Source organism: Variovorax sp. Soil_C_12 (assembly GCF_057657375.1).
The window spans coordinates 324,966-380,789 of the sequence record NZ_JBDGIO010000006.1; the positions used below are offsets into that span (position 1 = coordinate 324,966).

The following is a 55,824-nucleotide window of genomic DNA, read 5'->3' on the forward strand; positions in this document are numbered from 1 at the left end:
CGGCGAGCGCCTGCCGCTGATCATCAGCGGCACGGTGACCGACGCCTCCGGCCGCATCCTCAGCGGGCAAACCGTCACCGCCTTCTGGCACAGCGTGCGCCATGCGCGTCCGCTGGCCATCGGGCTGAACTGCGCGCTGGGCGCGGCGCTGATGCGGCCCTACATCCAGGAGCTGGCGCGGGTGGCCGACGACACCTTCATCAGCTGCTACCCCAATGCCGGCCTGCCCAATCCGATGAGCGAGACGGGCTTCGACGAGACGCCCGAGGTCACTTCGCGCCTCCTGCACGAGTTCGCCGCCGAAGGGCTGGTCAACATCGTGGGCGGCTGCTGCGGCACTACGCCGGAGCACATCGCGGCCATCGGGCAGGCGGTGTCGCCGCTGGCGGGGCGGGCGCTGCATCGCGCCGCCTTCTATTCCGAGGCCGAGGCGGCCTGAGCGCGGCCAGCGGCCTGTAAAGGCCGGATGAAGAAGCTCTCCAAGGGTTATGGCGGTGCACCGCCTCCCCAGCGGCGCCGTTGGACGGGAAGGCCGTGGCCCAATGGCAACCCCTGGGCGCGCGGCCTGCCCTGAAGTTCATCAAGGAGGCACCATGAACAACAAGCTCGCGAAACGCTGGATCGGCATCGGAACTCTCGCGCTCGCGCTTCCGATTGCCGCGGCGGCCCAGGAGGCCGTCGCGCGCAGCACCGTCAACCTCCGGGCGGGCCCTTCGGGCGATTACCCGGTGGTGGCCCGGCTGGGCCCCGGCCAGCCCTTCGAGGTGCTGGGCTGCATCAGCGGCTACAGCTGGTGCGACGTGGTGCTGCCAGACGGCCTGCGCGGCTGGGTGTATGCAGGCGCCATCGACTACATCTACGACAACCGGCGCCTGCCCCTGGCGAGCTACGGCGCGACCATCGGCGTGCCGATCGTCGGCTTCACGATCGGCAACTACTGGGCCGACCATTACCGCGACCGGCCGTGGTACCGCGAGCAGCGCTGGTGGCATGGTCATCGGCCGCCGCCCCCGGTGGCAGGCTGGCGCCCGGTGCCGGCGCCGCGGCCGGACTGGCAGCCGCGGCCCTGGCATGACCGCGACTCGGGTTATCGGCCGCATCCGGGCCGTGGCTACCAGCCGCATCCGGACCCGGGCTTCCGGCCGCAGCCGGGCTGGCAGCAGCCGCCCGGGCAGCGCCCGCCGCAGGATCACGGGTTCCGGCCGCCGCGGCCCGATCGTGACGTTCGGCCGCCGCAACCGGGGCCTGACTTCCGGCAGCCGCGGGCCGTTCCTGGGGTGGTGCCGCCCCAGCAGCACGCTCAGCCGCCGGGCATGCAGCCAGGGGCTCGTCCGCCGCAGGTGCATCCGGGGCAAGCGGGCGGTCGGCCGCCCGGGCCGGCTCCGGCCATGCCCGGGGCGGATCTGCGGCAGCGGCAGATGGACCGGATCAACCGGCCGCCATCGTCGTCGGACGATCGGCCTTAGGGGGCGATACAGAGACCGTCACGTTGAAATCATGTGGCGGTGGATGCGCCCGGTGCCCTCACCCCAGCCCTCTCCCAGGGGGAGAGGGAGCAATACGGAGCGCAAGGCAAACCTTATTTCTTCTTGCGCGCGATCAGCGCCACGAAGCGCTGTGCGCCCAGGCCCAGCGGGCGCTCGCGCGACCAGACCACGTCCACCCACAGGTCCAGCCCATTCGAGAGGTTCTCGAAGGGAATTTCCACCAACGCCCCCGCCGCCACGTGCGGCCGGGCGAAGTTGCGCGGCAGCCAGCCCCAGCCCAGGCCGGCGGTGATCAGGCTCAGGGCGGCCAGCGCGTTGTCGGTGCGCCAGACATGGCGCGCAAACTCGAAGCGCGGGTCGCGGGTGGCCAGGTCGCGGCCCGCCACCACGATCTGGCGGGTGGTTCGCAGATGGTCCTCGCGCAGGCGGCCGCCGGCGCTGGCCAGCACCGGGTGGGCGGGCGCGATCACCGCCACCATCATCTCGTTGGCCACTTCCTGAAAGGCCTCACGCCCGTCCAGGCTGGGGCGCTCGAAGACCAGCGCCAGCTGCGCCCGGCCGCTGTGCAGCAGGGCCAGCGCATCGGCCTGCGGCGCGGCCAGCACCTCGACTTCCAGCTGCGGATATTCCTGCGCCAGCGTGGCCAGCGGCCCGCTCCACGGCGCGGCCAGGAGCTCGGGCGCGATGGCCAGCGTCAGCCGGTTTTCCAGGCCCTGGGTCAGGGCCAGCGCCTGCACCTGCAACTGCTGGAGCTGGGCCGCCAGCAGCCGCGCCTGCGGCTCCAGGGAGCGCGCGGCGGCGGTGGGCTGGGGCTCGCGGCCGCTGCGGTCGAAAAGCGAGAGGTCCAGCTCCGCCTCGAGGTTGGCGATCGCCATGCTGACGGCCGAGGGCACGCGGTGCAGCGCCCGGGCGGCAGCCGAGAAGGAGCCATGATCGAGCACGGCCAGGAAGACCTCCACGTTGTCGCTGCTGAAGCTCATCGATCTGTCAATAAAACTGAAGGAAGATGACTTCTTATATCAGTGACAGACACATAAAGTCGAGCCCAACGCAGCAACAAAACGGGAATGATTTCATGCAAGGGCTCAAGCGCCGGATCGTCTACATCTCGCTCTACGAGGCCATCGCCATCGTCGCGGCCAGTGCCGGGCTGGCGCTGATGACGGGCCAGAGCGCCGGCCATTCCGGCGTGGCGGCCGTGCTGGCCTCGGGCATCGCCATCCTCTGGAACCTCACGTTCAATGCCCTGTTCGAGCGCTGGGAGTCGCGCCAGGCCGTGCGCGGCCGGAGCCTGCGCCGCCGTATCGCCCACGCGATCGGCTTCGAGGGCGGGCTGGTGGCCTTCCTGGTGCCGGTCTTCGCCTGGTGGCTGGACGTGAGCCTGTGGCAGGCGCTGGTGATGGACCTGGGCCTGGTGGTGTTCTTCCTCATCTACACCTTCGTCTTCAACTGGGCCTTCGACGGGATCTTCGGCCTGCCCGCTTCGGCGTCCGGCGCGGTGCAGCCGGCGTAAAATCGCCGGCTCCCAAGGAGCGTTGCAGCGCGGCCTCCCTTGTCGAGGGCGCCGCGTCAGGCTTGGGCTTCCATCTTCTGGAGTGCAACGACGCTCGCCTGATTTCCGTTCGCAGGTGAGCCCATGTCTTCCGATTCTTCCTCTCCCGTCCCAATCTCCCCGCCCCCGATGAAGCTGTCCGGCCTGGAGCCGGTGCGCATCGGCGAGGGCACGCTGTTCGTCAACATCGGCGAGCGCACCAACGTCACCGGCTCCAAGGCCTTCGCCCGCATGATCCTCAACGGCCAGTTCGAGGAAGCATTGGCGGTGGCGCGCCAGCAGGTCGAAAACGGCGCGCAGGTGATCGACATCAACATGGACGAGGCCATGCTCGACAGCAAGGCCGCGATGGTGCGCTTCCTCAACCTCATCGCCAGCGAGCCCGACATCGCGCGCGTGCCGATCATGATCGACAGCTCCAAGTGGGAGGTGATCGAGGCCGGCCTGCGCTGCATCCAGGGCAAGGGCATCGTCAACTCGATCAGCATGAAGGAGGGCGTGGAGGGCTTCAAGCACCAGGCGACGCTGCTGCGCCGCTACGGCGCCGCGGCGGTCGTGATGGCCTTCGACGAGAAGGGCCAGGCCGACACCTACGAACGCAAGATCGAGATCTGCGAGCGCGCCTACCGCATCCTGGTCGACGAGGTGGGCTTCCCGCCCGAGGACATCATCTTCGACCCCAACATCTTCGCGATCGCCACCGGCATCGAGGAGCACAACAACTACGCGGTGGACTTCATCGAGGCCACGCGCTGGATCAAGAAGAACCTGCCGGGCGCGAAGGTCTCGGGCGGCGTGTCGAACGTGAGTTTCAGCTTCCGCGGCAACGACCCGGTGCGCGAGGCCATTCACACGGTGTTCCTCTACCACGCGATCCAGGCCGGCATGGACATGGGCATCGTCAACGCCGGCATGGTCGGCGTGTACGACGACCTCGAGGCGGGTCTGCGCGAGCGCGTGGAGGACGTGGTGCTCAACCGCCGGCCTGACGCTGGCGAGCGCCTGGTTGAGGTGGCCGAGAGCGCCAAGAGCGGCGCCAAGGACGACAGCAAGAAGCTCGAATGGCGCGGCACGCCGGAGCAGCCGGTCTCGGTCAGCCAGCGCCTGTCGCATGCGCTGGTGCACGGCATCACCGACTTCATCGTCGAGGACACCGAGGAGGCCTACCAGGCCATCCTGGCCAAGGGCGGCCGGCCGCTGCACGTGATCGAGGGCCCGCTGATGGACGGCATGAACGTGGTCGGCGACCTGTTCGGCGCCGGCAAGATGTTCCTGCCCCAGGTGGTGAAGTCGGCGCGCGTGATGAAGCAGGCCGTGGCGCACCTGATCCCCTACATCGAGGAAGAAAAGCGCCAGGACGAGGCCGCGGGCCGCGACGTGCGCAGCAAGGGCAAGATCATCATCGCCACCGTCAAGGGCGACGTGCATGACATCGGCAAGAACATCGTCACCGTCGTGCTCCAGTGCAACAACTTCGAAGTGGTGAACATGGGCGTGATGGTCCCTTGCCACGAGATCCTGGCGCGTGCCAAGGTCGAGGGCGCGGACATCGTGGGCCTGTCGGGCCTGATCACGCCCAGCCTCGAGGAGATGCAGTACGTCGCCGGCGAGATGCAGAAAGACGAGCATTTCCGCATCCGCAAGATCCCGCTGCTGATCGGCGGCGCCACCACCAGCCGCGTACACACGGCGGTGAAGATCGCGCCGCACTACGAGGGGCCGGTGGTCTACGTGCCCGATGCCTCGCGCAGCGTGAGCGTGGCGCAGTCGCTGCTTTCGGACCAGGCCGCGGCCTACATCGACGAGCTCAACACCGACTACGACAAGGTGCGGCACCTGCATGCCAACAAGAAGCAGGTGCCGCTGTGGCCGCTGGCCAAGGCGCGCGCCAACAAGACGCCGATCGACTGGCAGGGCTATGTGCCGCCGGTGCCGAAGTTCATCGGCCGGCGCGTGTTCCGCAACTTCGACCTGACCGAGCTGGCGAAGTACATCGACTGGGGCCCCTTCTTCCAGACCTGGGACCTGGCCGGCCCCTTCCCCGCGATCCTCAAGGACGAGGTGGTGGGCAGCGAGGCGGTGCGCGTCTTCGGCGACGGCCAGCGCATGCTCAAGCGGCTGATCGAGGGCCGCTGGCTCACGGCCAACGGCGTGATCGGCTTCTGGCCCGCCAACACGGTGAACCACGACGACATCGCGCTCTACACCGACGAGACCCGCACCCAGGCCGCGCTCACCTGGTACGGCCTGCGCCAGCAAACCGAGAAGCAGGCAATCGAGGGCGTGATGCGCCCCAGCCGCTGCCTGGCCGACTTCGTGGCGCCGCGCGACAGCGGCGTGGCGGATTACGTGGGCATGTTCGCCGTCACCGCGGGCATCGGCGTCGAGAAGAAGGAGAAGTTCTTCATCGACGACCTCGACGACTACTCGGCCATCATGCTGAAGGCCCTGGCCGACCGGCTGGCCGAGGCCTTCGCGGAGGCGCTGCACCACCGCGTGCGCACCGACCTCTGGGGCTATGCGCACGACGAGGCCCTGAGCAACGAGGCGATGATCGCCGAGAAGTACCGCGGCATCCGCCCCGCGCCCGGCTACCCCGCCTGCCCGGACCACAGCGTGAAGGGCCCGATGTTCGACGTGCTGCAGTGCCAGGACATCGGCATGACGCTGACGGAGAGCCTGGCCATGATGCCCGCCGCCAGCGTCAGCGGCTTCTACCTGAGCCATCCGGAAGCCACCTACTTCAACGTCGGCAAGATCGGGCACGACCAGCTTCAGGACCAGGCCGCGCGGCGCCACGAGAGCGAGGCGGACCTGGAGCGGCTGCTGGCGCCCAATCTCTGATGTTCGAGAAACTCACATTCGCGGCCGCGCACTACGCGGCGCTCGCGATCTTCGTTGCTGCGTGCTGGGGCTTCGGACGGGCGCTGTTCGCGCGCCTCGGGGGGCTGGTCCATCCCGACTTCTGGCTCGAGACGGCGATGACCACGGCGCTCGGCGTCGGCATCTTCATCTGCGTGTTCCAGGCCCTGGGCATCGCGGGCCTGCTCAACCTCCCCGGCGTGCTGCTGACGGTCGCGGTCGGCTTCGCCGCGGCCTGCGTGCAGGTCCCCGCCTGGCTGCGGCAGGCGCGCGCCCTCGAGCCCGGGCCGTCCCTGTCGTGGGTCGAGAAGGCGGCCCTGGCCGCGCTCGCGCTGGTCGCGCTGCCCACGCTGCTGGCGCCGCTGGCGCCGCCGGCGGCCTTCGACGAGCTGATGTACCACCTGCCCTATGCGCGCCAGGTGGCCCAGAGCGGCACGCTGGGCATCCACGAGTGGCTGCGCTACCCGTGGTTCCCGTACAACTACAACCTGCTCTATGCCGGCGCGCTGCTGGTCGGCGACGACGCGCTGCCGCATTTCATGAACGGGCTGGCGGGTTGGCTGTCGGTGTGGATGGTCTACCGCCTGGGCGTGCAGTACCTGAACCGGGTGCTGGCCTGTGCGGCCGCCGCCATCTGGCTCGGCATCGGCGACTACTCGAACGCGCTGATCGACATGGGCGTCGCCCTGTTCATCGTGTCCGCCTGGATCGCCCTGTGGTGGTGGAACGAGTCGCACGCGGCGCAGCCGGCGCAGGGCGCGCGCTGGCTGGCCCTGGCCGCCTTCTTCCTCGGCCTCGCGGCCGGTTCCAAGTACCAGGCGCTGACCTTTCTGCCGCTGGCCGCGTGGTTCGTGATCCGGCGCGAGCGGCGGCCGGCCGTCTGGGCGGTGGGGCTCCTGTGCTTCCTGCTGCCCTGCGTCTACTGGTACGCGCGCAACGCCGTGATGACCGGCGACCCCTTCAACCCGATCGGCGCCAAGGTGTTCGGCTTCAGCAACTGGAACCTGGCCGACTACAAGAACCAGGTCGACGACGTGCGCGCCCATGCCGCGCTGCCCAACTTCCTGATCTGGCCGGTGGTGCTCGCGCCCTTCAGCCTGGCCTGGCGGCGCTCGCCCGCGGTGCATGCGGCGATCGTGTTCTGCGCCTACTCGCTGCTCGTGTGGGCCCTGACCTCGCGCTATCCGCGCTACATGACGGCCTCTTTCCCGCTGCTCGCGCTGGTGGCGGTGCTGGGGTGGCAGGTGCTGCTGGGGTGGATCGCCGGCGGGCTGCGCAGGCTGCTGCCCGTGGGCGGCGGTGCCGGCTGGCCGGTGCGTGCGGGCGGCATCGCGGCTGGCCTGTTCCTGGCCGTGCTGGCGGCGGTGTCGGTCCGGCACACCACGCGCGAGCTGGCCAAGGTGTCGCCCACGCCCGCGGCCCGCGAGGCCTTCCTGCGGGCCAACGTGCCGGGCTATGCCGTGATGAACCACGTGCGCGAGCACGCCAAGGGCCGCGTCTACCAGATCGCGCTGAGCGAGGCCATCTACTACGGGCCCAATCCGATCTGGGGCGATACGCTCGGCCCCTGGCGCTATCCGGATTTCCCGCTGCTGCCGGGCGCCGAGGCCGCGCGCCGGTTCGCCGGGCTGGGCTTCGAGGCCATCGTGATGCCCGATGCAGTGGCGCGCACCCTGACCGCCCATGAGGACTTCAACCGCCACTTCGCCCTGATGTTCGAGCAGGACGGCGCCAAGGCGTACCGTATCCTGCCCCCCGCACCATGAACGAAGCTCCTGTTTCCAACGCCCTGTGGCCCGCGCTGCGCATCGCCGCGGTGATCCCCTGCTACAACGAGGCGCTCGCCATCGCGCAGGTGGTGGACGAGTTCCGCGCCGCGCTGCCGGAGGCCGAGATCCACGTCTTCGACAACGCCTCCAGCGACGACACCGCGGCCATCGCGGGGGCGGCCGGCGCCCAGGTGACCCACGTGGCCCTGCGCGGCAAGGGCAACGTGGCGCGCCGCATGTTCGCGGACGTGGAGGCCGACATCTACGTGATGGTCGACGGCGACGCCACCTACGATCTGGGCGAGCTGCGCCGTCTGGTCGACACGCTGGTGGAGGGCAACCTCGACATGGTCGTGGGCTCGCGCGTGGACGACGGCCACGACGCCCAGACCTACCGCGCCGGCCACCGCTTCGGCAACCGCCTCCTCACCGGCGCGGTGGCGGCGCTCTTCGGCGGCCGGCTCACCGACATGCTCTCGGGCCTGCGCGTGTTCTCGCGGCGCTATGCCAAGTCCTTCCCCGCGGTCTCCGAAGGCTTCGAGATCGAGACCGAGCTCACGGTCCACGCGCTGGAGCTGCGCATGCCCTTCGCCGAGCTGCCGGTGCGCTATCGCTCGCGGCTCGAGGGCTCGCACAGCAAGCTCTCCACCTACCGCGACGGCTGGCGCATCCTCAGGACCATCTGCAAGCTGTTCGTGAGCGAGAGGCCGCTGCTGTTCTTCTCGGTCATCGCGACCGTGCTCGCGCTGGGCTCGGTCCTGGCGGCCGTGCCGCTGGCGCTGACCTACCTCGAGACCGGCCTGGTGCCGCGCCTGCCCACCGCCGTGCTGCTGACCGGCACCATGCTGAGCGCGATGCTCGCCTTTGTCTGCGGCATCGTGCTGCACACCGTGACCAAGGGCCGCCAGGAGGCCAAGCGCCTGCGCTACCTGGCCATTCCGGGCGTGCGGCATCGCGGGCCCGTCGACCGGCCCTGACGATGAAGGCAGGCCGCGAGTTCCTGCTGTTCGCGCTCGCCGGCGTGATCGGCCTGGGCGTCGACGTGGGCGTGCTCTACCTGGCGGCGCCGCTCCTGGGCTGGTATGCGGCGCGCGTGCTGTCCTTCCTCGCGGCCGCGACCGCCACCTGGGCGCTGAACCGGCGCTATGCCTTCGGCACCCGGCATTCGGGCGCCTCGCTGGCGCGCGAATACCTGGGCTACCTGCTGACCATGCTCGGCGGGGCGGTGGTGAACTACGGCGTCTACGTCCTCGTGCTGCACAGCCTCGCCGGGCCCTGGGTGCCCGCGCTGGGCGTGGCGCTGGGCAGCTGCGCGGGGCTGGCGCTGAACTTTCTCGCTGCACGGCAGCTGATCTTCAAGTCCAGGCGCGGGCGCTGAAGGTCGCTTCCCGATGCGCCGGCATGTAAAAGGCGTTGCCGCAAAAGTCAGGGAAAAGTACTATTCTCGGTCCATTTGAGGACGAGTCCGAATCACTGGCGGGAGGGTAACGATGCCGACTTTGCTTGTCATGCGAGGTGCTCGCTTCGCCCGCCGCATCCGCGTCGCCGAAGGCGAGCTCCGGATCGGGCGGTGGGACGGGAACGAGATCGTTCTTCCCAGCCAGAAGGTCAGCCGGGTGCATGCCGTCCTGAGCTGCCAGGGGGCCTTCGCCACGATCAAGGACGCGCACAGCACCAACGGCACCTTCGTCAACGGGACGCGGATCGACTCCATGCCGGTGCTGGACGGCGACCGGCTGCAATTGGCCGACGTCGAGCTCCTGTTCTGCCGCATGGACGATCCCACCGCGGAATTCGCGCAGGCCCGGCCGGCGCCAGCCGCCGCCGACGCGGCCGCGACGGACCTGGCAGGACTGGTCTTCACCGCGTCGCCGAGGGCCTACGACGACGTGCCGACACGCCCATCGCCCCCGGCACGCCGAGCCCAGTCCGTGGGGGAGGGCGTCGCCTTCACCCTGCCGATGCGCGGCCGCGATGTGTCGGCGCTGATCACCTACGACGCCCTGGCCTCGCACTTCGGCGCCTATGCCTTCGGGGAAGAAAGTTGCAGCCGCGCAGTCGATGCCTATGAGGAAAACCACCTCGCCATCCATGTGGCGGCGACCTATCGCTACCAGCAGCTTCCGCAGGAGCCGGTGGTTTTGCGGGCGCGGGATTTTTAGGCGCCTCAGTGCGCGCCCGACATCACCACCGGGATCTCGGTCGCCGGCGGCGTGTTGCGGCTGCGCCCGCAGCGCACGATGCCGTCGATCATCACCATCCCCACGCCCGGGATGTCGCCCAACTGCACGCTTTCCAGCAGCGTCTTGCCGGCCGTGTGCTGGGCCCGGTCCATGAAGACGAAGTCGGCCGCGCGGCCGGGCTCGATCAGCCCGCAGTTCAGCTTGCGGATGCGCGCCGTGTTGCCGGTGGCGAAGCAGAACACCAGCTCGGCCGGGATGTTGGCGAGCGAGGACAGCATCGCGACCATGCGCAGGATGCCCAGCGGCTGCACGCCCGAGCCGGCCGGCCCGTCGGTGCCCAGGATGATGCGGTGCGGGCATTTCAGGTCCAGCGCCGCCTTGGCTGCCGCGATCGCCACGCGCTCGTTGCCGTTGTGCACGATCTCGATGGCGCGCGAAGACTTCTCGCACAGCTCGCACACATGCGCTTCCGGAAGTGAGGTGTGGCCGCCGTTGATGTGGCCGATCACGTCGGCGTCGGCCTCCAGCACCACGTCCTTGTCGATCAGCCCTGAGCCGGGAATCGAGGGCCCTCCGGTGTGGATGGTGCTCTGGATGCCGTACTTGCGCGCCCAGGCCACCATCTCCTTGGCCTCGTAGCCGGCCTTCACCGAGCCCAGGCCCACCTCGCCGAGCAGCCCGACGCCGGCCTCGGCCATCTCCTTGAAGTCGCTCTCGACCATGCCCTTCTCGAGCACCGGCGCGCCCGCCAGCACCTTGACGCCGCCGGGGCGGAAGTTGTCGAAGGCGCGCTGTGCGGTGATGGCCAGGGCCTTCACGCCCACGATGTCCTTGGGCCGGCCTGGCAGGTGGACCTCGCCGGCGGAGATCATGGTGGTCACGCCGCCGTTCATGGTGGAGTCGATCCAGCCCAGCTGGCTCTGCCGCGGCGTCCAGTCGCCGAAGACCGGGTGTACGTGGCTGTCGATCAGGCCGGGCGCAACGCAGGTCTTCTTCACGTCGATGACCGTCTGCGCGCCTTCGCAATTGCAGTCCTCCTCCTTGCCGACGGCGACGATCAACCCGTCGTTCACGACGATCGTGTCGGCATCGAGGATGGGCTTGTCCAGGTCGCCGGACAGCAGCAGACCTATGTTCCGGATGACGACCTTGCCCGACTTTGCGGTGCTTGCGACTTCTGCCATGTCTTGTCCTCGTGGGGTGCTGGGGATGGGGATGCTTCTTCTTCGGAGGGCCCCGCGTCGACCGTGCGCAGCACGGTCTCGATCACGAAGTCCTCCCAATGCGTGACCGCCTCCGGCGTCTCCAGCGGCTCGCCGAGGAAGGCCGTGAGCGTGTGACGATTGGAGGTGTAGAAATAGCCGGTGGAGGCGATCAGCAGATAGAGGTCGCGCGCGGCCACGTCCTTGCGGAACAGGCCCTGCGCCACGCCGCTCTCCAGCAGCTCCTGGATGATCGCGATCGCCTTCGACGAGTACTCGCGTGCGCGCAGCGACTTCGCAATGTGCCGGCCCTTGTGCAGGTTCTCGGTGTTCAGCAGGGTCACGAACTCGGGGTTCTTGCGGTAGTAGCCGAGCACGAAGCGGATCACCGCCGCGAGCGCTTCCACCGGCCGGCTCGCATCGAGGTGCAGCGCGGCCTCGGCATCGTCCATGCGGCGGTAGATGCTTTCGAGCACCGCGATGAACAGCCCTTCCTTGCTGCCGAAGTAGTAGTAGATCATCCGGTCGTACGAGTTGGCGGCCTTCGAGATCTTCTCGACGCTGCCGCCGTCGTAGCCGTACTTGGCGAACACCTTGGTGGCCGCGCGCAGGATGCTGTCGCGCGTGGCCTGCGCGGCGGCCTCGCGCACGCCGGTGCGGCGCGTGGCCGGCTTGGGTGCGCGGGCCGTTGCCATTTACTTTTCGGCGAAGGCGCGTTCGATGACGAAGTCGCCCGGGGTCGACGTGTTGCCTTCCTTGAAGCCGCGGCCTTCGAGGATGTGCTTCAGGTCGACCAGGAGGCCGGGGCTGCCGCACAGCATCACGCGATCTTCCCTCGCATCGAGCGGCGGCAGGCCGAGGTCGTCCGTCAACTTGTTGGTCGCGATCAGGTCGGTGATGCGGCCCATGTTGCGGAACTCCTCGCGCGTCACCGTCGGGTAGTAGAGCAGCTGCTTCTCGACCATCTCGCCCAGGATTTCATGCTTGGGCAGGTGGTCGGTCACCAGGTCGTGATAGGCCAGCTCGTCGATCTGGCGCACGCCGTGAACCAAGACGACCTGCTCGTACTTCTCGTAGGTCTCCGGGTCGCGGATGATGCTCATGAACGGTGCGAGACCGGTGCCCGTGCCGAAGAGGTAGAGCCGCTTGCCCGGCAGGGTGTAGTCGATCAGCAGCGTGCCGGTGGGCTTGCGGCCCACGATGATGGTGTCGCCCACCTGGATGTGCTGCAGCTTCGAGGTGAGCGGCCCTTCCTCGACCTTGATGCTGAGGAACTCCAGATGCTCCTCGTAATTGGGGCTCACGATGCTGTAGGCCCGCAGCAGGGGCTTGTTGTTGACCTTCAGGCCGATCATCGTGAAGTGGCCGTTCGAGAAGCGCAGCGCCGGGTCGCGCGTCGTGGTGAAGGTGAACAGGCGGTCGGTCCAGTGGTGGACGCTCAACACACGTTCTTCGCTGAATGCACTCATAGGAATCAGGGATGGTTGTGGACGAAAAAACGCGCACGGACGGGGTGCGCGGTGACGCGGAGCCGAACACCGTCAGTCTGCCGCAACCCCTCGATTGTCGGCGACACCTGAGAAAACACCATTGCAAGCATCGGGTCTGTTTGCTACATTGACTTCATGTAGTGATCACCACATGAAGTTGTAGTGAATACTACACAAAGCGAAGTTCCAGCACAAGAGAGCCTTCCGGCCCATTTGTTGCACCCCGCCGCCACGAATTTCACGAGAAGCCCGCGATGACCGAACACACCAAGACAGACGGATTGCCCGGCATGGACATGCCGGTGCTTCCCGAGGCCACGGGCCGCTCGGCCCTGCGCAACGAGCGCATGAGCACCAGCAAGGTCGAGTGCAACGCCTGCCCGGTGCTGTGCCAGATCTCCGAGGGGCGCACCGGCGCCTGCGACCGCTATGCCAACCGCGAGGGCGTGCTGGTGCGGGTCGATCCGGTGCTGCTGCTGCGCCGAGAGCTGGTCAGCGAATCGCCCGCGCTGGTGCCCTTCGCGCGCCCCGCGGCCGAGCCGGCGGCGCCGGGCGCCGAGCCTGACTGGAGCGGCGATCTCCTTCACGCCGACGAGGTCTTCGTGACCGGCGTGGGCTCCTCCACCACCTACCCCGACTACAAGCCCGCCCCCTTCATCGTGGCCTCCAAGGCGCAGGGCGTGGACATGGTCACGGTGGTGACCGAGGGCATCTTCAGCTACTGCAGCTTCAAGGTGAAGATCGACACCGACCGCTTCCTCGGCGCCGAGCAGGCCAATGTGCGCTACCGCGGCGAGGTGGTGGGCCATGTCACCACCGCCGAGTACGGCTCGCAGATGCTGTCGCTCGGCGGCGTACACCACCTGACCGGCGGCAGCAAGAAGGAAGGCCGGATGACGGTCGAGCTGATGCAGCTGCTGGGCAACAAGAAGCCGGCCGAGTGCGTGATCGACGGCGGCGCCAGCATGGTGATCCAGGCCGGCCGCGCGCCCATCGTCAATGGCGTCGAGGAAAAGCGCATGCGCGTGGGCTGCGGCTCGGCCGCCATCGGCATCTTCGCGCGCCAGCTCTTCGGCCAGGCCGACGAGGTGGTGGTGGTCGACGACCACATCACCGGCGTGCTCACCGAGCACCAGGCCGGGCGCTGCCTCGACATGCCGCCCTCGGGCATCCAGATGCGCGGGCGCAAGTCCACGCCGGGGCGCTACTTCCAGGTGGCCAATCCGGGCAACGGCTGGGGCGGCACCGACATCGACGATCCGCTGTCGATCATCGAGGGCTGGGAGGAGGGCGTGGCCCGGCCCGGCCTGCGCCTGCTGATGACCTCCACCACCGGCGAGCATGCGGTTTGGTACGTGCTCGACGACGCGCTCAAGCCGGTCGAGCAGCAGATGCCGGCCGAGGTGCGCCGGGTCGTCGAGCGCATCGGCGAGAACTGCGAGCCCTCGATGTGTACCGTGCTCTTCCTCGGCGGTGCCGGCGGCAGCTTGCGCGCGGGCGTGACGGAGAACCCGGTGCTGCTCACGCGCGCCATCAAGCGCGCGCTCGTCAACGTGACCTGCGGCGGCGCGCCGGCCTACGTGTGGCCCGGCGGCGGCATCACCGTGATGGCCGATGTGCTGCGCATGCCCGACAACAGCTTCGGCACCGTGCCCACGCCGGCCATCGTCGCGCCCATCGAGTTCAGCATGCGGCGCGAGGACTACGCGGCGCTGGGCGGCCACATGGAGCATGTGTTCCCGCTCGAGCAGGCGCTGGCGCGCGGCGCCTGGCAGAACGACGGCGCACCGCTGGCGCGCCAATGGCTTCGCATGGACGATGCCAACCCGTGGCCGCTCGGCCAGCCGCCCATGCTCGGCTGATCGGGGTTCCCATGACGGCCCAACGCAGCGCTCTCGAGGGAGGCCGCTGGCATTTCAACCACGGCCCGATCGACATCGTGGCCGAGGCGCATGGCAACGAGGTGGAGGTCGCGGTCGCGCACGAGCTCGCCTGGCGGCGCTTCGGCACGGTGCTCGACGAACTGGTGGGCGAGCTGCGCCTGCTGCGCCAGCCCGTGGGCGAGACCTGTGCGCTGCAGGGCCCGATCGCACGGCGCATGTGGCAGGCCTGTGCGCCTTTCCGTGCCGGTTTCATCACGCCGATGGCCGCCGTGGCGGGCGCCGTCGCGCAGGAGCTCATTGCCTTCTACCGGCGCGAGGGCATCGAGCGTGCGTGGATCAACAACGGCGGCGACATTGCCTTGCACCTTGCGCCGGGCCAGTCGGCGCGCGTCGGCCTGTTCGCCGACCTGGCGCGCTTCGACCTTCGCGAGCGCGGCCCGCTCACCACCGACGGCCAGTTCGAGCTGCGCGCCGAGATGCCCGTGCGCGGCGTCGCCACCAGCGGCTGGCGCGGCCGCAGCTTCTCGCTGGGCATTGCCGACAGCGTGACCGTGCTCGCCGCCACGGCGGCAGAGGCGGATGCGGCCGCCACGGTGATCGCCAACGCGGTGAACGTGGAAGACGCGGGCATCCATCGCCGCCCCGCCGGCGAATGCAAGGACGACAGCGATCTCGGCGACATCCCGGTGACGGTCGATGTCGAGACGCTTGCGCCCGCGCAGGTGCAGCGCGCACTGGAGGCGGGCGCCGCTCGCGCGATGGCCCTGCAACGCTCGGGGCTGATCGGGTCCGCCATGCTGGTTTGCCAGGGGCAATGGCGCCTCGTGGAACCTTTAAGCTCGCCAGCGTCCGGCATTTCCGCGCTAGTGAATTCGCCGCAGGCCGCGGCAGTTGGTTCAGTATTTGCTTAACGAAAAGCAGGACCCTTCGATGATCGATATACGCCGTGTTTTCACCCAGGTCGAGACCATCCACCACGAGTTCGGCCCGCGCGCAGCGACGCCGCTGGTGCGCGGTGCGATCGGCGCGGTGCTCGCCAATCCCTTCGCCGGCCGCTACGAGCCCGACATCCTGCCGATGATGAGCCTGCTCGATCCGGTGGGCGTCGACATGGCGCACCGCCTGCATGCGGCAATGGATGTGCCGCTCGCGCGCATCGCGACCTACGGCAAGGGCGCGATCGTCGGCGCCGCCGGCGAGCTGGAGCATGGCGCGCTGTGGCATGTGCCGGGCGGCTATGCGATGCGGGAGCTGCTGGGTTGGAAGGGCGATCGCGCGGCCTACACCGCCGGCACCGTGGACGAGAAGAAGACCGGGCAGCCGGGTAACGCGCTCTCGATCGTGCCCTCGACGAAGAAGGTGGGGCCGCCCGGCGCGACGCTCGACGTGCCGCTGACCAACATCAACGCCAGCTACGTGCGCGGCCAGTTCGATGCCATCGAGGTGCGCGTGCCGGGTGCACCGGCGTCCGACGAGATTGTCTTCATCCTCGCCATGAGCACCGGCTACCGCGTCCATGAGCGCGTGGGCGGCCTGCGCGCCGAGAACATCGCCAAGTGGGACGGACTGCGCTGAAGCCCCGAAGCAGCAGTGCCCTTCATTCAGAGACACAAGGAAAGAACCATGAGCGCCAACATCCGCAAGCTCGTCGTGCAGATCGACGAAACCCGCAAGGAAATGGGCAAGGCCATCGAGCCGCCCACGCGCCGTGCCGTGGCCATCGCGGTCATCGAGAACCCTTACGCCGGCCGCTACAGCGAATCGCTCGACGAGCTGATCGCCATCGGCGAAGAGCTGGGCGCGCTGCTGGGCCAGAAGGCCGTCCAGGCGCTGGGCATCGAGCCCCGCCAGGCGCAGAGCTACGGCAAGGCCGCGATCGTCGGCGAATCCGGCGAGCTGGAGCATGCCGCTGCCATCCTGCATCCCAAGCTCGGCGCGCCGCTGCGCGTGGCGGTGGAGAAGGGCGCTGCGCTGGTGCCCTCGGCCAAGAAGCGCGGCACGCTGGGCACCGCCATCGACGTGCCGCTGGGCCACAAGGACGCGGCCTTCGTGCGCAGCCACTTCGACGCCGTGGAGGCGCGTGTGTCCGATGCACCGCGCGCCAACGAGATCGTCGTGGCCGTCGCCGTGACCGACAGCGGCCGCCCGCTGCCGCGCATCGGCGGGCTGCAGGTCTCCGAGATCAAGGGCGAGGACGGGCTTCGTTGAGCCGCCACGCCACCTTCCCGATTTTTCACTGTTCGACCCCCAAGGAGCTTTCGATGAACCCCCTGCGTCATGTCTTCAGTGCGGCCGCCGTCGCCTCGCTCGCCGCCACCGCGCTCGTCCCCGCGCATGCGCAGGGCGTGATCAAGATCGGCGAGATCAACAGCTACAAGGCGCAACCCGCCTTCCTCGAGCCCTACAAGAAGGGCATGGAGCTGGCGGTCGACGAGATCAACGCCGCGGGCGGCGTCAACGGCAAGAAGATCGAGCTCATCAGCCGCGACGACAACGCCAACCCCGGCGACGCGGTGCGCGTGGCCGAGGAGCTGGTCTCGCGCGAGAAGGTGGACCTGCTCGCCGGCACCTTCCTGTCGAACACCGGCCTGGCGGTCACCGACTTCGCCAAGCAGAAGAAGTTCTTCTTCCTGGCCGGCGAGCCGCTCACCGACAAGATCACCTGGCAGGGCGGCAACCAGTACACCTTCCGCCTGCGCCCCGGCACCTACATGCAGGCGGCGATGCTGGTGCCCGAGGCGGCAAAGCTCAAGAAGAAGCGCTGGGCCGTGGTCTACCCCAACTACGAGTACGGCCAGTCGGCGGTGGCGGCCTTCAAGAACCTGCTGAAGGCGGCGCAGCCCGACGTGGAGTTCGTGGCCGAGCAGGCGACGCCGCTGGGCAAGGTCGACGCCGGCAGCGTGGTGCAGGCGCTGGCCGACGCCAAGCCCGATGCGATCTTCAACGTGCTCTTCGGCGCCGACCTCTCGAAGTTCGTGCGCGAGGGCAACACGCGCGGCCTCTTCAAGGACCGCGAGGTGGTCAGCGTACTGACCGGCGAGCCCGAGTACATGGACCCGCTGAAGGACGAGGCGCCCAACGGCTGGATCGTCACCGGCTACCCGTGGTACGGCATCACCACGCCCGAGCACAAGAAGTTCGAGCAGGCCTACCAGGCCAAGTTCAAGGACTACCCGCGCCTGGGCTCGGTGGTGGGCTACAGCATGATCAAGTCGGCCGCGGCCGGCATCGCCAAGGCCAAGAGCACCGACACCGACAAGCTGGTCGCCGCCTTCAAGGGCCTGCAGGTCGACACGCCCTTCGGGAAGATCACCTACCGCCCGGAAGACCACCAGTCGACCATGGGTGCTTTCGTGGGCCGCACCAAGAACGAGGGCGGCAAGGGCGTGATGGTCAACTACGTGTACCTCGACGGTGCCGACGCCAAGTACCAGCCGCCGGTCGAAGAGCTGAAGAAGTCCCGCGCCAACGACTGAGCCAGAGGCGGACGAGTCATGAGTTTTTCAGGCTTCATCGTCCAGCTCCTCAACGGGCTGGCGAGCGCGTCCTCGCTGTTCCTCGTGGCGGCGGGGTTGTCGCTGATCTTCGGCGTCACGCGGATCGTGAATTTCGCGCATGGCTCGTTCTTCATGGTGGGCATCTACGTCGCCTACACGCTGGTCGAGCGGCTGGGCACCGGCTTCGGCTTCTGGCCGGCGCTGGTGGTGGCGGCGTTGGCGGTGGGCGTGCTCGGTGCGTTGATCGAGGTGGTGCTGCTGCGCCGCATCTACAAGTCGCCCGAGCTGTTCCAGCTGCTCGCGACCTTCGCGCTGGTGCTGGTGATCAAGGACGCGGTGCTGTGGCTCTGGGGGCCCGACGAGCTGCTGGGGCCGCGTGCGCCAGGGCTTTCCGGCTCGGTCGCCATCCTCGGGCGCCAGTTCCCGTCCTATGACCTGTTCCTGATCGTGGTCGGCCCGGTGGTGCTGGGCCTGGTGTGGATGCTGCTCACGCGCACCCGCTTCGGCACGCTGGTGCGCGCAGCCACGCAAGACCGCGAGATGGTCAGCGCGCTGGGCGTCAACCAGGCCTGGCTGTTCACGGCCGTGTTCGCGCTCGGCGCCATGCTGGCGGGCCTGGGCGGCGCGCTGCAACTGCCGCGCGAGCCGGCCACGCTGGAGATGGACCTCAACACCATCGGCGCCGCCTTCGTGGTGGTGGTGGTGGGCGGCATGGGATCGATCCCCGGCGCCTACGCGGCCGCGCTGCTGATCGCCGAGATCAAGGCGATCTGCATCTGGCTGGGCGTGGTGGATGTCTTCGGCATCAGCGTGTCCTTCTCCAAGCTGACGCTGGTGGTGGACTTCCTCGTGATGGCCGTGGTGCTGGTGTGGCGCCCCTGGGGGCTCTTCGGCCGGCCGCAGGCGCCCAGCCGCTACGTGGGCATGCAGGAGGAGCCGCTGCGCCGCCCCAGCAAGACCTACCTGGTGGCCGCGGCCGTCTTCGGCCTGGTGCTGGCGGCGGTGCCCATCTTCACCGCCGACTCGCCCTACACCACGGTGCTGATGATCGACCTGATGATCGCCGCGCTGTTCGCCACCAGCCTGCACTTCATCATGGGCCCGGCCGGCATGCATTCCTTCGGGCATGCGGCCTACTTCGGGCTCGGCGCGTACGGTGCTGCCCTGCTGGTGCGCGCGAGCGGCATGCCGATGGAGCTGGCGCTCATCCTTGCGCCGCTGGTGGCGGCGGCCGGCGCCTTCGTCTACGGCTGGTTCGCGGTGCGGCTGTCGGGCGTGTACCTCGCGATGCTGACGCTGGCCTTCGCGCAGATCACCTGGGCCATCACCTACCAGTGGGACACTTTCACCGGCGGCAGCAACGGGCTCACCGGCGTGTGGCCGGCGGCCTGGCTCGCGGACAAGCGGGTGTATTACTGGGTCACGCTGCTGCTGGTGGGGCTGGGCGTGCTGTGGCTGCGGCGCGTGCTGTTCTCGCCCTTCGGCTATGCGCTGCGCGCGGGCCGCGATTCGGTGCTGCGCGCGGACGCGATCGGCATCGACGTCAAGCGCATGCAGTGGGCCGCCTTCGTGATGGCCGGCGCGGCGGCGGGGCTGGCGGGGGCGCTCTATGCCTTCTCCAAGGGCAGCATCTCGCCGGAGTCGCTGAGCGTGGGCAAGTCGGTCGACGGGCTGGTGATGGTGCTGCTGGGCGGCATTCAGACGCTGGCGGGGCCGGTGGTGGGAGCCGTGACCTTCACCTGGCTGCACGACACGGTGGCGCGCAATACCGACTACTGGCGGGCCATGCTGGGCGGGATCATCCTGCTGCTGGTGCTGCTGTTCCCGCAGGGGATCGCGGGGTTTGCGAAGCAGCTGTTCGATCGGCGGCGGCATTCGAAGGACCCGGCCGAACTCAAGGAAGCCAAGGCATGAGCCTTCTCAAAGTCACGGAACTCGGCAAGTCCTTCGGCGGCGTCAAGGCCGTCGACGGCATCAGCTTCGACCTCGCCCCCGGCGAGCTGCTGGCGCTGATCGGCCCCAACGGCGCCGGCAAGTCCACCACTTTCAACATGGTCAACGGGCAACTGAAGGCCGACCGCGGCTCGATCCTGCTCGACGGAGAAGAGCTCGTGGGCCGCAAGCCGCGCGAGATCTGGCGCATGGGCGTGGGCCGCACCTTCCAGATCGCCGAGACCTTCGCGTCGCTCACCGTGGTGGAGAACGTGCAGATGGCGCTGCTCTCGCACGACCACAAGCTCTTCGCGACCTGGCGCCGCGCCGCCGACCACAAGCGCGAGGAGGCGCTGGCCCTGCTCGACCAGGTCGGCATGAAGGCCCAGGCCGACCGCCCCTGCAGCGTGCTGGCCTACGGCGACGTCAAGCGCGTCGAGCTCGCGATCGCCATGGCCAACTCGCCGAAGCTGCTGCTGATGGACGAGCCCACCGCCGGCATGGCCCCCAAGGAGCGCAACTCATTGATGGCCCTGACCAAGCAACTGGTGATCGACCGCGGCATGGCCGTGCTCTTCACCGAGCACAGCATGGATGTGGTCTTCGCCTATGCCGACCGCATGATCGTGCTGGCGCGCGGCCGCCTCATCGCACAGGGCAAGCCGCTGGAGATCCGCGACCATCCCAAGGTGCAGGAGGTCTATTTCGGCAGCGGCAAGACCTTCGAGAAGATCGCGGAGAAGGCGGCCGCGGTGAATGCCGCCGTGGCGGGGGAAACTGCATGAACATCGCCCGGCCGCCCGAAGGGGCTTGCACCGCAGCCAAAAACGAAGGTGTCTTCCAATGAGCACACATGAAGTCCTGCTCGAGGCCAAGGCCCTGTGCGCCTGGTATGGCGCCGCTCAGATCCTCTACGACGTCGACCTCGAAGTGCGGCGCGGCGAGGTGGTCGCGCTCATGGGCCGCAACGGCGCCGGCAAGTCCACCACGCTCAAGGCGCTGATCGGCATGCTGTCCAAGCGGCGCGGCGCGGTGCGCTTCCTGGGCCACGACATCTCCAAGTGCGAGCCGCACCACGCCGCCAAGCTGGGCCTGGGCTTCGTGCCCGAGGACCGGCGCGTGTTCACCGACCTCACGGTGATGGAGAACCTCGAGGTCGGCAAGCAGGCCGCGCGCCGCTGGGCCGACGGCAGCGAGGCGCCGCTGTGGACGCCCGAGCGCCTCTTCAAGCTCTTCCCCAACCTCGGCGAGATGCCGCAGCGCCCGGGCGGGCGCATGAGCGGCGGCGAGCAACAGATGCTGACGGTGGCGCGCACGCTGATGGGCAACCCCTACCTCGTGCTGCTGGACGAGCCCTCCGAGGGCGTGGCGCCGGTGATCGTCGAGCAGATGGCCAACATGATCCTCGAGCTCAAGGCGCAGGGCGTGAGCATCCTGCTGTCGGAGCAGAACATGCACTTCGCCGAGCTGGTCTCCGACCGCGCTTATGTGCTGGAGAAGGGGCAGATCCGCTACCAGGCCTCGATGGCCGATCTGGCGACCAACGAGGAAGTAAGGCGGGCCTACCTGTCCGTCTGATCACGGCTTTCATCAACCCGAGGAGCGAACACACCATGCACAACACGCACCGCAGAATCTTTCTACAGTCCGCCGCCGCATTGGGCCTGGCCGGGCTTTCGGCGCCGCTGTTCGCGGCAGCGAGGATCAAGCCCTCCGGCAAGTCGGCGCTGATCGTGGTCGATGTGCAGAACTGCTTCGTCGACGGCGGCACGCTGCCGGTGAAGGGCGGCGCCGATGTGGTGCCGGTGATCAACAAGCTCTCCACCGCGTTCGAGAACATCGTGCTCACGCAGGACTGGCACACGCAAGGCCACGCCTCCTTCGCCAGCGCGCATCCGGGGCAGAAGCCCTTCAGCAGCATCAAGCTCGGCTACGGCAACCAGGTGCTGTGGCCCGACCACTGCGTGCAGGGCACGGACGACGCCGCGCTGCACAAAGACCTGAAGCTGCCGAGCGCGCAGCTGATCATCCGCAAGGGCTACCACAAGGGCGTCGACAGCTACTCGGCTTTCGAGGAGGCCGATCGCAAGACGCCCACCGGCCTGGCGGGCTACCTCAAGGCGCGCGGCATCAAGACCGTGTTCGTGACCGGCCTGGCCACCGACTTCTGCGTGGCCTGGACCGCGCTCGATGCGCGCAAGGCCGGCTTCGAGGCCTATGTGATCGAGGACGCGACGCGCGCCATCGACCTGAACGGCTCGCTCGCCAAGGCCTGGAAAGAGATGCAGACCAAGGGCGTCAAGCGCATCCAGTCGAGCGATATCGAGATGAGCGCCTGAGGAGCCCGCGCGCGCAATGCAGGAACTCGCACTGAAGGTCAACGGACGCGAGGTCGCGCTGTCGGTGCCCGTGGCGGCCTCGCTGCTGCACGTGCTGCGCAACGACCTCGCGCTCAATGGCCCGAAGTACGGCTGCGGGCTGGGCCAGTGCGGTGCCTGCACGGTGTGGGTCGACGGCGTGGCGGCGCGCGCCTGCGTGATCCCGGCGCATGGCGTGGCCGGCCGCGCGATCACCACGCTGGAAGGGCTCGGCTCGCGCGAGAAATGGCATCCCGTGCAGCAGGCCTTCGAGGAAGCCCAGGCCGCGCAGTGCGGCTACTGCCTCAACGGCATGGTGATGCAGGCCGCCGCGCTGCTCGCGCGCGACCCGCACCCCGGCGATGAGCGCATCCGCGCCGAGCTCTCGGGCAACTTGTGCCGTTGCGGCACGCATGTGGAGATCCTGGCCGCGGTGCAGTCTGCCGCAGAGCGGTTGGCGAAGGGCGAGCCCTCGTGAGCGCCGCCCGGCCGCCAGCAGGCGCTCGCACCGCAGCCGAAGGCGAAGGTCTCCAATGACCCTGCGCGCCGAACAGCCGCGCACCCGCAGCGACTTCCTGAACGCCCGGGACGTGCTGGTGGTGGTGCGCGAGACGCCGCCCGCGCCGCCCGCCGCCAATGGCCAGCCCGCGGTGGTCGCGGGCAATCCCGCCGAAGGGCCCGAGATCCTGCTCGCGCTGTGGAGCGACGGCAGCGCGACCGCGCTCAACGGCCATGTGGACCTGGGCACCGGCATCCGCACCGCGCTGGCCCAGGTGGTGGCCGAGGAGCTCGACCTGCCGCTGTCGCAGGTACACATGGTGCTCGGCGACACGGCGCGCGCGCCCAACCAGGGCGCGACCATCGCCAGCGCCTCGCTGCAGATCCACGCCGTGCCGCTGCGGCTGGCAGCGGGGCAGGCGCGCGCCTGGCTGCTCGCGCAGGCCGCCGAGCGCTTTGGGGTGCAGCCCTCGCTGCTCGAGGTGCGCGAGGGCTGCATCCATGCCGGCGAGGACCGGGCCTTCAGCGTGCCCTTCGGCGAGCTGGTGGCCGGCACGCGCACCGTGCTGCAGCTGGACGGCGCGGCCCCGCTCAAGGACCCGAAGGACTATCGCCTCGTCGGCACCGCGGTCCCGCGCGTCGACATCCCGGCCAAGCTGGCCGGCGAGACGGTGTTCGTACACGACATGCGCGTGCCCGGCATGCTGCACGGCCGTGTCGTGCGGCCGCCCTATGCGGGCGCGGACCACGGCGACTTCATCGGCAACACGCTGGAGTCGGTCGACGAATCCTCCATCGCCCACATCCCCGGCATCCGCGCGGTGGTGGTGATCCGCGACTTCGTCGGCATCGTGGCCGAGCGCGAAGAGCATGCAGAGCAGGCGCTGCGCGAGCTGCGGGTGCGCTGGAAGGCCTGGCCGGGACTGCCCGCGCTCGATGACCTGGAAGGCGCGATCCGCGCCAACCCGGCGACGCAGCGCCTGCTGGTCGACGAGGGCCGGGTCGACGAAGCGCTCGCGAATGCAGCCCAGGCGATGCCGCGCACCTATGTCTGGCCCTACCAGATGCATGCCTCCATCGGCCCCTCGTGCGCGCTCGCCCACTGGCAGCCCGAGGGCGAGGCGGGCGTGCAGCTGCGTGTGTGGGCCGGCTCGCAGAACCCGCATGTGCTGCGGGCCGACCTCGCGAACCTCATGGGGCTTGAGGACCTGGCCGTCGACGTGGTGCGCATGGAGGCCGCCGGCTGCTACGGCCGCAACGGCGCCGACGACGTGGCGGCCGATGCGGCCCTGCTCGCGCGCGCGGCCGGCGCGCCGGTGCGCGTGCAGCTCACGCGCGAGCAGGAGCATGCCTGGGAGCCCAAGGGCGCGGCGCAGCTGATGCAGGTCAACGGCGGGCTCGATGCCGAGGGCGGCGTGGCGGCCTATGACTTCGAGACCTCCTACCCGTCGAACGGCGCGCCGACGCTGGCGCTGCTGCTGACGCGCACCGTCGAGCCGGTCGCCCAGGCCTTCGAGATGGGTGACCGCACCGCGCGCCCGCCCTATGCCTATGAGAACCTGCGGGTCAAGGTCAACGACATGGCGCCCATCGTGCGCGCCTCCTGGCTGCGCGGCGTCTCGGCGCTGCCCAGCTCCTTCGCGCACGAGTCCTACGTGGACGAGCTGGCGACCGCGGCCGGCGTGGACCCGGTGGCCTTCCGCCTGCGCCACCTGCGTGATCCGCGCGCGGCCGAGCTGGTGCGCGAGACCGCCCAGAAGGCCGGCTGGCGCATGCGCACCGGGCCGCAGGAGAATGCCGACGGCGGCCTCGGATCAGGCGGCGACGTGCTCTTCGGCCAGGGCTTCGCCTATGCCCGCTACGTGCACAGCAAGTGGCCTGGCTTCGGCGCGGCCTGGTCGGCCTGGGTGGCCGACGTCGAGGTCCACAAGACCACCGGCGAGGTGCACGTGCGCCGCGTGGTGGTGGGGCACGACGCGGGGCTGATGGTGAACCCTGCCGGGGTCGAGCACCAGATCCACGGCAACGTGATCCAGACCACCAGCCGGGCCTTGAAAGAGCGCGTGCAGTTCGCGCCGCCGGCGCAGCCGTCCGGCGGCGAGACGCTGCCGGGCGTGCTGCCGGCGGGCGTGGTGGCGAGCCGCGAATGGGGCAGCTACCCGATCCTCAGCTTCCGCGAGGTGCCGGTGATCGAGGTCATGCACATGCAGCGGCCGGGCGAGCCGCCGCTGGGGGCGGGGGAGTCGGCCTCGGTGCCGGGGACGGCGGCGATTGCGAATGCGATCTTCGATGCGACGGGGGTGCGGTTCAGGGCGCCGCCGTTCACGCCGGAGGTGGTGAGGGCTGCGCTGAATCCGCTGGCATCTCCCGACGCACAGAAGGCCGATGACTTGCTCCCTCCCCCTCTGGGGGAGGGAGGGGGTGGGGGCGCGCGGGCGGTCGATGGTGGCGCCGTCGTGCCCCCATCCCAGCCTTCCCCCAGGGGGGGAAGGAGCAAAACCGTCTGGGCCACGGCCACCGCCCTCGTCATCGGCGGCCTGGGCCTCATCGCCGGCCTCCTCGGCTGGCGCTCCACCATCGCCCCCGTCACCCTCAGCGCCCCCGTCTACAGCCAGGCCACCATCGACCGCGGCCGCACCCTCGCCGCCCTCGGCGACTGCGCCGTCTGCCACACCGCCCCGGGCGGCACGCCCAACGCCGGCGGCCGCGCGATGGACACGCCCTTCGGCACCATCCACACCACCAACCTGACGCCCGACCCCGACACAGGCCTCGGCCGCTGGTCCTTCAGCGCCTTTCAGCGCGCGATGCGCGAGGGCATCTCGCGCGACGGCCACCATCTCTACCCGGCCTTTCCCTACACCGCCTTCGCCAAGACCAGCGACGACGACCTGCAGGCGCTCTACGCCTACTTCATGACGTTGCCCGCGGTGCAGGCGCCCACGCCGAAGTCCTCGCTGAAGTTCCCCTTCGGCATCCGTCCGCTGATGGCCGGCTGGAACGCGCTCTTCCACGATCCCGCCCCCCTGCAGCCGAACCCGCGACAGAGCGCCGAATGGAACCGCGGCGCCTACCTGGTCGACGGCCTGGGCCATTGCGGCGCCTGCCACACCCCGCGCAACGCGCTGGGCGCGGAGCAGGGCGGCAGCGCCTACCTGTCGGGCGCGATGGTCGAGGGCTGGGAGGCGCCCGCGCTCACGGGCCTGGCCTCGAAGTCGGCCGTGCCCTGGAACGCCGAATCGCTCTACCGCTACTTGCGCAACGGCCACAGCCCGCAGCACGGCACGGCCGGCGGCCCGATGGCGGAGGTGGTGCGCGAGCTCGCCCAGGTGCCCGACGCGGACATCCGCGCCATGGCCTCCTACCTGGCCTCCTTCAATGCGCAGACCAGCGAGGCCGAGGCCCGTGCGCAGGCGCAGCGCGCGGTCGCCACCGCCGCTGCGCGCCAGGGCCAACTGCTCGGCCCGGCCCAGCGCCTGTTCGACGGCGCCTGCGCCGCCTGCCACCACGACGGCAACGGCCCCACGCTGCTCGGCGCCAACGTGCCGCTTGCGCTCAACAGCAACCTCACGAGCGCGCGCCCCGACAACCTGCTGCGCACCATCCTCGACGGCGTGCGCGAACCGGCCACGCGCGACATCGGCTTCATGCCCGCCTTCCGCGAGGCGCTCAGCGATGCGCAGATCGCCGAGCTGGCCGGCTACATGCGCGCGCGTTTCGCGCCGCAGGAGCCGGCGTGGAAGGATCTGGCGTCGGAGGTCGCGCGGGTGCGAGGCCGCGAATGAATACGGGCTGACCGGAGCGCGAAGAACGCGAAGGTTTCGCGAAGGACGCGAAAAAGACATACAGAATGGTCTTCCTGGATTCCTTTGCGTCCTTCGCGAAACCTTCGCGTCCTCTGCGTCCGGTACCCGATTTCTTGGAGACAACATGCCCCAGTCCCTCTCGTCCGCCACCAGCCTGCCCCGCGACGCCGGGCGCGCCGCCCTGATCGGCCGCCTCTGGCAACCCGATGTCGGGCCCACGCCGGTGGTGGTGCACGAAGGCGGCTTGCACGACCTGACGCGCCTTGCGCCCACCACCAGCCAGCTGCTCGAGCTCGACGATCCCGTGGGCATGGTGCGCCAGGCCCTGCGCGACAACGAAGCGCCGCGCATTGCGGCGCTCGACGCTTCGCTGGCCAACAGCGACGAGGCCGCGCGCGATCCCGAACTGCCCTGGCTGCTCGCCCCCTGCGACCTGCAGGCGGTGAAGGCCAGCGGCGTGACCTTCGTCGCCAGCCTGCTGGAGCGCGTGATCGAGGAGCAGGCGCGCGGCGATGCCTCCCGGGCCGAAACCATCCGCGCCGCGCTCGGCGGCGTGCTGGGCGACAACCTCGCCGGCATCGTGCCCGGCTCGCCGCAGGCGGCCCAGGTCAAGGAGGTGCTGATCGCGCAGGGCGCCTGGTCGCAGTACCTCGAGGTCGGCATCGGCCCCGATGCCGAGATCTTCACCAAGGCGCCGGTGCTGTCGGCGGTGGGGACCGGTGCCGACGTCGGCATCCATTCCGGCTCGGTCTGGAACAACCCCGAGCCCGAGGTGGTGCTGGCAGTCGACAGCCGCGGCCGCACCCTGGGTGCGGCGCTGGGCAACGACGTCAACCTGCGCGACTTCGAAGGCCGCAGCGCGCTGCTGCTGGGCAAGGCCAAGGACAACAACGCTTCCTGCGCGATCGGCCCCTTCATACGCCTGTTCGACACGCATTTCGGCATCGACGACGTGCGCCGCATCACGGTGGCGCTGCGCGTCGCCGGGCCCGAGGGCTTCGTGCTCGAAGGATCGAGCTCGCTGGCGCAGATCAGCCGCGATCCGCTGGACCTGGTGTCGCAGGCCATCGGGCCCCATCACGCCTACCCGGACGGGCTGATGCTCTTCCTCGGCACCATGTTCGCGCCCACCCAGGATCGCCACGGCCCGGGGCAGGGCTTCACCCACGTGGTGGGCGACAGCGTCACCATCTCGGCGCCCGAGCTCGGCGCGCTGGAGAACCGCGTGGTGCATGCCGACCAAGCGGCGCGCTGGTCCTTCGGCATCGGCGCGCTGATGCGCAATCTGGCGGGGCGCGGGTTGCTTTAGGGCCTGTTGGGTCCCAAGAGGCTGGATATAGGCGGGCAACGCCGCAGACGCCCCTGGCGTCGCCCTGCTCCACATTAATCCCTAGCAGCTGGCGTGCAACAAAATCTAGCACTCGGATCGCAAGCATGAAGGACTTCATTGCCGCCTATTGCAACGCAAGGTTTGGCGCGGACTGATGCGTGGCCGCCGACGATTCGCTGAAACTGCACGCCGGCACCACGTTGTTGCCTCAGCAGGTCGTCGTTCACGCGCCACTCGGCAAGAACGGGGTGCTGGCCTTGCCGAACGGCTTCTCGCTCATGGACTACCAGGCGAGAGATTTTCCGGGGCCGGACCGGCGCGACGGCGTCGGCAGGCTTCCGGCGGATTTCCCTGGACGGTGCTGCGTCTCGAAGATCGCGATCGCTACATGGCGGCCCTGAACGCGGCAAGCGGCCGGAGCGATATCAAGCCCTTTGCAGCATTCGTCGCTCAGAGCATGGCTACGGCAAGGGAGGCGCGCAGGCCGACTCGCTAGGGGCGGAAAGCGGGTTTGTGCTGAGCCCCGCGGTGATCACGCAGCGCATCCGCGCCTTCGGCATCGTGGCGCTGTAGGGAGCGGAAACACAGTAAGACAATTTCCTCAAGGGTTTCTTCCCGCACGGGCCAGGGGCGAGGTTGGTAACAATTGTTCACAATCTGTGCCGCGCATTTTCACGCCCGGCCCCTTTGGAGGAGCCCATGAAAACCGTGCGAGTTCTTTGCTGTGCCGCTGCGCTCGTCTTGAGCGCCGCGAATGCAGCAGCCCAGATCCTGATCGGCCAGTCCGCCGACATGTCGGGGCCCGTCGCGGCCAGCGTGAGGGAGACCATCGCCGGCTCGCAGCTGGTCATCGACCACGTCAATGCGCAGGGCGGCATCCATGGCGAGAAGGTCGAGGTGATCCGCCTGGACGACGGGCTGGACCCGAAGCGCTCGGCGGAGAACTCGCGCATCCTGATCGAAGACAAGAAGGTGATCGCGCTGCTGCTCAACCGCGGCACGCCCAATGCGCTGGCCGTCATCCCGCTGCTCGACAAGAGCGGCACCCCGCTGATCGGGCCGTCCACCGGCGCGATGTCGCTGCACAAGCCGGTGCAGAAGCTTGTGTTCAACGTGCGCTCCACCTACCAGCGCGAGGCCGAGAAGGCGGTCCTGCATCTGCACACCGTGAGCATGCAGCGCATTGCCGTGGTCCAGGCCGACGACTCCTTCGGCAAGGATGCGATGGAAGGCGCGATGAAGGGCTTCGACAAGGCGGGCCTGAAGCCGGTCGTGTTGGCGCTGGCCGACCGCAACAAGCCCGACTACGCCACCATCGTGCCCAAGCTCACCGCCGCCAACGCGCAAGCCGTGCTGTGGATCGGCTCGGGCACGGCCGTCACCGAAGGCATCAAGGCGCTGCGCGCGGCGGGTTCCGCGGCGCAGGTCATCACGCTGTCGAACAACGCGGCCTCGGGCTTCATCAAAGAACTGGGCAACGCCAGCGGCGGCGTGGTCGTCATGCAGGTGCTGCCCTCGGAGCGCGCGATGGCGCATCCGCTGATCAAGGAGGCCTCGGACCTGGCCAAGGCCAAGGGCGACATCGAGCTCTCGCCGGCGCTGCTCGAGGGCTTCGTCGCCACCAAGGTGATGGTCGAGGCGCTGCGCCGCGCCGGCCCGAAGCCAACGCGCGCCAAGCTGCTCGCGGTGCTCAACGACTTGCGCTACGACGTGGGCGGCGGGCTGGAGGTGGGTTACTCGCCGCAGGATCACACGGGGATCGACTACGTCGACCTGTCGATCATCAGCGGGGGGCGGTTCAAGCGCTGAGTTCAGGCGTCCACGTGCAGCGCACGCCGGTACTGCACCGCCTCCGCCACATGCCCCGCCTGCACCGTGCCGGCGCCGGCCAGGTCCGCGATCGTTCGGGCCAGCTTGAGCGCGCGATGGGTCCCGCGCGCCGATCAGCCCAGCCGAGACGCCGCCGCATGCAGGAACTGCAGGGCGGCGGCGTCGAGCTGCGCGTGGCGGTCGATCTCCGCGCCTTGTAGCGCCTGGTTGGCCTTGCCCTGCCGGCGGATGGCACGCTCGCGCGCTTCGACGACGCGCACACGCACCTGCGCACTGGCTTCGCCGGCGGGGGTGTCGAGCAGTTGGGTCGCCGGCACCGCGGGCACCTCGATGTGCAGGTCGATGCGGTCCAGCAAGGGCCCGCTGAGCTTGCCCTGGTAGCGGGCCACCTGGTCCGGCGTGCAGCGGCAGGACTTGAGCGAGGAGCCCAGGTAGCCGCAGGGACAGGGGTTCATGGCCGCAACCAGCTGGAAGCGGGCCGGGAACTCGGCACGCCGCGCCGCCCGCGCGATGGTGATGTTGCCGGTCTCCAGCGGCTCGCGCAGCGCCTCGAGCGCGCTGCGCTGGAACTCGGGGAACTCATCGAGGAACAGCACGCCGTTGTGCGCCAGCGAGATCTCCCCCGGCCGCGGCGGCGAGCCGCCGCCCACCAAGGCCACCGCACTGGCGCTGTGGTGCGGGCTGCAGGTCGGCCGCACGCGCCAGCGCTCGACGGCGAAGCGTCCCTGCAAACTGGCCACCGCCGCGCTCTCCAGCGCCTCGTCGACGCTCATCTCCGGCAGCAGGCCGGCGAAGCGCTGGGCCAGCATCGACTTGCCGGAACCCGGCGGGCCCACCATCAGCAGGCTGTGCTGGCCTGCCGCGGCGATCTCCAGGGCGCGTCTCGCACCCGCATGGCCCTTGACCTCCGCCAGATCTGCCACGGGCGCCGCCGGCCCGGCGGGGGCGGGCAGCGCGCGATGCCAGCCATCGTCCGCCGCCTCGCCCGGCGTCGGTCCGCCCGGCAGGAACTGCCGCACCACATCGAGCAGGTGGGCCGCACCGTAGATCTCGGCACCGGGCACCAGAGCGGCCTCGCGCGCGCTCTCGGCCGGCAGCACCAGCCGCGTCGCGACGCCCCGGCCATGCAACGCCAGCGCCATCGCGAGTGCACCACGCACGGGCCGCAGATGCCCTGAAAGCGAGAGCTCCCCCGCGAACTCGTGGCCGGCCAGGCGTGCCGCCTCGATCTGTCCGGCGGCCGAGTCCTTCGGCAGGTCGGCCGGCGCCAGGTTGACCGTGATTCTCTTGTTGCTCGGGAATTCGAGGCCGGCGTTCTGGATGGCGGCGCGCACGCGCTCGCGCGCTTCCTTCACCTCCACGTCGGCCAGGCCCACCAGCGTGAAGCTGGGCAGGCCATTGGCCAGATGCACCTCGACCGTGACACTCGCCGCTTCCAGGCCCAGCAAAGCACGGCTTTGCACCAAAGACAGACTCATTTTTCTCCCTTTTCACCAAGATGGTGCAACCATCCTGTGTTCATGCGCCTCCATGCACCTCTCCCAAGCTCCGCGCACGCGGCTGCGAGATTTGGCACGCTCCCTGCTTTGAATCGGTATCCAACATTTCAAAACTGACCGAGGAGTCTCCCGATGATGCACCGTAAAACCGCGTCCGCCTTGGCTGTGGCCGCGCTGGCAGCCCTTCCCATGCTGGCGAGCGCCCAGCTGACAGGGAACGTTTCCCTGACCAGCAACTACAAGTTCCGCGGCCAGGACCAGGACGTGATCGGCAGCGGCGGTTTCGCCAAGACCAAGGGCTTCAAGCCCGCCATCCAGGGCGGCTTCGACTATGCCTTCGGCGAGAGCGGCTTCTACGTCGGCAACTGGAACTCCAGCGTCAACTGGCTCAACGGCAACAGCATCGAGAGCGACATCTACGGCGGCTACAAGTTCAAGGCCGGCGTGTTCGACTTCGACGTCGGCGTGCTCAGCTACATCTACCCGGGCAACGCCCGCGGCAACACCACCGAGCTGTACGGCGCGGGCACCTGGGCCGACGCGGCGATCGGCTCGTTCACGCTGAAGTACTCGCACACCGTGTCCAAGGACTACTTCAACTACGCCGGGGAGCGCGACGGTTCGGGCCTGAAGGGCCGCAACACCGGCTACCTGAACCTGAGCTACACCAAGGAGATCGTGCCCAAGGTCACGCTGAAGGCGGCGGTGGGCTACACGCACATGAGCAGCGACATCCGCAGCCTGGGCTACAAGAGCTACGTGGACTACAACGTGGGCGCCTCCTACGACTTCGGCAACGGCCTGTCGCTGGCCGGCTCGGTGCAGGGCGCCAACAAGAAGAGCTCGTACCTGCTGGTGTCGAGCCCGGGCGTCGATTTCGGCTTCGGCCCGGTCGGCCAGCAGACCTGGTCGCCCAACAAGGCGCGCTTCATCGTTACGCTGACCAAGACGCTCTGACGCGGCCAGGCGTCGCGTCCCGATCCATCCTGAGGAGAAACATCGTGAAATCTGTGGGGGAAACATCATGAAGCTGGTCACAGCCATCATCAAACCGTTCAAGCTCGACGAGGTGCGCGAGGCGCTCTCGACGATCGGCGTGCAGGGCATCACCGTGACGGAAGTCAAGGGCTTCGGCCGCCAGAAGGGCCACACCGAGCTCTACCGCGGCGCCGAGTACGTGGTCGACTTCCTGCCCAAGGTCAAGATCGAGGCCGCCGTGGCCGACGATCTGGTCGAGCGCGTGATCGAGGCGGTCGAGAGCGCCGCCCGCACCGGCAAGATCGGCGACGGCAAGATCTTCGTCTACGACCTCGAGCAGGTCGTGCGCATCCGCACCGGCGAAACAGGCCGCGAAGCCCTTTGACTTCGAGGCACGAAAGAACAGATCCAATGAAAAAACTGCTTGTCTCTCTCGCCCTGGGCCTGAGCGTGCTCGCCGCCGGCACCGCCGGCTTTGCCCAGACGCCGCCGGCGCCGGCGCCGGCAGAAGCGCCCGCCGCCACCGCCCCGGCCGCCGCCGCGCCCGCGGCACCCGCCGCAGCGGCCCCGGCCGCTCCCGCTGCCGCCGCACCCGCCGATGCCGCAGCAGCAGCGCCGGCCGCGCCCTCCTTCAACAAGGGCGACACCGCCTGGATGCTGCTGTCGACGCTGCTGGTCATCATGATGACCATCCCCGGACTGGCTCTCTTCTATGGCGGCCTGGTGCGCAGCAAGAACATGCTGTCGGTGCTGATGCAGATCATGGTCACCTTCTCGATGATCGTGGTGCTGTGGCTGATCTACGGCTACAGCCTCGCCTTCACCGAGGGCAACTCCTTCATCGGCGGCTTCGACCGCCTCTTCATGAAGGGCATCTTCGACTCCGCCACCGGCACCTTCGCGCCGGCCGCGACCTTCAGCAAGGGCGTCTACATCCCTGAACTGCTGTTCGCCGCCTTCCAGGCCACCTTCGCCGGCATCACCTGCTGCCTGATCGTGGGCGCCTTCGCCGAGCGCATCAAGTTCTCGGCCGTGCTGCTCTTCATGGCGCTGTGGTTCACCTTCAGCTATGCACCGATCGCGCACATGGTCTGGTTCTGGATGGGCCCGGACGCCTATGCCAACAAGGACGTGGTCGACGCCATGAACGCCAAGGCCGGCCTGATCTGGCAATGGGGCGCGCTCGACTTCGCGGGCGGCACCGTGGTGCACATCAACGCGGCCGTTGCAGGCCTGGTCGGCGCCTTCCTGATCGGCAAGCGCATCGGCTACGGCAAGGAAGCCTTCACGCCGCACTCGCTGACGCTCACGATGGTCGGCGCCTCGCTGCTGTGGGTGGGCTGGTTCGGCTTCAATGCGGGCTCCGCACTCGAAGCCGGCACCAGCGCCGTGCTGGCCTTCATGAACACCTTCTCGGCCACGGCCGCGGCGGTGCTGGCCTGGTCCATCGGCGAAGCGCTGATGAAGGGCAAGGCCTCGATGCTGGGTGCCGCTTCCGGCGCCGTCGCCGGCCTGGTGGCCATCACGCCGGCGGCCGGCAACGTCGGCCTGATGGGCGCGATCATCGTCGGCTTCGTCGCCGGCTTCGCCTGCCTGTGGGGCGTCAACGGCCTCAAGCGCATGCTCGGCGCTGACGACTCGCTGGATGTGTTCGGCGTACACGGCGTGGGCGGCATCGTCGGCGCCTTGCTGACCGGTGTGTTCAACACCCAGGCGCTCGGCGGCCCCGGCCTGGTGGGCGACTGGGTCACGGCCGGCGTGGTGTCCAACGGCATCGGCGCGCAGGTCTGGATCCAGCTCAAGGCCGTGCTGCTGACCATCGTCTGGTCCGCTGTCGTCTCCTTCGTCGCCTTCAAGATCGTCGACCTCACCATCGGCCTGCGCGTGAGCGAAGAGGAAGAGCGCGAGGGCCTGGACATCTCGTCCCACGGCGAAACCGCCTACAACCGCTGAAGCGGGGCGAGTGCGGGCCGCGCGCGGCCCGCACCCATCGCCTCAAGAACAGTTCAAAGCAAGAGTCTCCTTTGGATGTTCGGCCCGCAAGCGCCCCGGCGCGAGCGGGCCTTTTTTTGGCCTAAGCTGCCGGCATGTGGACCGCCCTCGACGACAGCCTCTGCCAGCTCGGCGAATCGCCCTTCTGGCACCCCCATGAGCGCTCGCTCTACTGGCTCGACATCCCGGGCCGCGCCGTGCTGCGCACCCGCGGGGAGATCGGGGGCAAGCCCACGGTCGAGCGCTGGAGCCTGCCCACCGAGCCCGGCTGTATGGCGCCCGCGGCCCGCGGCGGCCTGGTGATCGCGCTGCGCGACGGCATCTACCGTGCGCGCAAATGGGGCGGGGCGCTCACCGTTCTCGCGCATGTGGACCACGACGCGCGCAGCATGCGCTTCAACGACGGCAAGTGCGACGCGCAGGGCCGCTTCTGGGCCGGCACGCTCAACGAGGCCAAGGACCGCGCCAGCGGTGCGCTCTACTGCCTCGATGCGCGCGGTGGCCGCGTTCCGCAGCTGACCCGCATGGCCGAAGGCGTCACCACCGCCAACGGCCTGGCCTTTGCGCCCGACGCCGACGCGCTCTACTGGGCCGACACCGCCGCGCACTGCGTGAGCGTGTGGGACTGGGATGCCCAGGCCAATCGCCTCGCGCGTCCCCGCGTGTTGCGCCAGTTCGAGGCCAAGCCAGAGGGCTGGTCATCGGCTTCCGCGCAGCGCTACCAGGGGCGGCCCGATGGCGCAACCGTCGACGCCGAGGGCTGCTACTGGGTCGCCATGTTCGAGGGCGGGCAGTTGCTGCGCTTCTCGCCCCTGGGCGAACAGGTGGCGGCGCTGCCCGTGCCGGTGCAATGCCCCACCATGCCCTGCTTCGGCGGCGACGATCTGCGCACGCTGTTCGTTACCACCGCACGCCGCGGGCGGCCTGCCGACGAACTCGAGCAGCGGCCGGCCTCCGGCCAGGTGATCGCGATGCGTGCGGAAGTGTCAGGACTGCCCGTCCGTTTCTTCGCGGAATGAAGCCGCTAGTGGGCGCTACCATCGCCCGCATGGATCCAGCCCTTCGCCAGATCGCCGAGCGCATTCGCGCCGCCGCCGCCGAGCGCACCATGCTGCGCATTCGTGGCGGAGGCACCAAAGACTTCTACGGCGAGCCGCCGCGGGGCGAGCCGCTTTCCACCGGCGAGCTCCAGGGCCTCGTGAGCTACGAACCCAGCGAGCTCGTCGTGACCGTGCTCGCCGGCACGCCGTTGGCCGAACTCGAAGCGGCATTGGCGGCGCAGGGCCAGTGCCTGCCTTTCGAGCCGCCGCGTTTCGATCGAGGCGGTACGGTCGGTGGCATGGTCGCTGCGGGCCTCAGCGGCCCCGCGCGGGCCAGCGCCGGCGCCGTGCGCGACTACGTGCTGGGCGCCCAGCTTCTCAACGGCCGCGGCGAGCTGCTCAGCTTTGGCGGCCAGGTCATGAAGAACGTCGCCGGCTACGACGTCTCACGCGTGCTGGCCGGCTCGCTGGGCGTGCTGGGGCTGATCGCGGAAGTCAGCCTGAAGGTGCTGCCCGTGCCGCCGGCCGAGGCCACGCTGGTCTTCGATTGCCACCAGGCCGATGCGCTGCGCCTGCTCAACGGCTGGTGCGGCCAGCCGCTGCCGCTCAATGCGAGCCGCTGGACGCATGAGCAGGGCCAGGGCCGACTTTGGCTGCGCCTGCGCGGCGCGACCGCCGCGGTGGCGGCCGCCTGCACCCGCCTCGGCGGCGAGCGGCAGGACGATGTGCAGGCCCGCAGCGACTGGGAGGCCGCGCGCGATCTCCGGCTGCCCTGGTTCGACGCGCGCCAGGGCAAAGAGCTGTGGCGCCTGTCGGTGCCGCAGACCGCGCCGGTGCTTCCGCTGGAGGAGCCGCCGCTGATCGAATGGCATGGGGGCCAGCGTTGGTACCAGGTGGCGCCCGGCGAGGGCGAGCGGCTCAGGCAAGCGGCCCGTTCCGCAGGCGGCCATGCAACGCTGTTCATGACCGCGGATGGCGCCGGCACCGCGACGCGCCGCTTCGATGCCCTGAGCGCACCGCTCAAGCGCATCCACGAGGCGCTGATGCGCGAGTTCGATCCCCATGCCGTGTTCGACCGCGCACGGCTCTTCCCCACGACTTGAGATGCAAACCGAACTCGCTCCCGAATTCAAGGGCACGGCCGACGGCGAAGAGGCCGAGGCTATCCTGCGCAAATGCGTGCACTGCGGCTTTTGCACGGCCACCTGCCCGACCTACCAGCTGCTGGGCGACGAGCTCGACGGCCCGCGCGGGCGCATCTACCTGATCAAGCAGGTGCTCGAAGGCAAGGCGCCGACGCGCAGCACGCAGCTGCACCTGGACCGGTGCCTCACCTGCCGCAATTGCGAGAGCACCTGTCCCTCCGGCGTGCAGTACGGCCACCTGGTCGATATCGGCCGCAAGATCGTGGATGAGAAGGTGCCGCGCCCGGCGCTGGAAGGCGCGCTGCGCTGGACGCTGAAGGAGGCGCTGCCCTCGCCGCTCTTCGGTCCTGCGATGAAGCTGGGCCAGTCGGTGCGCGGCCTGCTGCCGGCCAAGCTCAAGGCCAAGGTGCCGGTGCCGCAGCCGGCCGGGGCGTGGCCTGCGCGCAGTCACGCGCGCAAGATGCTGATGCTCGCCGGCTGCGTGCAGCCCTCGATGGCGCCCAACATCAACAGCGCGACCGCGCGCGTGCTCGATGCCGCGGGCATCGCGGCGGTGATCGCGCCAACCGCCGGTTGCTGCGGCGCGGTGAAGTTCCATCTCAACGACCAGGAGGGTGGCAAGGCGCAGATGCGCGCCAACATCGACGCCTGGTGGCCTTTCGTGGAAGAGGGCGCAGTCGAGGCGATCGTGATGAACGCCTCGGGCTGCGGCGTCACCGTGCGCGAGTATGGCCACGTGCTGCGCGATGAGCCGGCCTATGCGCAGAAGGCCGCGCGCATCGGCGCACTCACGCGCGACCTGAGCGAGCTGCTGCCCGAATTGGTGCCGCTGTTGAAGGACCGCGTAAAGGCGCCGCCGGGCGTCTTCGCCTACCACCCGCCATGCACGCTGCAGCATGGGCAGAAGCTGCGCGGCGGCGTCGAGGTGAATCTGCGCGCGCTCGGCTTCGACATACAGGTGGCACGCAACGAGTCGCATCTTTGCTGCGGCTCGGCCGGTACTTACTCCGTGCTGCAGCCCGAGTTGGCCTATGCGCTGCGCGACCGCAAGCTGGAGCACTTGGACCAGCTACGGCCCACCGCCATCCTCTCGGCCAACATCGGCTGTATCACGCATCTGCAAAGCGGCAGCGGGCTTCCGGTGCGGCACTGGGTGGAAGTGCTGGACGAGGCACTGGGTTACTGACGGCGTCCGCCCGACTGCCCTTGGGTCGCCGCGGTCCCGCAGCGGAGTCAGCGCACCGGTGTGATCTTGCGGATCGCGTTGTCGGTGGCGACGTAAAGGTTTCCGCTGGCGTCCAACTTCACGTCCCAGGGATTGTTGAATTGCGCCGTGGTCCCAATGCCGTCGGCTGAACCTGCCGTTCCTGAACCGGCGAGTTTCGTGACGACTCCAGCCGGTGTGATCTTGCGAATCGCGTGGTTTCCTACCTCCGAGACGTAAACATTTCCGCTGGTATCGACTGCAACGCTGGACGGCAAGTTGAATTCTGCGTTTGCGCTCGTGCCGGCGGCTGAGCCAGCTCCTATCCCGGCAAATCTTGTTACGACGCCTGCCGGTGTGATCTTGCGAATCAGGTGGTTGTAGGTATCCGCCACGTAGATGTTTCCGCTGGAATCGACTGCGAGGCCGAACGGATTGTCGAATTGCGCCGTGGTCCCAATGCCGTCGGCTGAACCTGCCGTTCCTGAGCCGGCGAGTTTCGTGACGACTCCAGCCGGTGTGATCTTGCGAATCGCGTGGTTGCCTAGCTCCGAGACGTAGACATTGCCGCTTGCATCGGTTGCGATGCCTCCCGGATAGTTGAATTGCGCGATATCGCCGGGGCCGTCGGCCGAGCCTGCGGTTCCGGAGCCGGCCAGCGTGGTGACAACGCCGGCCGGCGTGATCTTGCGGATCTTGTGGTTGTTGTTATCCGCCACGTAGACATTGCCGCTGGGATCCACCGCCATGCCCCATGGGCCATTGAACTGCGCCGCAGCAGCGGTGTCGTCGGCGAAGCCTGGTGTTCCGGAACCGGCCCAGGTAGTGACGACGCCGGCCGGTGTGAGCTTTCGGATCCTGTTGTTGTAGTAATCTGCCACGTAAACATTGCCGCTGGAATCCACCGCCATGCCCGATGGGCCATTGAACTGCGCCGCATCACCGGTGCCCTCGGCGAAGCCTGCTGCAGCCGAGCCGGCAAGTGTCGAGACCTGCGCCTGCGCTTCGATGCAGTTCACCTGCACGCTGTTCACATCGGCGGTGGCGGTCCCGCTGCCATTGCTCACCTCGCAGTTTTGCCATAGAGGCTGTGTGCCCACCGTCACCGCGTAGGCAGTATTGAAAGCCACTGGCGCAGCGAACCTGAAGGCGCCGTTGGCTTCCAGTGTCAGTGCATCACCGCCGTTGTCCAGCAGAACCAACTTGGTGTTGTCGGCCAGCCCCGTAAGAGTGCCGCCGATGGCATAGGTGGGAGGTGCCGTGTCACCAGCCGGAGGGATCTGCACAGGTGCCGTGTCGCCAGCGGGAGGGATCTGCACAGGTGCCGTGTCGCCGGCGGCAGGTGCACTCGGAGCGGAGGCCAGGAAGCCGCATGTCGAGCACCCGCCATCGCCTCCACCGCCACAAGCAGCGAGAGACAGGTAGAGGGCGGCCATGGCGAGGGGGCGGAGAGTGAAGAGTCTCATGTTCGATTGGCTCGATGGTTGTTGGCGCCGAGTCGGATGGATCGCTCGTGCGTTCAGCGCCAGGATGCGCGGGTGACCGGCTCTTTCAGGGCAAGGGAGCGATCTTGCGGATCATGTTGCCGCTGAGCACATAAAGATTGAGGCTGGCGTCCACCGCTACGTCCAGCGGATTGGAGAACAGGGCAGTGGTGCCGATGCCGTTGTCCGAGCCTGACGCACCGGAGCCGGCGATCGTGGTGACGACGCCGTTGGGCGCAATCTTGCGGATCCTGTTATTGCCGGAGTCCGCTACGTAGACATAGCCGTTGGCGTCGACGGCGAGACCCCACGGCTCAAAGAATTGTGCGGCGGTGCCGGTGCCATCGGCGAAGCCCGGCGTGGAGCCGGCAAGAGTAGTGACGACGCCATCCGGTGTGATTTTGCGGATCAAGCTGCTATGGCTGTCGGCGACATAGACATTGCCACTGGCGTCGACCTTTACAGCGTTAGGCCGGGCGAACGATGCAGCCGTGCCTTGGCCATTGTCCGCGCCGAAGGCCCCGGAACCGGCCAAGGTCGTCACCTCACCATTCGGCGTGATCTTGCGGATCATGTTGTTGTGGAAGTCCGCGACGTAGACATTGCCGCTGGCGTCCACTGCGATGCCGTCCATGTAGCCGGGCGCCGCCGAGCCGGCCAAGTTGGTGACGACGCCGGCCGGCGTGACCTTGCGAACCACATCGTTGTCGTCGTCCGCCACATAGAGGTTCCCGCTGGCGGCGATCGCGAGAGCTTGCGGGCTGTCGAACGCTGCGGCAGTGCCGGTGTCGTCGGCGAAGCCGCTCGCCGAACGGCCGGCGAACGTCGAGACCAGCGCTTGCGCTTCGGCGCAGGACACCTCGACGCTGGTGACGTTGGCGACGGCGGTGCCGTTGCCATTGGCCACGCGGCAGGCTTGCCACAGAGGCTGGGTGGCGATCGTCACCGCGTAGCCGGTATTGAAGGCCACGGGCGAAGCGAAGCTGAATGCACCATTGGCCGCCAGCGTCAGCGCGTCGCCCGCGTTGTTCAACAGAACCAGCTTGCTGTTGGCGGGCAGTCCGGTGAGCAAGCCGCCAATGACGTAACTGGGAGGCGTTGCGCCAGGCAGCGCCGGAGGCTCGGTCGAGGGCGGTTCGGTCGACGGAGGCGTTTCGGTCGAAGGCGGGGTTGCCGGCGACGTGGGCGGGTGGGCCGTCGAGGGGTCTGTCGATGCGCCCGCCAGGGAAGCCCCGAACCCGCAGGCTGCGCAACCGCCATCGCCGCCTCCGCCGCAAGCAGCCAGACACAGGGAGAAGATGGTCGCGGCAAGGGCGCGGAGTGGCAGGGCGCGATAACTGATCATGGGTCTGTTCGAAGGCGTGGGGTCGGCGCCGACTTTGCTGATGCGCGCGGCGCCAAGGCGAGAGCCGAAGTGTGGCGAGCGCGCGCGGATTGCTTGCGGTGTTGCGACAATTCGTCAGATTGGCGTGCTTGAGCACGTGCGCGGCGACGGTTTGATCGCACAAGCGAAGAGGCGCTGGTCCGACCCGGGTCGGGTGGCAGCGCGGCACGATACGCATGTCTTCACTTCGGGAGCAAGACCATGCACAACCGCCCTCTCCACACGCTGTTCTTCGGCGCTGCGCTCGCATGCGCCTGCGTCGCGGGGCCGCTGGCGTCGCACGCGCAGACCGTCGACCCCGGCACCGGCACGCTGCCTGCCATGAAGGTGCAGGGCAACGCGCGCTTCGCCTGCGGCGGCATCGGCTCGGACGAGTCCAACGCCATGCGCGCCGCGATGAAGGATCACCCGCTCGCGCTGCTGTTCGCGCGCGCCGGCGGCGAGTACCTGGCCAATGTGGAGGTCACCATCAAGTCCGCCGGCGGCGACACCGCGCTCGCGATGCGCGCCTCCGGACCCGTGTGCCTGGTCGACCTGCCGGCGGGCCGCTACACCGTCGAGGCCCGCACCGAGGGCATGACCAAGACCCACACGGTCATGGTCGGCCGCGGTTCGCAGACCGCGGATTTCCGCTTCTGAGCGAAGCGGCTCAGGACGCCAGCGCCGCCTCGATGTCGCGCGTCATCGAGGCCGGCGTGTCCAGTGGCGCATAGCGCTTGAGAACGCGCCCGTCCTTGCCGACCAGGAATTTGGTGAAGTTCCACTTGATGGCCGTGCTGCCCAGCAGGCCCGGCGCTTCCTTCGCCAGCCACTTGTAGAGCGGCGTGGCGCCGGGGCCGTTGACCTCGATCTTTTCCATCATCGGGAAGCTCACGCCGTAGTTCTGCACGCAGAAGGCGCCGATCTCCTCGTTCGTGCCCGGGTCCTGGTTGCCGAACTGGTTGGACGGGAAGCCGAGCACCGCGAGGCCCTTGCCAGCGTATTTCTTGTAGAGCGCCTCCAGGCCCTCGAACTGCGGCGTGAAGCCGCATTTGCTGGCCGTGTTGACGATCAGGAGCACCTGGCCCTTGTACTTGGACAGCGGCACCTCGCTGCCGTCGATCTGCCGGGCTTCGAAGTCGTAGATGCTGGTCATGATGGCTTGTCCTCCAGGATGCGGGAATGCCGATCATCCTCGCCGCCGTTCGTTCGCGCAAACGAGGACCACAAGGCCGCCAGCACGATCAGCGCGCCGCCGGCCCAGATGCGGGCATCCAGCGTGGCCGCGCCCAGCGCCACCGAGGAGACGCTGGCGAACAGCACCTCCGACAGCATGATCACCGCGGTGGCGCTGGCCGCCAGGCGCGCGGCGCCGTACTGCAGGCAGACGTTGGCGAAGACGAAGCCGGCGCCCAGCAGCGCCGCCCAGCCCGCCCACCCTGCCGCCGCCGACAGCTGCAGCGGCGGCGGCGCGATGGCGCCGAGCGCGGTGCCGGCCGCCGCGGTCAGGCCCGCCACCAGCGCGCAGCCGGCGAACATGGCGAGCGCGCGCGATTCGCCGGGCGCCGGGCGCAGCCGCCGCAGCAGGATGTTGGCCAACGCGAAGCTGAAGCCGGCCGCCACGCCCAGCCAGTCGGGCAGGCTCGCCGGCACCGGCCAGTCGGTCTCCGGCGTCTTGAGCACGACGGCCACGCCGGCGAGCGCGAGCGCCATGCGCGCGAGTGCCGAAAGGTTGGGCCGCTCGCCGAGGAAGATCCAGGCCAGCAGCACGCTCCACAAGGGCATCAGGTAGAACAGCAGCACCACCCGCACCACGTCGCCCTGCGTCACGGCCCAGTTGAAGCCCACGTTGGTGAAGCCGGCCGCCAGCCCCAGGAGCCACAGACCCGGCCACGTCGCGAAGGCTCGCCACGCATGGCGGCGCAGCCATCCCATGGCCAGCACGATCAGCGCATAGATGAGGGCCGTGGCCCAGACGGGATGCAGGCCATGGGCCTCGATCTGGCGAAAGGGGAACCAGGAGACGCCCCAGACGAAGGCGTTGAAGACAAGCGCGAGAGCGGGCAAGGCAGCGGTGGGCTCAGAGGCTCTCAGTGGTGCTTGTCGCTGCGCGCGATCGCGAGCAGGTGCTCCACCTCTTCCGGATAGCGCTGCAGGTTGTTGCGATGCCAGCGCTTGATCAGCCACATGAAGCCCGCCACCACCAGCCCGAAGGCGGTGATCGCCGAGTAGGCCGAGAGGCCCAGGCCGGTGCAGGCGCTGTAGAACGCGCCGAGGATCAGGATGCAGGCCTGTTCGTTGAAGTTCTGCACCGCGATCGAGCGGCCGGCGCCCATCAGGTTGTGGCCGCGGTGCTGCAGCAGCGCATTCATCGGCACCACCAGGAAGCCGCCCAGACCGCCCAGCAGGATGAGGAAGGGCACCGCGAGCCAGATGTTGCCGATGAAGTTCATCCCGATCAGCAGGACGCCCATGCTGATGCCCAGCGGGATCACGCGCGTGGCCATGTCCAGGCGCATGCGCATCGACGCCACCACCGCGCCCACCGCGGTGCCGATGGCCACCACGCCGGTCAGCGACGAAGCCTGCGCCGTGCTGTAGCCCAGCGCCAGCGAAGCCCAGGCCAGCACGATGTACTTGAGGTTGCCGCCCGCGCCCCAGAACAGCGTGGTGGTCGCCAGCGAGATCTGGCCCAGCTTGTCGCGCCACAGGCGCGAGTTGCAGTGCCAGAAGTCCGGCAGCAGCGCCAGCAGGTTGCGCAGCATGCCCTGCTGCGCATTGGAGCGCAGCGGCCGCATCTCGACGCCGGTGTCGGGGATGCGCGTGTTGAACCAGGCCGCGATGATGTAGACGAGGATCAGCGCGGAAATCGCCGCCTCGGGCGGGGTGTCGATGCCGGTGTCGATCAGCGGCAAGTCCAGCCCCAGCAGCCGGGTCGACAGCGCATGCCCCACCAGCTGCCCGCCGAGCACGATGCCCAGGATGATCGAGGCGATGGTCAGGCCCTCGATCCAGCCGTTGGCCTTGACCAGCTGCGAAGCCGGCAGCAGCTCCGTGAGGATGCCGTACTTGGCCGGCGAGTAGGCCGCCGCGCCCAGGCCGACCACCGCGTAGGCCCAAAGCGGGTGGCCGCCGAACAGCATCATCACGCAGCCCACTACCTTGATCGCATTGCTGATGAACATCACGCGGCCCTTGGGCAGCGCGTCGGCGAAGGCGCCGACCAGCGGTGCCAGTGCCACGTAGAAGATGGTGAAGATCGGGACCAGCGCCGCGCGCTGCCACTCGGGCGCGCCGCCGCTTCGCATCAATTCCACCGCCGCAACGAAAAGCGCGTTGTCGGCCAGCGACGAGAAGAACTGGGCCGACATGATCGTGTAGAAACCGCGCTTCATCGATGGGCTGGCTGGCCAGGAGTCGGGCTGCTGGCAATAGTTGAAATTGGCCGCGGTACTGGCGGAAATGCGCGGTTATAGCATGGGGGTGCAATGTCAAAATGACGTCGCGCCCGGCGTCTCCCGGGTGTTTGTCCTCATGTCCTGAACGGGTTTGACCTTGCCTCGTCCCATCCTCGCCACCATCCACACCGCCGCTCTGGCCCACAACCTCGAGCGCGCGCGCCGCGCTGCCGTCGACGCCCGCGTCTGGGCGGTGGTCAAGGCCAACGCCTACGGGCACGGCATCGAGCGCGTCTTCGAGCCCTTCCGCGCCGCCGACGGCTTCGCGCTGCTCGACCTGGCCGAGGCCGAGCGCGTGCGCGCCCTGGGGTGGCGCGGGCCCGTGCTGCTGCTGGAAGGCGTGTTCGAGCCGCGCGACCTCGAGCTGTGCTCGCGCCTGGAGCTTTGGCATACCGTGCACTGCGACGCGCAGATCGACATGCTGGCCGCCCACAAGACGCAGGTGCCGCAGCGTGTGTTCCTCAAGATGAATTCCGGCATGAATCGGCTGGGCTTCTCGCCCGAGCGCTTCCGCGCCGCCTGGACGCGGCTCGACGCGCTCCCGCAGGTCGACGAGATCTCGCTGATGACTCACTTCAGCGACGCCGACGGCGCGCGCGGCGTGGCCCACCAGCTCGAGGTCTTCGAGCGCGTCACGCGCGACCTGCCGGGCGAGCGCACGATCGCCAACAGCGCCGCCACCCTGCGCCATGCCGCCACGACGCGCGCCGACTGGGTGCGCCCCGGCATCCTGCTGTACGGCAGCGCGCCCGACTTCCCCGAGCACGATGCGGCGCACTGGCAGCTGCAGCCGTCCATGACGCTGTCCACGCGGCTGCTCTCGGTGCAGACGCTGGCCGCGGGCGACACCATCGGCTACGGCTCCCGCTTTACCGCCGAAGGCCCGCTGACCATCGGCGTTGCCGCGGTCGGCTATGCCGACGGTTATCCGCGCCATTGCGACACCGGCACGCCGGTGCTGGTGAACGGCGTGCGCACGCGCATGGTCGGCCGGGTCAGCATGGACATGATCACGGTCGACCTCACACCGGTGCCCGATGCCGTGTTCGGCAGCGAGGTCACGCTGTGGGGGCGTGCCTCGAACGGTGCCGTGCTGCCCATCGATGAGGTCGCGCGGTCAGCCGGCACCATCGGCTACGAGCTGATGTGCGCGGTGGCGCCGCGCGTGCCGGTCGCGGTGGACTGAGCAAGGCGCGGGCCGCTTGAAGATCCTGTCCAACTGGCGCTCGGTGCGCCTCTGGGAAACGCAGCTCGAGCGCGACCTGCACCGCAACCACGACCTGCGCACGCACGGCCTGCTGATCGGGACGGCGACGCTGCTGCTCATGTGGCTCGCTTCATGGCTGCAGATGAAGGCCGGCGTCGAGTCGCTGGCGCTGCGCTACCTGTTGACGCTGGGCGTGGGCTACCTGGGGTACCTCTGGATCCTGCGATGGTGGGCCACGATGCTGATCCGCAAGAACACCCAGTTCGACCCCGACTTGCCGGACCCGCAGATCGCCGACTGGCCGTCGTCCCGTGGCGGCACGAGCCCGGCCGGTGGAGGCCACGGCGCCGGCGACCTGGCCGGCGGCGCGCTGGAAGCCGCGGCTGGGGCCGACGAGGGCGCCATCGTCGTGGTGCCGGTGGTCGCCATCTTCCTGATCGGCCTGGCCATCCTCTTCGGCGCCGGCGCGCTGGTGCTGCTGTACTTCGGCTCGGAGGCGCTGCTCGCGGTGGCGATCGAGCTCGCCTTCGGCTACGTCACGGCCACCGCGGCGGTGCGCGTGGCGCGCGAGGGGTGGCTCACGGCCGCGGTGCGGTTGACCTGGAAGCCGCTGCTGGGCGCGCTGCTGTGCGCGGTGCTGCTCGGCGCGGCGCTGGATCGCTTCATGCCGCAGGTGAACTCGCTGCCGGAGGCGGTGCGGGCATTGCTCAAGCGATGAGTGCGCGTCGCACTGTTGCCAAAGCGGCAGCACGGCGCGCTTGCAAGCCCGGTTCGTAATCCTGTGATCGTCTTCTGGTGGAAGGCAATCACGTGACGACTCAGCCAGCTTACTTGTCCCGCCAGTCAAGCTCCTCCATGTTGATCACCGTGTCGCTATTGGGATTGTGGTCGTCATTGGCCGAGTCCTTCGTGGGGGGTAGCGAGTCGCGGTCGAGGAGGCTTGGCATGGAGCTGTGATCGGCCGCGTCGACCGACACCTCCGTGAGGGCGTAGGGATCGAGGGGGTTTGACATGGGGCCGTCATCGGCCAAACGATTGACCCGGTCAACCACCAACGCCTTGAGTTGCGCTTGTATGTTTTTGTCAGAAATTTGCGCGAGGAGCTTGCCGACTTGGTCGGGGTCCGAGGCGACTTTCAGTAGTTCGGCATGCAACTCGCGGTTGCGGGCGATGATTGCTTTGATCGGCACGCTCATGGTTTGTACAGGTTTGAACTCGCACAGCATGTAGTTGTCTCGCAGCGCCTTTCGACTTGCTGAAGCCACTTTTGAGGAAGTTCCACCGGAGCGGTTGTGCATAGATCGACCTTTTGCAAGGTGTCTGATTCCGCAATGCTCAAGAACAGTTGTTTCAGGGCCTCGTGGACATTGCGACCTTCCTTTTGAGCGTTCGCCTGGTCGGTACATACGTCGGCCGTCAGTTGGGTCAAGTGCCGGTAGTTTCGTACACAGTCATTCAGATGGTGTGGTGAGATGCCAGTTGCGGCGGCGTTCGTTTCGGCTGGCGCTGTCAGTCGAAGCGCGTCCAATCTTTCGCTGAGTGGCCCTGCGAGAAGTTCGTCTCTGAACATGTTCGGCGTCGCATCCAGTGCGAGAACAGTTAACTTGCGGAAGTTCTTGAGACCAGCTTTCAACACTTCGCGGCCAGATTCTCGGTAGTAAGGCACCTCCATCTCGCTCTGCTCGTTGGGAGTCCGCAATCCTCGGAGGTCCAGTGTTTCAATTTCTTGATTGAGGCCCTCTATCAGAGCGTTCCAGATCTCGGGTTTCGCGTTCTCTACATAGAAATTGAACGAAAAGTGCCGGCCTCCGCCCTTGAGTTGGTCGAGCAGATCTTGCGGCTCGACCGCAGTTGATTGCGGCGTCATTGTGAGGCGCTCCATGACTCTGGAGAGTTCCGCAAACTGCGTGAAAGCGTTGCGAAGGCATTGCTCGTCCAGTTGCACGTCCGACTTATAGATGCTCTGGCGGATCACCATGAGGTTAAAGTACTTCTGGACGAAATCCGCCAAGAGCTTGTTGCCGTAATGCAGGGTCTGCACGCACGCGGGCAGGTGGTGGCCCAAGTTCCATGGTGCGAAAGGTTCCCTGATGAACGTTGAGTCACAGGAATCCCAGACGGAGAATCCGCCCTGGGACAGCATCTCGCGCTTTGCCTCATCGCGCTCCGGAAGGAACTTCTCCAGCACGGCCTCCGCGGCGCCCAGAGCCAGTTGCGCGACGAAATGGCCCACATAGGATCCAATCAGCTCGCTCGGCCAATTGCCTGTTCCAAAAGCGGCATCAGTGATCGCAAGACCCAGATTGATAGGTCCGAGGGTGACGACTAACGAGCGAATGAATTCGGGAAGGACCAGTTCGCCCAATATGCCGCCGGCGAGGCCCATTCCTGCTGAAACCGCGCCCCCGATAGCCGTATAGCCTCCGAAGTGGGCCATGACCGCGACCTGGACGGCAACGGAAACGGTCTCGCCAACGATCTTGACGATCCACTGCCGATCCTTGAAATCGCCACCTCTGACCAGCAGCAGTTCAACGACGCGCCGCGTGATGTCCCCGGAAAGCGCGCCCAGGAAGTGGCCGATGATGTTGTTTCCATACTTTGCCGAAAGCCGCTCGACGAGCTCGTCGGTGACCTTCTTCACATGGACTTCGCTGTCGGCGCCGCTCATCTGCGCCAGCGCCACGACGTCGGTCGGTCCGGGCAGGTACGGCATGCCGCACGCGGCCGGGCGCCATTCCCCGGCGGGGTAGTTGGTAAACCCGAACTGTCCGATGTCGTTGGACAAGGCGCGGTGCAATGCAGGTTCGATATCCGGCGTGATCTCTGGACACTTCAGGCCCAGTAGTTCTGGAATTCCTATGGTGCTCTCGACCGGGAGTGGGCCGGTAGTGCATGCAAAAGACCCCAGATCGACGGAACCCGGCATCGAGTCCTCGCCTGTTTGCGCGCTGATTCGCAGCGGCAATCCCCAGTCCTTGAAGTACTCGTTCCACTTCTGTGTGAAATCTCCAAGCGCCGCGGCAGTGGCATTCGCATTGCGGCCACATGAGTTCACGTCGATCGCTAGCGTGACGAGCTCCCCGTCGGGCCTAGTTAAATAGCTCCCGGTCAGACGAGTGGATCGGCTGCCGGAGCGTTTGGCGACTTCTGCGACGTCGGTCTGAAGGGCTTTGTCGAAGCCCGATTTAAGTACAAGACTTCCGATTGTTGTTGCGACTGTTTTGGGAACCATTTGCGCGAGTTAGTTGTGTTGAATTGCGAACACAACTAAGTAACAAGCACAGCAAAAGCGTTCCATGAGGTGCCGCTTGTCGGCACGAGTCTCAAGCAGCTGGGTACAGGCCGCGCATGCGGGCGTGCAGCCGGCCGAGGCCGAACAGTGCGTCGGTGAAAGGTATGTGCACGCCGGTGAGATCGCCGAGTTCCTTCACGACGCCTACCAGCGCGTCGAGCTCCACCGGCCGCTGGGCTTCGACATCCTGCAGCATCGAGGTCTTGAAAGCCCCCAGCTTGCGTGTGACCGCGTGCCGGTCCTCGGGGCTCTCGGCGATCGGCACGCCGATGCGCTCGCCGATCTCGCGCGCCTCCAGCATGATGGTGGAGATGAAGCCGCGCACCAGCTCGTCGTTGAGGATGAGGTCGGTGGTGGCGCCGGTCAACGCACTGATCGGATTGACCGTCATGTTGCCCCACAGCTTGTACCAGACGTCCTTCTGGATCTGAGGCGAGAGGCGGGCCTCGAAGCCGGCCTGCTTCAGCAGCGCCTCGAGCCGCTGCGCACGCGGCGTGGCCTCGCCCGAGGGCTCGCCGATGATGAGGCCATTGCCGAAGTGATGCCGCACCACGCCCGGCGCATCCAGCGAGCAGCTCGCATGCACCACGCAGCCGATCACATGCTGCGCGGGAATCGCAGCGTCGATCTTGCCGCCCGGGTCCACCGCCTCCAGCTGTTTGCCGGCGAGCGGGCCGCCGAAGCCGCCTTGCAGGAACCACCAGGGCACGCCGTTCATGGCCGTCAGCACGATCGTGTCAGGGCCGAGCAGCGGCGCGATCTGCGCGGCGACGGCCGGCAGCGCCGGCGCCTTCACGGCGATCACCACCAGGTCCTGCACGCCCAGGTCGGCCGGGTCGGCCACCGCATTGACGGCGACGCGCGTGCGCTGGTCGCCGCGCATCACGCTCAGCCCATCGCGCTGCAGCGCCTCCAGCGTCGCGCCGCGCGCCACCACGTTGAGCCGGCTGCCCGCTTGCGCGAGGCCGGCCCCGATCCAGCCGCCGATCGCGCCGGCGCCGTAGATGCAGACTTTCATCGCGCCTCGCTCAGTGCTTGTAGGAGTCGTCGATGCGATCGACCTGCCGCACCAGCGCGTCGAACACGTCCTGCCCGCCGCCGTGCTGGGGGTTGAACTGCAGCGCATCGCGCGTGCACTTGCGCGCGATCTCTTCCGAGACGGGGATGGGCGCGCCCATCGACAGCGTGGCCATCTGGATCTCGCAGGCGCGCTGCAGCGTCCACAGGATGGCGAAGGTCTGCGGCAGCGTCTGGCCCCAGGCCAGCAGGCCGTGGTTGCGCAGGATCACGGCGGGCTTGTTCCCGATGCTCTTCAGCAGCCGCGGCCCTTCGTCGGCATGGATGGTGATGCCTTCGAAGTCGTGGTACGCCACCATGTCGTGCAGCTGCGCTGAATAGAAGTTGGTCTGCTGAAGGCCGCCCTGCAGGCAGGCCACCGCCACGCCGGCGTTGGTGTGCGTGTGCATCACGCAATGCGCGTCGGGCAGGCCGTCGTGGATCGCGGCATGCACGGTGAAGCCGGCCGGGTTGACCGGATGGCGCGAGCCGTCGAGCACCTTGCCCTGCAGGTCGATCTTGACCAGGCTGCCGGCCGTGACCTCGCTGTAGTGCAGGCCGAAGGGGTTGATGAGGAACTGCTTCTGCCCGCCCGTCACGCTGTCGGGCAGCCGCACCGTGATGTGGTTGTAGATCATCTCGGTCCAGCCCAGCATCGCGAACACGCGGTAGCAGGCGGCCAGCTGCAGGCGCGCCTCCTGTTCGTCGGGATGGATGGCGGGGCGGGCCGCGGCGGCGGCCGCGGTGGCGAGCGGGGTGTTCATCGGCAGTTCCTTTGCATGTCTAGTTCTCCGCCGTGAAGCCGATCTGCTTCACGATGGGGGCCCACTTGGCAGTGTCTTTCTTCAGCAGCTCGGTCAACTCCTGCGGCGAGGAGGACATGGCCTCCAGCCCGAAGGTGCCCAGGCCGTCGATCACGTCTTTCTGCGCCAGCGCCGTCTTCATCGCCGCATTGGCGCGGGCCACCACCTCGGGCGAGGCCTTGGCCGGCAGCAGGAAGGCGAACCATTCGCTGTGCGTGACGTTCTTGATGCCCTGCTCCTCGAAGGTCGGCACGTCGGGTGCGAAGCGGCTGCGCTTGGCGCCGGAGACGCCCAGGATGCGCACCTTGCCCGTGGCCAGGTGCTGCGTGATGTCGCCGATCGGCCCCGACACCGCCGCCACGTTGCCGCCCAGCAGGTCGAGCATGGCCGGCTGCGTGCCGCGGTAGGCGGCGTGCTTGAGATCGACGCCGGCGTTCTTGCCCAGGAGCGCGCCGATGAAATGCGGCGTGGAGCCGGCCGCGGGCGAGCCATAGTTGGCGCCGGTGGGGTTCGTCTTGGCCCAGGCCAGGAACTCGGGCACCGACTTCACGCTCGCCGGCACGGCCGGGCCGACCGCGAAGCCGAAGTCGAACTGGCAGGCGATCGTCAGCGGCGTGAGGTCGACCAGCGGGTCGTAGGGCAGTTTCTTGTAGATGTGCGGATAGATGGTGAGGATCGAGGTCGGCGTCTGCAGGATCGTCGCGCCGTCGGCCGGCTGGCCCTTGACGTAGGTGACGGCGATCTGGCCGCCCGCGCCGGTGCGGTTCTCGACCACCACGGCCTTGCCGTAGTCGGGCTGAAGGCGGCTCGCGACGCGGCGGCACAGCGTATCGGAGGTGCCGCCGGCGGCGAAGCCGGTGATCAGGCGGGCGGTTTCCAAAGGCTGCGCCTGCGCGAAGGCCTGCTGGCCCAGGCTGGCGAGCAGCGCCGAGGCGCCGGTGGTCTGCAGCAGGTGGCGGCGGGTGAGGGTCATGATGGGATGTCTCCGTGTGAGCGTTTCAGGATTCGTCGCGCAGCCAGGTGACTGCGCCCGAATGGGTCACGGCGCCCTGGTGGCTGGGGCGCACGGTGAGCGCGTATTTTTCCAGCAAGCCTGTATGCCGCACCCCCGCGTTTACCTGACGTCGCGCGAGTCGCATGGCCATTTCCTGATCGCTCAGCTCGACGCAGATGCTGCGGATGTCTGCCCGTGCGTCGATGGCGACGATGTCGCCGTCACGCAGCGCCGCGATCGGTCCGCCCTCGGCCGCCTCGGGCCCCGCGTAGCCGATGCACAGGCCGCGCGTCGCGCCCGAGAAACGACCGTCCGTCAGCAGCGCCACCTTGTCGCCCATGCCCTGGCCGTAGAGCAGGGCGGTGATGCCCAGCATCTCGCGCATGCCGGGGCTGCCCTTGGGCCCTTCGTTGCGGATCACGATCACGTCGCCGGCCTGGTAGCGGCGGTTCTGCACGGCGGTCTGCGCTTCTTCCTCGGACTCGAAGACGCGCGCCGGTCCGCGATGCACCAGCGTCTTGAGGCCAGCAGTCTTGAGCAGGGCTCCGTCGGGGCACAGGTTGCCCTTGAGCACCGCGAGGCCGCCGTCGCGCGTGATCGGATCGCCGGCCTTGCGCACCACGCGGCCGTCCGGCGCCGGCGCATCGGCCACTTCTTCGGCCAGCGTGCGGCCGGTGAAGGTGAGCACGTCTCCATGGAGGAAGCCCTGCTCCAGCAGCGTACGCAGGATCACGCCGGCGCCGCCGATGTAGTACACGTCGCGCGCCAGGTACTGCCCGCCCGGGCGCAGATCGGCGATGAGCGGCGTGCGCGCGAACACCTCGGCCACGTCGTCGAGGTGGAACTTGATGCCCGCCTCGTGCGCGATTGCCGGCAGGTGCAGCGCCGCATTGGTCGAGCCGCCGGTGGCCGAGACCAGCGCACAGGCGTTCTCCAGCGCCTGACGCGTCACGACGTCGCGCGGCAGCGGACCTTCGCCCATGACGGCCTTCATCAGCTGCTTCGCGGCGCGGCGCATCAGCGGCGCGCGTTCGCTGAACACGGCCGGCACCATGCTGGAGCCGATCGGCGCCAGGCCGAGCGCCTCCGACACCATGCCCATGGTGTTGGCGGTGAACTGGCCCGCGCAGGCGCCGGCGGTGGGCAGGCAGGCGCGGCTCATGGCGTCGAGCTCCTCGTGCGTGGCGTCGCCGGCCAGCACCTTGCCGATGGTCTCGTAGGTGTCGACCACGTTGAGGTCGCGGCCATCCGGCCCCGGCATCTGCCCGGGCAGGGCAGAGCCGCCATGCACGAACACGCTGGGCACGTTGCAGCGGACCATGCCCATCATCAGGCCCGGCAGGTTCTTGTCGCAGGCGCCGATGGCAAAGATGCCGTCCCACTGGTGGCCGCGCGTCGAGGCTTCCACGCTGTCGGCGATCAGCTCGCGCGAGATCAGTGAGAAGCGCATGCCCGAATGCGCCATCGTCAGGCCGTCGCTCACCGACACCACCGGGCATTCGTGCGGCGTGCCGCCGCCCGCGTAGATGCCGGTCTTGGCATGCTGCGCCTGCTCGCGCAGGTTGAGGTTGCAGGGGCTCATCTCGCCGCCGGTGTGGAACACGCCGATGTGCGGGCGCGCGATGTCCTCGTCGTCCTGGCCCAGCGCATGCAGGAAGCTGCGCGTGGTGGCGCGGATGGTGCCCTCGCGGATGATCGCGGAGCGGAAGCGCTTGGGCTCGCTCATGGCCAGTGGGCTCAGTAGGTGCCGCCGGTGGACGTCGGCTTCGCGCCGCCCTTGAAGCGCGCGGCCAGTGCATTGGTGCTGCGCACCAGCAGGTTGGTGTCGAGCCCGACGGCGACGAAGAGGGCGCCCAGCTCCAGGTACTTCTGCGCGAGCGTCTCATCTGGCGTCAGGATACCGGCGGCCTTGCCGGCACGCTGGATGCGCGCGATCGCGTCCTCGATGGCGGCCTGCACCTCGACGTGGTTCGAGTCGCCGACATGGCCGAGCGAAGCCGACAGGTCGGCCGGGCCGATGAAGACGCCATCGACCCCGTCGACGCCGGCGATGGCGTCCAGGTTCGCCAGTGCTTCGCGCGACTCGGCCTGCACCAGCAGGCAGACCTGTGAGTTGGCCTCCCTGGCATAGCCCGGGTAGCGGCCCCAGCGCGAGGCGCGCGCGCCACCCATGCCGCGGATGCCCTGCGGCGGATAGCGCATGGCACGCACGATGGCCTGCGCCTGCTCGGGCGTATCGACCATCGGCACCAGCAGGGTCTGCACGCCCAGGTCGAGGTACTGCTTGATCAGCGCCGTGCCCCCGTCGCCGTGTCCCACCGGCACGCGCGCGATGGCGTTCACGCCCGGATAGGCCGCGATCGCCTGCGCCTGCTGCAGCACGCTGCGCAGGCCGTTGGGCGAATGCTCGCCGTCGATGAGCAGCCAGTCGAAGCCGGCGCCGGCGCAGATCTCTGCGCTGTAGGCGTCGGCCAGGCCGAGCCACAGGCCGATCTGCGCGCGCTTCTCCACCAGGGCTTGCTTGAAGGGATTCGTGGGGGTTTGCATGGTGTTCTTCTTCAGACGAGACGGAAAGCGATGGCGCCGAGCGGGCCGTAGTCCGCATGGAAGGTGTCGCCGGGCTTGGCATTCGTGGGCCGGGTGAAGGACCCGCCGAGCACGACCTCACCGGCCTCCAGGCACTCGCCCCAGGGCGCGAGCTTGTTGGCCAGCCAGGCCACGCCGGTGGCCGGATGGTTGAGCACGGCCGCGGCCAGGCCCGACTCCTCGATCACGCCGTTCTTGTAGAGCAGGGCGCCGACCCAGCGCAGGTCCACCGCGTCGGGCTTGACCGGCCGGCCGCCGGTCACGATGCCGGCATTGGCCGCGTTGTCGGCGATGGTGTCGAAGACCTTGCGCATCGCGCCGGTCTCGCGGTCGAACTGCTCGATGCGGGCGTCGATGATCTCGATGGCCGGCACCACGTAGTCGGTGGCGGCCAGCACGTCAAAGATGCTCACGTTCGGGCCTTGCAGCCGCTTGCCCAGGACGAAGGCGAGTTCGACCTCGATGCGCGGCGCGATGAAGCGGGTGAAGGGAATGTCGCCGCCCTGCTCGAAGAACATGTCGTCCAGCAGCGTGCCGTAGTCCGGCTCGGTGATCTGGCTGGCCTGCTGCATGGCGCGCGAGGTGAGGCCGATCTTGTGTCCGCGGACCACGCGGCCCTCCGCCAGCTTGGCCTTCACCCACTCGCGCGAGATGGCGTAGCCGTCCTCGATGCTCATCTCGGGAAAGCGCTTGGAGAAATGTTCGACCTGCACGCGCGACCTCTCGCTTTCGTGCAGTTCCCCGGCGAGCTGCTGGATGACGTTCCTGGCGAGCATGCTTTTCTACTTGTTGAAGAGAGGATGCAGGTTGCCGTACTTGCCGTCATAGACCTGGCCGGGCGCTTCGTCGATCTGCAGCGTGGTCCCGATGTGCCGCTGCGCGACCAGCGGCTCGAAATGCTGCTTCACCTTGGCGAGCAATGCATCGCCGATGCGCTTCTTGACCGCCTCGGTGCGTCCCGACGCCATGCGCACGTTGAGATAGACGAAGGCGTAGTCGCCCTGGCCGTCGGCCACGGCATAGTGCGCGGCCGGGAAGGCCAGCACGCGGGTGCCGCCGGTCGGAAAGACCTGCCGGCCCTCGTCGTCGCGCTGTTCGAGCATGGCGTCGGCCATCGTGCGGCAGAGCGCCGTCATGTCGGTCTGCGGCTCGATGTTGGGGGTGTAGAGAATCACGAGATGCGGCATCGTTATGTGCTCCTCAGGCCGTGGCCGGCGCCGGCAGTGGCGTGACCGGAAAGATCGCATTGATCTGCCCCGTGCCCGAGCTGCCGAAATAGGGGGTGATGACTTCCACCGGCGCCGTGTAGCGGTCCCAGCCCAGCAGGCCCAGCAGCATGGCGGTGTCGTGCATGTCGCCTTCGCCCCAGCACTTGTCGGCATACATCGGCAGCATGCCGACGAAGGTCTCCCATTCGCCGGCCTGCCAGAGCTGGACCACACGGCGGTCGACCTGCTCGAGGAAGGGATCGTAGACCTTGTGCATGAATTCGGGTGCGCGGCCGTTGTCGGCGAAATGATGCGACAGCGAGCCGCTCGCGAACACCGCGACCGTGCCCTCGTAGCGCTCCTCGATGGCGCGGCGCACCGCCAGGCCGAAACGGCCCGATTCGGTGAGGTCGTGCCAGTCGCACCAGCCGCTGATGCTGATCACCTTGTAGTGCTGGTCGGCGTTCATGTAGCGCATCGGCACCAGCGTGCCGTACTCCAGCTCCAGCGTGGTGTCGCTGTGGGCGCGGCTCTTCACGCCCATCTCGTTGGCCATGTCGGCGATCAGGTGGCCCAGCGCTGGATTGCCGGGGTAGGCGAAGGGCATGTTCTTGATGAAGTGCGGCAGTTCGTTGCTGGTGTAGGTGCCTTCGAACTTCGGGCCGCAGTTGATGTGGTATTCGCTGTTGACCTGCCAGTGCACGTCGAAGACCACGATGGTGTCGACGCCCAGCTCCCGGCAGCGCCGGTCGATTTCCTTGTGGCCGTTGATCGCCGCCTCGCGGCAGCCGAAGTTCGGGCCGGGGAACTCCGACAGGTACATGGAGGGAACGT

At 68.3% G+C, this 55,824-nt stretch carries 50 protein-coding genes, 1 pseudogene and 1 riboswitch (2 of these 52 running past the window's edge); of the genes and pseudogenes, 31 read left to right on the plus strand and 20 right to left on the minus strand.

Annotated elements, in window-relative coordinates; genetic code table 11:
• On the plus strand, window positions 1–439 hold the 3' end of the coding sequence (locus tag AC3A6X_RS18685; protein ID WP_487843589.1) for a homocysteine S-methyltransferase family protein. It extends 614 nt beyond the left edge of the window; only the last 439 of its 1,053 coding nucleotides appear in the window; its start codon lies beyond the left edge, outside the window; it ends in the stop codon at window positions 437–439.
• A gap of 154 nt (window positions 440–593) precedes the next feature.
• Window positions 594–1,466, plus strand: a complete 873-nt coding sequence (locus AC3A6X_RS18690) for an SH3 domain-containing protein (protein ID WP_487843590.1) — start codon at window positions 594–596, stop codon at window positions 1,464–1,466.
• Between the two features lie 113 nt (window positions 1,467–1,579).
• Here the strand turns inward: AC3A6X_RS18690 and AC3A6X_RS18695 are convergent, their stop codons facing one another.
• On the minus strand, window positions 1,580–2,467 hold the full coding sequence (locus AC3A6X_RS18695) for a LysR family transcriptional regulator (protein WP_487843591.1): 888 nt from the start codon (window positions 2,465–2,467) through the stop codon (window positions 1,580–1,582).
• A 95-nt stretch (window positions 2,468–2,562) separates the two neighbouring features.
• On the opposite strand from AC3A6X_RS18695, the gene AC3A6X_RS18700 reads away from it, so the two are divergent.
• The 6 genes from AC3A6X_RS18700 to AC3A6X_RS18725 all read left to right on the plus strand — a co-directional run bounded on the left by AC3A6X_RS18700 (window position 2,563) and on the right by AC3A6X_RS18725 (window position 9,832).
• Window positions 2,563–3,000 carry a PACE efflux transporter gene (locus tag AC3A6X_RS18700; protein WP_309960563.1) on the plus strand — a complete coding sequence of 146 codons (438 nt, stop codon included), beginning with the start codon at window positions 2,563–2,565 and terminating at the stop codon, window positions 2,998–3,000.
• 8 nt (window positions 3,001–3,008) lie between these two features.
• A riboswitch (S-adenosyl-L-homocysteine riboswitch) is annotated at window positions 3,009–3,103 on the plus strand.
• A 20-nt stretch (window positions 3,104–3,123) separates the two neighbouring features.
• Window positions 3,124–5,883 (plus strand): methionine synthase, encoded by a 2,760-nt coding sequence (metH, locus tag AC3A6X_RS18705; protein ID WP_487843592.1) that lies wholly within the window; start codon window positions 3,124–3,126, stop codon window positions 5,881–5,883.
• Entirely contained in the window at window positions 5,883–7,667 is a 1,785-nt protein-coding gene (locus AC3A6X_RS18710; protein ID WP_487843593.1) for an ArnT family glycosyltransferase, read from the plus strand. Before metH ends, AC3A6X_RS18710 begins: the two co-directional genes overlap by 1 nt.
• A complete protein-coding gene (locus tag AC3A6X_RS18715) occupies window positions 7,664–8,647 on the plus strand; it encodes a glycosyltransferase family 2 protein (RefSeq protein ID WP_487843594.1) in 984 nt (327 codons plus the stop codon). The genes AC3A6X_RS18710 and AC3A6X_RS18715 overlap by 4 nt, the downstream gene beginning before the upstream one ends.
• A 2-nt stretch (window positions 8,648–8,649) precedes the next feature.
• Entirely contained in the window at window positions 8,650–9,048 is a 399-nt protein-coding gene (locus AC3A6X_RS18720) for a GtrA family protein (RefSeq protein WP_487843595.1), read from the plus strand.
• Between the two features lie 112 nt (window positions 9,049–9,160).
• Window positions 9,161–9,832, plus strand: coding sequence for an FHA domain-containing protein (locus AC3A6X_RS18725; protein WP_487843596.1), 672 nt, complete (start codon window positions 9,161–9,163; stop codon window positions 9,830–9,832).
• 5 nt (window positions 9,833–9,837) lie between these two features.
• Here the strand turns inward: AC3A6X_RS18725 and AC3A6X_RS18730 are convergent, their stop codons facing one another.
• Genes AC3A6X_RS18730 through AC3A6X_RS18740 form a run of 3 tightly spaced genes read right to left on the minus strand, consistent with a single transcriptional unit; the run spans window position 9,838 to window position 12,524 of the window.
• Complete coding sequence (locus tag AC3A6X_RS18730; protein ID WP_487843597.1) at window positions 9,838–11,037, minus strand: amidohydrolase family protein; 1,200 nt, start codon at window positions 11,035–11,037, stop codon at window positions 9,838–9,840.
• Window positions 10,983–11,750 (minus strand): TetR/AcrR family transcriptional regulator, encoded by a 768-nt coding sequence (locus AC3A6X_RS18735; RefSeq protein WP_487843598.1) that lies wholly within the window; start codon window positions 11,748–11,750, stop codon window positions 10,983–10,985. Before AC3A6X_RS18735 ends, AC3A6X_RS18730 begins: the two co-directional genes overlap by 55 nt.
• Complete coding sequence (locus AC3A6X_RS18740) at window positions 11,751–12,524, minus strand: ferredoxin--NADP reductase (protein WP_487843599.1); 774 nt, start codon at window positions 12,522–12,524, stop codon at window positions 11,751–11,753.
• A 275-nt stretch (window positions 12,525–12,799) separates the two neighbouring features.
• Between AC3A6X_RS18740 and AC3A6X_RS18745 the strand changes: the two genes are divergently transcribed.
• From AC3A6X_RS18745 to AC3A6X_RS18810, 14 genes are all read left to right on the plus strand, one after another.
• Complete coding sequence (locus tag AC3A6X_RS18745; protein WP_487843600.1) at window positions 12,800–14,407, plus strand: 6-hydroxynicotinate reductase; 1,608 nt, start codon at window positions 12,800–12,802, stop codon at window positions 14,405–14,407.
• Window positions 14,408–14,418: 11 nt separating this feature from the next.
• Window positions 14,419–15,339, plus strand: coding sequence for a UPF0280 family protein (locus AC3A6X_RS18750; RefSeq protein ID WP_487843601.1), 921 nt, complete (start codon window positions 14,419–14,421; stop codon window positions 15,337–15,339).
• A 19-nt stretch (window positions 15,340–15,358) separates the two neighbouring features.
• A complete protein-coding gene (locus tag AC3A6X_RS18755) occupies window positions 15,359–16,003 on the plus strand; it encodes an amino acid synthesis family protein (RefSeq protein WP_487843602.1) in 645 nt (214 codons plus the stop codon).
• A gap of 48 nt (window positions 16,004–16,051) precedes the next feature.
• Complete coding sequence (locus tag AC3A6X_RS18760; protein WP_487843603.1) at window positions 16,052–16,636, plus strand: amino acid synthesis family protein; 585 nt, start codon at window positions 16,052–16,054, stop codon at window positions 16,634–16,636.
• A gap of 53 nt (window positions 16,637–16,689) precedes the next feature.
• Window positions 16,690–17,904: an ABC transporter substrate-binding protein gene (locus AC3A6X_RS18765; RefSeq protein ID WP_487843604.1), complete on the plus strand. Its 1,215-nt coding sequence runs from the start codon at window positions 16,690–16,692 to the stop codon at window positions 17,902–17,904.
• A gap of 18 nt (window positions 17,905–17,922) precedes the next feature.
• Entirely contained in the window at window positions 17,923–19,839 is a 1,917-nt protein-coding gene (locus tag AC3A6X_RS18770; RefSeq protein ID WP_487843605.1) for an ABC transporter permease, read from the plus strand.
• Window positions 19,836–20,642 carry an ABC transporter ATP-binding protein gene (locus AC3A6X_RS18775; protein ID WP_487843606.1) on the plus strand — a complete coding sequence of 269 codons (807 nt, stop codon included), beginning with the start codon at window positions 19,836–19,838 and terminating at the stop codon, window positions 20,640–20,642. Before AC3A6X_RS18770 ends, AC3A6X_RS18775 begins: the two co-directional genes overlap by 4 nt.
• 58 nt (window positions 20,643–20,700) lie before the next feature.
• A complete protein-coding gene (locus tag AC3A6X_RS18780) occupies window positions 20,701–21,435 on the plus strand; it encodes an ABC transporter ATP-binding protein (RefSeq protein WP_487843607.1) in 735 nt (244 codons plus the stop codon).
• A 35-nt stretch (window positions 21,436–21,470) separates the two neighbouring features.
• Entirely contained in the window at window positions 21,471–22,196 is a 726-nt protein-coding gene (pncA, locus tag AC3A6X_RS18785; RefSeq protein WP_487843608.1) for a bifunctional nicotinamidase/pyrazinamidase, read from the plus strand.
• A 16-nt stretch (window positions 22,197–22,212) separates the two neighbouring features.
• Window positions 22,213–22,692 (plus strand): (2Fe-2S)-binding protein, encoded by a 480-nt coding sequence (locus tag AC3A6X_RS18790; protein WP_487843609.1) that lies wholly within the window; start codon window positions 22,213–22,215, stop codon window positions 22,690–22,692.
• A 55-nt stretch (window positions 22,693–22,747) separates the two neighbouring features.
• Entirely contained in the window at window positions 22,748–26,497 is a 3,750-nt protein-coding gene (locus AC3A6X_RS18795) for a molybdopterin cofactor-binding domain-containing protein (protein ID WP_487843610.1), read from the plus strand.
• Window positions 26,498–26,642: 145 nt separating this feature from the next.
• On the plus strand, window positions 26,643–27,827 hold the full coding sequence (locus AC3A6X_RS18800; RefSeq protein ID WP_487843611.1) for a fumarylacetoacetate hydrolase family protein: 1,185 nt from the start codon (window positions 26,643–26,645) through the stop codon (window positions 27,825–27,827).
• A gap of 179 nt (window positions 27,828–28,006) precedes the next feature.
• Entirely contained in the window at window positions 28,007–28,249 is a 243-nt protein-coding gene (locus AC3A6X_RS18805; RefSeq protein WP_487843612.1) for a hypothetical protein, read from the plus strand.
• Between the two features lie 298 nt (window positions 28,250–28,547).
• A complete protein-coding gene (locus AC3A6X_RS18810; protein ID WP_487843613.1) occupies window positions 28,548–29,657 on the plus strand; it encodes an ABC transporter substrate-binding protein in 1,110 nt (369 codons plus the stop codon).
• A 2-nt stretch (window positions 29,658–29,659) separates the two neighbouring features.
• Here AC3A6X_RS18810 and AC3A6X_RS18815 read toward each other — a convergent pair.
• Window positions 29,660–31,156, minus strand: a pseudogene (locus tag AC3A6X_RS18815) (YifB family Mg chelatase-like AAA ATPase).
• A gap of 156 nt (window positions 31,157–31,312) precedes the next feature.
• Here AC3A6X_RS18815 and AC3A6X_RS18820 point away from each other — a divergent pair.
• The 6 genes from AC3A6X_RS18820 (at window position 31,313) to glcF (ending at window position 37,518) form a co-directional block, all read left to right on the plus strand.
• Window positions 31,313–32,134 (plus strand): TorF family putative porin, encoded by an 822-nt coding sequence (locus AC3A6X_RS18820; RefSeq protein ID WP_487843703.1) that lies wholly within the window; start codon window positions 31,313–31,315, stop codon window positions 32,132–32,134.
• Between the two features lie 67 nt (window positions 32,135–32,201).
• Window positions 32,202–32,540, plus strand: coding sequence for a P-II family nitrogen regulator (gene glnK, locus AC3A6X_RS18825; protein ID WP_309960609.1), 339 nt, complete (start codon window positions 32,202–32,204; stop codon window positions 32,538–32,540).
• Between the two features lie 26 nt (window positions 32,541–32,566).
• Complete coding sequence (locus tag AC3A6X_RS18830) at window positions 32,567–34,108, plus strand: ammonium transporter (RefSeq protein ID WP_487843614.1); 1,542 nt, start codon at window positions 32,567–32,569, stop codon at window positions 34,106–34,108.
• Between the two features lie 134 nt (window positions 34,109–34,242).
• Entirely contained in the window at window positions 34,243–35,166 is a 924-nt protein-coding gene (locus AC3A6X_RS18835) for an SMP-30/gluconolactonase/LRE family protein (RefSeq protein ID WP_487843615.1), read from the plus strand.
• Between the two features lie 29 nt (window positions 35,167–35,195).
• A complete protein-coding gene (glcE, locus tag AC3A6X_RS18840; RefSeq protein WP_487843616.1) occupies window positions 35,196–36,290 on the plus strand; it encodes a glycolate oxidase subunit GlcE in 1,095 nt (364 codons plus the stop codon).
• A gap of 1 nt (window position 36,291) precedes the next feature.
• Window positions 36,292–37,518, plus strand: a complete 1,227-nt coding sequence (glcF, locus tag AC3A6X_RS18845) for a glycolate oxidase subunit GlcF (protein WP_487843617.1) — start codon at window positions 36,292–36,294, stop codon at window positions 37,516–37,518.
• Between the two features lie 47 nt (window positions 37,519–37,565).
• Here glcF and AC3A6X_RS18850 read toward each other — a convergent pair whose 3' ends face one another.
• Window positions 37,566–38,822: an NHL repeat-containing protein gene (locus AC3A6X_RS18850; protein ID WP_487843618.1), complete on the minus strand. Its 1,257-nt coding sequence runs from the start codon at window positions 38,820–38,822 to the stop codon at window positions 37,566–37,568.
• Window positions 38,823–39,087: 265 nt separating this feature from the next.
• A complete protein-coding gene (locus AC3A6X_RS18855) occupies window positions 39,088–40,365 on the minus strand; it encodes an NHL repeat-containing protein (protein ID WP_487843619.1) in 1,278 nt (425 codons plus the stop codon).
• Between the two features lie 240 nt (window positions 40,366–40,605).
• Between AC3A6X_RS18855 and AC3A6X_RS18860 the strand changes: the two genes are divergently transcribed.
• Window positions 40,606–41,043 carry a carboxypeptidase regulatory-like domain-containing protein gene (locus AC3A6X_RS18860; RefSeq protein ID WP_487843620.1) on the plus strand — a complete coding sequence of 146 codons (438 nt, stop codon included), beginning with the start codon at window positions 40,606–40,608 and terminating at the stop codon, window positions 41,041–41,043.
• A gap of 10 nt (window positions 41,044–41,053) precedes the next feature.
• Here AC3A6X_RS18860 and AC3A6X_RS18865 read toward each other — a convergent pair whose 3' ends face one another.
• The 3 genes from AC3A6X_RS18865 to lplT are packed head-to-tail and all read right to left on the minus strand — an operon-like array spanning window position 41,054 to window position 43,778.
• Complete coding sequence (locus tag AC3A6X_RS18865) at window positions 41,054–41,539, minus strand: glutathione peroxidase (RefSeq protein WP_487843621.1); 486 nt, start codon at window positions 41,537–41,539, stop codon at window positions 41,054–41,056.
• The gene (locus AC3A6X_RS18870; RefSeq protein WP_487843622.1) at window positions 41,536–42,450 is read right to left on the minus strand and encodes a DMT family transporter; all 915 of its coding nucleotides are present in this window, start codon (window positions 42,448–42,450) and stop codon (window positions 41,536–41,538) included. The genes AC3A6X_RS18865 and AC3A6X_RS18870 overlap by 4 nt, the downstream gene beginning before the upstream one ends.
• A gap of 23 nt (window positions 42,451–42,473) precedes the next feature.
• Window positions 42,474–43,778 (minus strand): lysophospholipid transporter LplT, encoded by a 1,305-nt coding sequence (gene lplT, locus AC3A6X_RS18875; protein ID WP_487843623.1) that lies wholly within the window; start codon window positions 43,776–43,778, stop codon window positions 42,474–42,476.
• A gap of 160 nt (window positions 43,779–43,938) precedes the next feature.
• Between lplT and alr the strand changes: the two genes are divergently transcribed.
• Together alr and AC3A6X_RS18885 are read left to right on the plus strand one after the other, a co-directional pair.
• Complete coding sequence (gene alr / locus AC3A6X_RS18880) at window positions 43,939–45,027, plus strand: alanine racemase (RefSeq protein WP_487843624.1); 1,089 nt, start codon at window positions 43,939–43,941, stop codon at window positions 45,025–45,027.
• Window positions 45,028–45,043: 16 nt separating this feature from the next.
• On the plus strand, window positions 45,044–45,766 hold the full coding sequence (locus AC3A6X_RS18885; protein WP_487843625.1) for a hypothetical protein: 723 nt from the start codon (window positions 45,044–45,046) through the stop codon (window positions 45,764–45,766).
• 109 nt (window positions 45,767–45,875) lie between these two features.
• Here the strand turns inward: AC3A6X_RS18885 and AC3A6X_RS18890 are convergent, their stop codons facing one another.
• The 10 genes from AC3A6X_RS18890 to hpaD form a co-directional block, all read right to left on the minus strand.
• Window positions 45,876–46,244, minus strand: coding sequence for a hypothetical protein (locus AC3A6X_RS18890; RefSeq protein WP_487843626.1), 369 nt, complete (start codon window positions 46,242–46,244; stop codon window positions 45,876–45,878).
• Window positions 46,241–48,283 carry a hypothetical protein gene (locus tag AC3A6X_RS18895; protein WP_487843627.1) on the minus strand — a complete coding sequence of 681 codons (2,043 nt, stop codon included), beginning with the start codon at window positions 48,281–48,283 and terminating at the stop codon, window positions 46,241–46,243. Before AC3A6X_RS18895 ends, AC3A6X_RS18890 begins: the two co-directional genes overlap by 4 nt.
• 91 nt (window positions 48,284–48,374) lie before the next feature.
• On the minus strand, window positions 48,375–49,361 hold the full coding sequence (locus AC3A6X_RS18900) for a 2-dehydropantoate 2-reductase (RefSeq protein ID WP_487843628.1): 987 nt from the start codon (window positions 49,359–49,361) through the stop codon (window positions 48,375–48,377).
• A gap of 10 nt (window positions 49,362–49,371) precedes the next feature.
• Window positions 49,372–50,163, minus strand: coding sequence for a class II aldolase/adducin family protein (locus AC3A6X_RS18905; RefSeq protein ID WP_487843629.1), 792 nt, complete (start codon window positions 50,161–50,163; stop codon window positions 49,372–49,374).
• A gap of 19 nt (window positions 50,164–50,182) precedes the next feature.
• Window positions 50,183–51,175: a Bug family tripartite tricarboxylate transporter substrate binding protein gene (locus AC3A6X_RS18910; protein ID WP_487843630.1), complete on the minus strand. Its 993-nt coding sequence runs from the start codon at window positions 51,173–51,175 to the stop codon at window positions 50,183–50,185.
• A 25-nt stretch (window positions 51,176–51,200) separates the two neighbouring features.
• The gene (gene ilvD / locus AC3A6X_RS18915; protein WP_487843631.1) at window positions 51,201–52,922 is read right to left on the minus strand and encodes a dihydroxy-acid dehydratase; all 1,722 of its coding nucleotides are present in this window, start codon (window positions 52,920–52,922) and stop codon (window positions 51,201–51,203) included.
• Window positions 52,923–52,933: 11 nt separating this feature from the next.
• Window positions 52,934–53,743, minus strand: a complete 810-nt coding sequence (locus AC3A6X_RS18920) for an aldolase/citrate lyase family protein (RefSeq protein WP_487843632.1) — start codon at window positions 53,741–53,743, stop codon at window positions 52,934–52,936.
• Between the two features lie 11 nt (window positions 53,744–53,754).
• A complete protein-coding gene (gene hpaH / locus AC3A6X_RS18925; RefSeq protein WP_487843633.1) occupies window positions 53,755–54,558 on the minus strand; it encodes a 2-oxo-hept-4-ene-1,7-dioate hydratase in 804 nt (267 codons plus the stop codon).
• 6 nt (window positions 54,559–54,564) lie between these two features.
• On the minus strand, window positions 54,565–54,969 hold the full coding sequence (locus AC3A6X_RS18930; protein WP_487843634.1) for a 5-carboxymethyl-2-hydroxymuconate isomerase: 405 nt from the start codon (window positions 54,967–54,969) through the stop codon (window positions 54,565–54,567).
• Window positions 54,970–54,982: 13 nt separating this feature from the next.
• Window positions 54,983–55,824, minus strand: the 3' portion of a protein-coding gene (hpaD, locus tag AC3A6X_RS18935; protein ID WP_487843635.1) for a 3,4-dihydroxyphenylacetate 2,3-dioxygenase. The gene runs 34 nt beyond the window's last position; 842 of the gene's 876 nt are visible here — the last part of the coding sequence; its start codon lies beyond the right edge, outside the window; its stop codon occupies window positions 54,983–54,985.

Bases quoted from the DNA above. Each gene is read 5' to 3' on its own strand.
- AC3A6X_RS18690 (WP_487843590.1), top strand. From the start codon at position 594: ATGAACAACAAGCTCGCGAAACGCTGGATCGGCATCGGAACTCTCGCG.
- AC3A6X_RS18695 (WP_487843591.1), bottom strand. From the start codon at position 2,467: ATGAGCTTCAGCAGCGACAACGTGGAGGTCTTCCTGGCCGTGCTCGAT.
- AC3A6X_RS18700 (WP_309960563.1), top strand. From the start codon at position 2,563: ATGCAAGGGCTCAAGCGCCGGATCGTCTACATCTCGCTCTACGAGGCC.
- metH (WP_487843592.1), top strand. From the start codon at position 3,124: ATGTCTTCCGATTCTTCCTCTCCCGTCCCAATCTCCCCGCCCCCGATG.
- AC3A6X_RS18710 (WP_487843593.1), top strand. From the start codon at position 5,883: ATGTTCGAGAAACTCACATTCGCGGCCGCGCACTACGCGGCGCTCGCG.
- AC3A6X_RS18715 (WP_487843594.1), top strand. From the start codon at position 7,664: ATGAACGAAGCTCCTGTTTCCAACGCCCTGTGGCCCGCGCTGCGCATC.
- AC3A6X_RS18720 (WP_487843595.1), top strand. From the start codon at position 8,650: ATGAAGGCAGGCCGCGAGTTCCTGCTGTTCGCGCTCGCCGGCGTGATC.
- AC3A6X_RS18725 (WP_487843596.1), top strand. From the start codon at position 9,161: ATGCCGACTTTGCTTGTCATGCGAGGTGCTCGCTTCGCCCGCCGCATC.
- AC3A6X_RS18730 (WP_487843597.1), bottom strand. From the start codon at position 11,037: ATGGCAGAAGTCGCAAGCACCGCAAAGTCGGGCAAGGTCGTCATCCGG.
- AC3A6X_RS18735 (WP_487843598.1), bottom strand. From the start codon at position 11,750: ATGGCAACGGCCCGCGCACCCAAGCCGGCCACGCGCCGCACCGGCGTG.
- AC3A6X_RS18740 (WP_487843599.1), bottom strand. From the start codon at position 12,524: ATGAGTGCATTCAGCGAAGAACGTGTGTTGAGCGTCCACCACTGGACC.
- AC3A6X_RS18745 (WP_487843600.1), top strand. From the start codon at position 12,800: ATGACCGAACACACCAAGACAGACGGATTGCCCGGCATGGACATGCCG.
- AC3A6X_RS18750 (WP_487843601.1), top strand. From the start codon at position 14,419: ATGACGGCCCAACGCAGCGCTCTCGAGGGAGGCCGCTGGCATTTCAAC.
- AC3A6X_RS18755 (WP_487843602.1), top strand. From the start codon at position 15,359: ATGATCGATATACGCCGTGTTTTCACCCAGGTCGAGACCATCCACCAC.
- AC3A6X_RS18760 (WP_487843603.1), top strand. From the start codon at position 16,052: ATGAGCGCCAACATCCGCAAGCTCGTCGTGCAGATCGACGAAACCCGC.
- AC3A6X_RS18765 (WP_487843604.1), top strand. From the start codon at position 16,690: ATGAACCCCCTGCGTCATGTCTTCAGTGCGGCCGCCGTCGCCTCGCTC.
- AC3A6X_RS18770 (WP_487843605.1), top strand. From the start codon at position 17,923: ATGAGTTTTTCAGGCTTCATCGTCCAGCTCCTCAACGGGCTGGCGAGC.
- AC3A6X_RS18775 (WP_487843606.1), top strand. From the start codon at position 19,836: ATGAGCCTTCTCAAAGTCACGGAACTCGGCAAGTCCTTCGGCGGCGTC.
- AC3A6X_RS18780 (WP_487843607.1), top strand. From the start codon at position 20,701: ATGAGCACACATGAAGTCCTGCTCGAGGCCAAGGCCCTGTGCGCCTGG.
- pncA (WP_487843608.1), top strand. From the start codon at position 21,471: ATGCACAACACGCACCGCAGAATCTTTCTACAGTCCGCCGCCGCATTG.
- AC3A6X_RS18790 (WP_487843609.1), top strand. From the start codon at position 22,213: ATGCAGGAACTCGCACTGAAGGTCAACGGACGCGAGGTCGCGCTGTCG.
- AC3A6X_RS18795 (WP_487843610.1), top strand. From the start codon at position 22,748: ATGACCCTGCGCGCCGAACAGCCGCGCACCCGCAGCGACTTCCTGAAC.
- AC3A6X_RS18800 (WP_487843611.1), top strand. From the start codon at position 26,643: ATGCCCCAGTCCCTCTCGTCCGCCACCAGCCTGCCCCGCGACGCCGGG.
- AC3A6X_RS18810 (WP_487843613.1), top strand. From the start codon at position 28,548: ATGAAAACCGTGCGAGTTCTTTGCTGTGCCGCTGCGCTCGTCTTGAGC.
- AC3A6X_RS18820 (WP_487843703.1), top strand. From the start codon at position 31,313: ATGCACCGTAAAACCGCGTCCGCCTTGGCTGTGGCCGCGCTGGCAGCC.
- glnK (WP_309960609.1), top strand. From the start codon at position 32,202: ATGAAGCTGGTCACAGCCATCATCAAACCGTTCAAGCTCGACGAGGTG.
- AC3A6X_RS18830 (WP_487843614.1), top strand. From the start codon at position 32,567: ATGAAAAAACTGCTTGTCTCTCTCGCCCTGGGCCTGAGCGTGCTCGCC.
- AC3A6X_RS18835 (WP_487843615.1), top strand. From the start codon at position 34,243: ATGTGGACCGCCCTCGACGACAGCCTCTGCCAGCTCGGCGAATCGCCC.
- glcE (WP_487843616.1), top strand. From the start codon at position 35,196: ATGGATCCAGCCCTTCGCCAGATCGCCGAGCGCATTCGCGCCGCCGCC.
- glcF (WP_487843617.1), top strand. From the start codon at position 36,292: ATGCAAACCGAACTCGCTCCCGAATTCAAGGGCACGGCCGACGGCGAA.
- AC3A6X_RS18855 (WP_487843619.1), bottom strand. From the start codon at position 40,365: ATGATCAGTTATCGCGCCCTGCCACTCCGCGCCCTTGCCGCGACCATC.
- AC3A6X_RS18860 (WP_487843620.1), top strand. From the start codon at position 40,606: ATGCACAACCGCCCTCTCCACACGCTGTTCTTCGGCGCTGCGCTCGCA.
- AC3A6X_RS18865 (WP_487843621.1), bottom strand. From the start codon at position 41,539: ATGACCAGCATCTACGACTTCGAAGCCCGGCAGATCGACGGCAGCGAG.
- lplT (WP_487843623.1), bottom strand. From the start codon at position 43,778: ATGAAGCGCGGTTTCTACACGATCATGTCGGCCCAGTTCTTCTCGTCG.
- AC3A6X_RS18890 (WP_487843626.1), bottom strand. From the start codon at position 46,244: ATGAGCGTGCCGATCAAAGCAATCATCGCCCGCAACCGCGAGTTGCAT.
- AC3A6X_RS18895 (WP_487843627.1), bottom strand. From the start codon at position 48,283: ATGGTTCCCAAAACAGTCGCAACAACAATCGGAAGTCTTGTACTTAAA.
- AC3A6X_RS18900 (WP_487843628.1), bottom strand. From the start codon at position 49,361: ATGAAAGTCTGCATCTACGGCGCCGGCGCGATCGGCGGCTGGATCGGG.
- AC3A6X_RS18905 (WP_487843629.1), bottom strand. From the start codon at position 50,163: ATGAACACCCCGCTCGCCACCGCGGCCGCCGCCGCGGCCCGCCCCGCC.
- AC3A6X_RS18910 (WP_487843630.1), bottom strand. From the start codon at position 51,175: ATGACCCTCACCCGCCGCCACCTGCTGCAGACCACCGGCGCCTCGGCG.
- ilvD (WP_487843631.1), bottom strand. From the start codon at position 52,922: ATGAGCGAGCCCAAGCGCTTCCGCTCCGCGATCATCCGCGAGGGCACC.
- AC3A6X_RS18920 (WP_487843632.1), bottom strand. From the start codon at position 53,743: ATGCAAACCCCCACGAATCCCTTCAAGCAAGCCCTGGTGGAGAAGCGC.
- hpaH (WP_487843633.1), bottom strand. From the start codon at position 54,558: ATGCTCGCCAGGAACGTCATCCAGCAGCTCGCCGGGGAACTGCACGAA.
- AC3A6X_RS18930 (WP_487843634.1), bottom strand. From the start codon at position 54,969: ATGCCGCATCTCGTGATTCTCTACACCCCCAACATCGAGCCGCAGACC.